The sequence below is a fragment of the Burkholderia sp. JKS000303 genome, from assembly GCF_002563755.1.
Lineage (GTDB): Bacteria > Pseudomonadota > Gammaproteobacteria > Burkholderiales > Burkholderiaceae > Burkholderia > Burkholderia anthina_B.
Map to the genome: position 1 here is coordinate 457,329 of NZ_PDBZ01000002.1, position 57,671 is coordinate 514,999.

At 66.2% G+C, this 57,671-nt stretch carries 50 protein-coding genes (2 of these 50 cut by a window edge); 31 read left to right on the top strand and 19 right to left on the bottom strand.

From position 1 onward, the window contains the following. The 4 genes from BX604_RS24090 to BX604_RS39090 all read right to left on the bottom strand — a co-directional run. Positions 1-1,004: the 5' portion of an aspartate aminotransferase family protein gene (locus BX604_RS24090; RefSeq protein ID WP_098553352.1), read on the bottom strand. It extends 397 nt beyond the left edge of the window; the window shows 1,004 of its 1,401 coding nt (coding positions 1-1,004); it begins with the start codon at positions 1,002-1,004; its stop codon lies beyond the left edge, outside the window. 168 nt (positions 1,005-1,172) lie between these two features. Continuing rightward, on the bottom strand, positions 1,173-2,099 hold the full coding sequence (locus BX604_RS24100) for a 2-hydroxyacid dehydrogenase (RefSeq protein WP_098553354.1): 927 nt from the start codon (positions 2,097-2,099) through the stop codon (positions 1,173-1,175). Between the two features lie 12 nt (positions 2,100-2,111). Then, positions 2,112-2,972, bottom strand: a complete 861-nt coding sequence (locus tag BX604_RS24105) for a GNAT family N-acetyltransferase (RefSeq protein WP_098553355.1) — start codon at positions 2,970-2,972, stop codon at positions 2,112-2,114. Between the two features lie 167 nt (positions 2,973-3,139). Beyond that, a complete protein-coding gene (locus BX604_RS39090; RefSeq protein WP_179894867.1) occupies positions 3,140-3,412 on the bottom strand; it encodes a hypothetical protein in 273 nt (90 codons plus the stop codon). Positions 3,413-3,461: 49 nt separating this feature from the next. On the opposite strand from BX604_RS39090, the gene BX604_RS24110 reads away from it, so the two are divergent. The 11 genes from BX604_RS24110 to BX604_RS24160 all read left to right on the top strand — a co-directional run bounded on the left by BX604_RS24110 (position 3,462) and on the right by BX604_RS24160 (position 17,278). Further along, positions 3,462-4,130, top strand: coding sequence for a haloacid dehalogenase type II (locus BX604_RS24110; protein ID WP_098553356.1), 669 nt, complete (start codon positions 3,462-3,464; stop codon positions 4,128-4,130). 682 nt (positions 4,131-4,812) lie between these two features. Continuing rightward, on the top strand, positions 4,813-6,396 hold the full coding sequence (locus BX604_RS24115) for an ABC transporter substrate-binding protein (protein ID WP_098553357.1): 1,584 nt from the start codon (positions 4,813-4,815) through the stop codon (positions 6,394-6,396). A gap of 79 nt (positions 6,397-6,475) precedes the next feature. Continuing rightward, a complete protein-coding gene (locus BX604_RS24120; RefSeq protein WP_098553358.1) occupies positions 6,476-7,429 on the top strand; it encodes an ABC transporter permease in 954 nt (317 codons plus the stop codon). 30 nt (positions 7,430-7,459) lie between these two features. Further along, positions 7,460-8,419, top strand: coding sequence for an ABC transporter permease (locus BX604_RS24125; RefSeq protein ID WP_098553359.1), 960 nt, complete (start codon positions 7,460-7,462; stop codon positions 8,417-8,419). After that, positions 8,419-10,293 carry an ABC transporter ATP-binding protein gene (locus BX604_RS24130; protein WP_098553360.1) on the top strand — a complete coding sequence of 625 codons (1,875 nt, stop codon included), beginning with the start codon at positions 8,419-8,421 and terminating at the stop codon, positions 10,291-10,293. Before BX604_RS24125 ends, BX604_RS24130 begins: the two co-directional genes overlap by 1 nt. 197 nt (positions 10,294-10,490) lie before the next feature. Continuing rightward, complete coding sequence (locus tag BX604_RS24135; RefSeq protein WP_098554018.1) at positions 10,491-11,768, top strand: NAD(P)/FAD-dependent oxidoreductase; 1,278 nt, start codon at positions 10,491-10,493, stop codon at positions 11,766-11,768. Between the two features lie 107 nt (positions 11,769-11,875). Continuing rightward, on the top strand, positions 11,876-12,331 hold the full coding sequence (locus BX604_RS24140; protein ID WP_098554019.1) for a helix-turn-helix domain-containing protein: 456 nt from the start codon (positions 11,876-11,878) through the stop codon (positions 12,329-12,331). An 82-nt stretch (positions 12,332-12,413) separates the two neighbouring features. Continuing rightward, positions 12,414-13,148: a cupin domain-containing protein gene (locus BX604_RS24145; RefSeq protein WP_098553361.1), complete on the top strand. Its 735-nt coding sequence runs from the start codon at positions 12,414-12,416 to the stop codon at positions 13,146-13,148. A 2-nt stretch (positions 13,149-13,150) separates the two neighbouring features. Then, the gene (locus BX604_RS24150) at positions 13,151-14,476 is read left to right on the top strand and encodes an NAD(P)/FAD-dependent oxidoreductase (protein ID WP_098553362.1); all 1,326 of its coding nucleotides are present in this window, start codon (positions 13,151-13,153) and stop codon (positions 14,474-14,476) included. A gap of 87 nt (positions 14,477-14,563) precedes the next feature. Continuing rightward, positions 14,564-16,033: an aldehyde dehydrogenase family protein gene (locus tag BX604_RS24155; RefSeq protein WP_098553363.1), complete on the top strand. Its 1,470-nt coding sequence runs from the start codon at positions 14,564-14,566 to the stop codon at positions 16,031-16,033. Between the two features lie 60 nt (positions 16,034-16,093). Further along, positions 16,094-17,278, top strand: coding sequence for a M20 aminoacylase family protein (locus tag BX604_RS24160; RefSeq protein ID WP_098553364.1), 1,185 nt, complete (start codon positions 16,094-16,096; stop codon positions 17,276-17,278). 231 nt (positions 17,279-17,509) lie between these two features. On the opposite strand, the gene BX604_RS24165 is transcribed toward BX604_RS24160, so the two are convergent. Genes BX604_RS24165 through aspA form a run of 3 tightly spaced genes read right to left on the bottom strand, consistent with a single transcriptional unit; the run spans position 17,510 to position 19,857 of the window. After that, positions 17,510-18,175: an HAD family hydrolase gene (locus BX604_RS24165; RefSeq protein ID WP_098553365.1), complete on the bottom strand. Its 666-nt coding sequence runs from the start codon at positions 18,173-18,175 to the stop codon at positions 17,510-17,512. Continuing rightward, the gene (locus tag BX604_RS39095; RefSeq protein ID WP_179894868.1) at positions 18,123-18,368 is read right to left on the bottom strand and encodes a hypothetical protein; all 246 of its coding nucleotides are present in this window, start codon (positions 18,366-18,368) and stop codon (positions 18,123-18,125) included. The genes BX604_RS24165 and BX604_RS39095 overlap by 53 nt, the downstream gene beginning before the upstream one ends. 58 nt (positions 18,369-18,426) lie before the next feature. Then, on the bottom strand, positions 18,427-19,857 hold the full coding sequence (aspA, locus tag BX604_RS24170) for an aspartate ammonia-lyase (protein WP_098553366.1): 1,431 nt from the start codon (positions 19,855-19,857) through the stop codon (positions 18,427-18,429). Positions 19,858-20,240: 383 nt separating this feature from the next. On the opposite strand from aspA, the gene BX604_RS24175 reads away from it, so the two are divergent. The 7 genes from BX604_RS24175 to BX604_RS24205 all read left to right on the top strand — a co-directional run bounded on the left by BX604_RS24175 (position 20,241) and on the right by BX604_RS24205 (position 26,135). After that, positions 20,241-20,792 carry a cupin domain-containing protein gene (locus BX604_RS24175; RefSeq protein ID WP_257146407.1) on the top strand — a complete coding sequence of 184 codons (552 nt, stop codon included), beginning with the start codon at positions 20,241-20,243 and terminating at the stop codon, positions 20,790-20,792. 14 nt (positions 20,793-20,806) lie between these two features. Then, complete coding sequence (locus tag BX604_RS24180) at positions 20,807-21,568, top strand: alpha/beta fold hydrolase (RefSeq protein WP_098554021.1); 762 nt, start codon at positions 20,807-20,809, stop codon at positions 21,566-21,568. Next, on the top strand, positions 21,565-22,437 hold the full coding sequence (locus BX604_RS24185; protein WP_098553367.1) for an aspartate dehydrogenase: 873 nt from the start codon (positions 21,565-21,567) through the stop codon (positions 22,435-22,437). The genes BX604_RS24180 and BX604_RS24185 overlap by 4 nt, the downstream gene beginning before the upstream one ends. A gap of 11 nt (positions 22,438-22,448) precedes the next feature. Beyond that, entirely contained in the window at positions 22,449-23,201 is a 753-nt protein-coding gene (locus tag BX604_RS24190) for an SDR family oxidoreductase (protein WP_098553368.1), read from the top strand. Positions 23,202-23,216: 15 nt separating this feature from the next. Further along, on the top strand, positions 23,217-23,801 hold the full coding sequence (locus tag BX604_RS24195) for an NIPSNAP family protein (protein ID WP_098553369.1): 585 nt from the start codon (positions 23,217-23,219) through the stop codon (positions 23,799-23,801). 119 nt (positions 23,802-23,920) lie between these two features. Beyond that, entirely contained in the window at positions 23,921-24,973 is a 1,053-nt protein-coding gene (locus BX604_RS24200) for a glycosyltransferase family 4 protein (RefSeq protein ID WP_098553370.1), read from the top strand. After that, positions 24,966-26,135: an MFS transporter gene (locus tag BX604_RS24205; RefSeq protein ID WP_257146408.1), complete on the top strand. Its 1,170-nt coding sequence runs from the start codon at positions 24,966-24,968 to the stop codon at positions 26,133-26,135. The genes BX604_RS24200 and BX604_RS24205 overlap by 8 nt, the downstream gene beginning before the upstream one ends. 55 nt (positions 26,136-26,190) lie before the next feature. On the opposite strand, the gene BX604_RS24210 is transcribed toward BX604_RS24205, so the two are convergent. From BX604_RS24210 to BX604_RS24225, 4 genes are all read right to left on the bottom strand, one after another. Then, positions 26,191-27,339, bottom strand: a complete 1,149-nt coding sequence (locus tag BX604_RS24210; RefSeq protein WP_179894869.1) for a branched-chain amino acid ABC transporter substrate-binding protein — start codon at positions 27,337-27,339, stop codon at positions 26,191-26,193. Between the two features lie 99 nt (positions 27,340-27,438). Further along, positions 27,439-28,566 (bottom strand): porin, encoded by a 1,128-nt coding sequence (locus BX604_RS24215; RefSeq protein ID WP_098553373.1) that lies wholly within the window; start codon positions 28,564-28,566, stop codon positions 27,439-27,441. Positions 28,567-28,757: 191 nt separating this feature from the next. Next, entirely contained in the window at positions 28,758-30,137 is a 1,380-nt protein-coding gene (locus tag BX604_RS24220) for a purine-cytosine permease family protein (protein WP_098553374.1), read from the bottom strand. A gap of 441 nt (positions 30,138-30,578) precedes the next feature. After that, positions 30,579-31,667 (bottom strand): LacI family DNA-binding transcriptional regulator, encoded by a 1,089-nt coding sequence (locus BX604_RS24225; protein WP_098553375.1) that lies wholly within the window; start codon positions 31,665-31,667, stop codon positions 30,579-30,581. A gap of 403 nt (positions 31,668-32,070) precedes the next feature. Here BX604_RS24225 and BX604_RS24230 point away from each other — a divergent pair, with 403 nt between their 5' ends. From BX604_RS24230 to BX604_RS24240, 3 genes are all read left to right on the top strand, one after another. After that, entirely contained in the window at positions 32,071-33,105 is a 1,035-nt protein-coding gene (locus BX604_RS24230; RefSeq protein WP_098553376.1) for a proline racemase family protein, read from the top strand. 50 nt (positions 33,106-33,155) lie between these two features. Beyond that, entirely contained in the window at positions 33,156-34,649 is a 1,494-nt protein-coding gene (locus BX604_RS24235) for an aldehyde dehydrogenase family protein (protein WP_098553377.1), read from the top strand. A gap of 100 nt (positions 34,650-34,749) precedes the next feature. Then, a complete protein-coding gene (locus BX604_RS24240; RefSeq protein ID WP_098553378.1) occupies positions 34,750-35,787 on the top strand; it encodes a proline racemase family protein in 1,038 nt (345 codons plus the stop codon). Between the two features lie 163 nt (positions 35,788-35,950). On the opposite strand, the gene BX604_RS24245 is transcribed toward BX604_RS24240, so the two are convergent. The 6 genes from BX604_RS24245 to BX604_RS24270 all read right to left on the bottom strand — a co-directional run bounded on the left by BX604_RS24245 (position 35,951) and on the right by BX604_RS24270 (position 43,238). Further along, positions 35,951-37,237: an MFS transporter gene (locus tag BX604_RS24245; RefSeq protein ID WP_098553379.1), complete on the bottom strand. Its 1,287-nt coding sequence runs from the start codon at positions 37,235-37,237 to the stop codon at positions 35,951-35,953. A gap of 135 nt (positions 37,238-37,372) precedes the next feature. Continuing rightward, the gene (locus BX604_RS24250; protein WP_098553380.1) at positions 37,373-39,028 is read right to left on the bottom strand and encodes a choline dehydrogenase; all 1,656 of its coding nucleotides are present in this window, start codon (positions 39,026-39,028) and stop codon (positions 37,373-37,375) included. Positions 39,029-39,354: 326 nt separating this feature from the next. After that, the gene (locus tag BX604_RS24255; protein WP_098553381.1) at positions 39,355-40,596 is read right to left on the bottom strand and encodes a citrate synthase; all 1,242 of its coding nucleotides are present in this window, start codon (positions 40,594-40,596) and stop codon (positions 39,355-39,357) included. A gap of 65 nt (positions 40,597-40,661) precedes the next feature. Next, complete coding sequence (locus BX604_RS24260; protein ID WP_098553382.1) at positions 40,662-41,054, bottom strand: VOC family protein; 393 nt, start codon at positions 41,052-41,054, stop codon at positions 40,662-40,664. Between the two features lie 49 nt (positions 41,055-41,103). After that, a complete protein-coding gene (locus BX604_RS24265) occupies positions 41,104-42,390 on the bottom strand; it encodes an MFS transporter (RefSeq protein WP_098553383.1) in 1,287 nt (428 codons plus the stop codon). 89 nt (positions 42,391-42,479) lie between these two features. Further along, complete coding sequence (locus BX604_RS24270; RefSeq protein ID WP_098553384.1) at positions 42,480-43,238, bottom strand: SDR family oxidoreductase; 759 nt, start codon at positions 43,236-43,238, stop codon at positions 42,480-42,482. A 313-nt stretch (positions 43,239-43,551) separates the two neighbouring features. On the opposite strand from BX604_RS24270, the gene BX604_RS24275 reads away from it, so the two are divergent. Then, positions 43,552-44,514 carry a 2-hydroxyacid dehydrogenase gene (locus BX604_RS24275; protein ID WP_098553385.1) on the top strand — a complete coding sequence of 321 codons (963 nt, stop codon included), beginning with the start codon at positions 43,552-43,554 and terminating at the stop codon, positions 44,512-44,514. A 231-nt stretch (positions 44,515-44,745) separates the two neighbouring features. After that, complete coding sequence (locus BX604_RS24280; protein ID WP_098553386.1) at positions 44,746-45,729, top strand: LysR substrate-binding domain-containing protein; 984 nt, start codon at positions 44,746-44,748, stop codon at positions 45,727-45,729. Positions 45,730-45,741: 12 nt separating this feature from the next. Here BX604_RS24280 and BX604_RS24285 read toward each other — a convergent pair whose 3' ends face one another. Then, the gene (locus BX604_RS24285; RefSeq protein ID WP_143748096.1) at positions 45,742-46,845 is read right to left on the bottom strand and encodes a flavin reductase family protein; all 1,104 of its coding nucleotides are present in this window, start codon (positions 46,843-46,845) and stop codon (positions 45,742-45,744) included. Continuing rightward, positions 46,773-48,017, bottom strand: coding sequence for an aromatic ring-hydroxylating oxygenase subunit alpha (locus tag BX604_RS24290; protein ID WP_098553388.1), 1,245 nt, complete (start codon positions 48,015-48,017; stop codon positions 46,773-46,775). The genes BX604_RS24285 and BX604_RS24290 overlap by 73 nt, the downstream gene beginning before the upstream one ends. Positions 48,018-48,538: 521 nt before the next feature. Between BX604_RS24290 and fdhA the strand changes: the two genes are divergently transcribed. The 8 genes from fdhA to BX604_RS24330 form a co-directional block, all read left to right on the top strand. After that, the gene (gene fdhA / locus BX604_RS24295) at positions 48,539-49,741 is read left to right on the top strand and encodes a formaldehyde dehydrogenase, glutathione-independent (protein WP_098553389.1); all 1,203 of its coding nucleotides are present in this window, start codon (positions 48,539-48,541) and stop codon (positions 49,739-49,741) included. Positions 49,742-49,826: 85 nt separating this feature from the next. Next, the gene (gene kynA / locus BX604_RS24300) at positions 49,827-50,696 is read left to right on the top strand and encodes a tryptophan 2,3-dioxygenase (RefSeq protein WP_098553390.1); all 870 of its coding nucleotides are present in this window, start codon (positions 49,827-49,829) and stop codon (positions 50,694-50,696) included. Positions 50,697-50,796: 100 nt separating this feature from the next. After that, positions 50,797-51,276, top strand: coding sequence for a hypothetical protein (locus BX604_RS24305; protein ID WP_098553391.1), 480 nt, complete (start codon positions 50,797-50,799; stop codon positions 51,274-51,276). A gap of 32 nt (positions 51,277-51,308) precedes the next feature. Continuing rightward, the gene (locus BX604_RS24310) at positions 51,309-52,643 is read left to right on the top strand and encodes an NAD(P)/FAD-dependent oxidoreductase (protein WP_098554022.1); all 1,335 of its coding nucleotides are present in this window, start codon (positions 51,309-51,311) and stop codon (positions 52,641-52,643) included. A gap of 30 nt (positions 52,644-52,673) precedes the next feature. Beyond that, a complete protein-coding gene (locus BX604_RS24315; protein ID WP_098553392.1) occupies positions 52,674-54,011 on the top strand; it encodes a spinster family MFS transporter in 1,338 nt (445 codons plus the stop codon). Between the two features lie 579 nt (positions 54,012-54,590). Then, a complete protein-coding gene (locus BX604_RS24320) occupies positions 54,591-55,841 on the top strand; it encodes an aromatic ring-hydroxylating oxygenase subunit alpha (protein ID WP_098553393.1) in 1,251 nt (416 codons plus the stop codon). Positions 55,842-55,970: 129 nt separating this feature from the next. Beyond that, positions 55,971-57,035, top strand: coding sequence for a glycine betaine ABC transporter substrate-binding protein (locus BX604_RS24325; protein WP_143748097.1), 1,065 nt, complete (start codon positions 55,971-55,973; stop codon positions 57,033-57,035). 128 nt (positions 57,036-57,163) lie between these two features. Continuing rightward, positions 57,164-57,671 carry the 5' portion of an ABC transporter permease gene (locus BX604_RS24330; protein WP_208450346.1) on the top strand. The gene runs 356 nt beyond the window's last position, so 508 of the gene's 864 nt are visible here — the first part of the coding sequence; it begins with the start codon at positions 57,164-57,166; the stop codon falls past the right edge of the window.

The window sequence follows — 57,671 nt, forward strand, 5'->3', positions numbered from 1 at the left end:
ACTTCGAGGCCGATCGCGGCGCTGACCGGGTGCGCGGAATACGTGTAGCCGTGGCCGACCGCGGCCGACTCCGTGCGGCTGCCCGCGATGCCTTCGTAGATTTCGTCGGACATCAGCACCGCGCCCATCGGCGCATAGCCGGCGGTCAGGCCCTTCGCGACGGTCATCAGGTCCGGGTCGACCTGTTCTGTCTCGCACGCGAACAGCGGGCCCGTGCGGCCGAAGCCGGTGATCACCTCGTCGGCGACGAACAGGATGCCGAGGCGCCGGCACGCGTCGCGCATCGCCTTCAGCCAGCCGGCCGGGGGCACGATCACGCCGCCCGAGCCTTGCACCGGTTCGCAGAAGAAGGCGGCGACGTTGTCCGCGCCGAGTTCGGCGACTTTCGCCTCCAGCGCGGCGACCGACGCGGCGATCAGCGCCTGCGGATCGTCGCCGAGCGGATTGCGGTACGGGTAGGGCGACGGGATGTGATGCTGGTCCGCGCGCGGCAGGTCGAAATGGCGGTGGAACGCGGGCAGCGCGGTGAGGCCGGCACCGATCGACGACGAGCCGTGATAGCCGCGTTCGAGCGCGATCATCTGCTTCTTCGACGGGCGGCCGGTCGCGTTGAAGTAATGGGTAATGAAGCGCACGGCGGAATCGACCGCGTCCGAGCCGCCGAGCGTGAAGTACACGCGATTCAGCGACGGCGGGGCAAGCGAAGCGAGCCGTTCGGCCAGCTCGATCGCCGGCTGCGAGCCGAAATGGAAATAGCCGGTCGCGTACGGCAGTTTCGCCATCTGCTCGGCGGCGGCCTTCACGATGCTGTCGCGGCCGTAGCCGACGTTGACGCACCACAGGCCCGAGAACGCGTCGAGCAGCGTGTTGCCGTCGCCGTCGCGCAGGAACACGCCGTCGGCGGATTCGAGCACGGTGACGCCGCGCGCTTCATGCACGCGATAGTTGACGACGGGATGGATCAGGTGTTGACGATCGGCTTCGATCAGTGCGGCTTGGTTCATGGCGGGCAGGACTCTCGTCGGGTGTCGGCAGTGAAGTCATGCTACCGGGCGAGCATTCCGCGCGCGTCTTCAATTTGCAGTCTGAAACGTATGAACGCGGTGTTTGTGCGGGGCGCTTCGGCATTTTCTGCTGCGCGCCCCGCGGGGCCGTGTGCGCGCGTCGGCGCATCAGTAACCGCGCACGCGATCGACGACGCCGAGCATCGGCTGGCCCGCGCGATGGCGCGCGAGATTCGCGAGGACGGCGTCGACGGCCGTGTCGGGCCGCGTCGCGCTGGCGATGTGCGGCGTGATCCGGATGCGCGGATGTGCCCAGAACGGGTGGCCCGCCGGCAAAGGTTCGGGGTCCGTCACGTCGAGGATCGCGCTGTCGAGCCGGCCGCTCGCGAGCGCCGCGAGCAGCGCGGCCTCGTCGAGCTGCGGGCCGCGCCCGACCTGCACGAGCGACGCGCCGGCCGGCAGCGCATCGAACACGCGCGCGCCGAGCAGCCCGCGCGTATCGGCCGTGAGCGGCAGCAGGCAGATCAGGATGTCGGTACGAGCGAGGAACGCGTCGAGTTCCGTGTCACCCGCGTAGCAGTCGATGCCGTCGAGCGTGCGCGGCGTGCGGCTCCAGCCGGCGCACGGGAAGCCGAAGCGGCGTAGCGTGTCGAGCACGGCCTGGCCGAGCGTGCCGAGCCCGAGCACGCCGACGCGCCGCGACGCGGCCGCGCGCACGGGCTTCTCGCGCCACACCTGTTCGCGCTGCTGCGCGGCGTAGTCGAACAGGTCGCGGTGGATCGTCAGCACGGCCTGCGTCACGTACTCGACCATCCCTTCGACGATGCCCGGCTCGATCATGCGCACGACCGGGATATGCGCGGGCACGCACGACAGGTCGAACTGATCGATGCCGGCGCCCACCGAGAACACGACTTCGAGATTCGGCAGCAGCGCGACCGGATCGTCGGGCGGCTGCCATGCGGCGAGATACCGGACGGCGGCGGCGTCGCCGATGTCCGGCCAGATCCGGAACGGCAGGTCAGGGGCAAGTTGTGCGAAACGCTGCGCCCATTGCGCGCCGCGCACCGGGTCGGCCTTGTAGAGAAAGCTCATCGTGCGTGCCGCTCAACCGAGCGCCTGGTTCACGATCGCGAACGTGCGCACCGCCGGGTCGTGCGCGGGCGCCGCGCCGCGCACCATCGCGACGACGGTATCGACGCGCGGCAGCCCGAGCCCCTGCAGCCAGTCCGACAGGCCGCTGTCGCCCGGCACGTCCATGCGCACGAACATCCCTTCGTGCAGCGCGAGCCAGTGGCTGATCAGCGCCTGTGCGCGCAGCGCGTCCGGCGCGATCACCGGGCCGATCACGTGGCCGCGGCCGAAGCGTCGGAACAGCGCGAAGCCGAGCAGTTCGCCGTCGCGGTCGAGCGCGATGCCGTTCGCGACGCCGAGCAGCGCCTCGATCACCGCGTCGCGCGGATAGCCCGCCGCGCGCGATGCGAGCGCCGCGAGGCGCGGGCCGTCGTTCGTGCCGAGCGGGCGCAGGCGCTCGCCCGGCGGCAGCGAGATCAGCGGCGGCCGGAACGCGGCGCCCTGGTGCTGGTCGATCGTGCCGATTGCCTCGAAGCCGAACTTCACGTAGAGCGGTTCGCCGGACGGCGTCGCGTGCAGAAAAATGGTGCGCGTCCCGAGACTGTCGACGACCCGGGTGAGCAGTTCGCGGCCGATGCCGCAGCCCTGGCGCTCGGGCGACACGATGACCATGCCGAGCGACGCGTGCGCGTCGCCGAAGCGCCAGCCGATCGCGGTGCCGACGATGCCGGCTTCGTCTTCGGCGACGAAGCCGTTGCCGAGCTGGAGCGCGAAGCGCCAGTCGTCGAGGCGGTGCGGCCACTTGACCGCTTCGGACAGGCGATGCGCCGCGGGCAGGTCGGCTTCGCCGAAGGGGCGATAAATAAGCGTGCGGGAAGAGTTGAGATCGGACACGCCGGACTCCGGAGGGGTAGGAATGACGCATTTACTCTGCCAGCGCCGCCGCGACCCGGATAGGACGATTCGCCTGTTTTGCGGCGGCGGGGGGGCGCGCCGAAGCGATCGACGCAAATCCGCTCGATTGGCACGCACGAACGCGCGCATCGTGCCGGCGCGCCCCGTCAATCCGACAGCGCCTGCTGTGGAACCCGCACTACGATGAACGTGCCGGTGCCGGTGCCGGTGCCGGTGCCGGTGCCGGTGCCGTTGGCGTTGCCGCCGGCCGGCGGGCCGCATCGCCCGCCGACGCCCGCCGGCCGGGCGGCCCGAGCGCAGCGCGCCGGATGGCACCGCAGATCGTGCCGTGCAGCGCGCCCAACACGCGGCGATTCTGCGTTTTGGGCGGCGCCGAACGACGCGCGCCGGGTTTTTTGCCTTGATTCAATTTCGTACAACCCAGCCCGTCCCCGGCCCTGCCGGGGCTTCACACCGACAGGACGCACCATGATTCAGTTTGAACCGAAGTTCATCACTTTCGACTGCTACGGCACGCTGACCCGCTTCCAGATGGCGGACCTGGCGCGCGAGATCTACGCGGAACGGCTGTCGCCGGTCGCGATGGAGGACTTCGTGCGCGCGTTCGCCGCCTATCGGCTCGACGAAGTGCTCGGCGCATGGAAGCCGTACCGCGACGTCGTCGTCAACGCGATCCGCCGCACCTGCGCGCGCGTCGGCGTGACGTTCGACGAAGCCGAGGCCGAGCGCTTCTATCACGCGGTGCCGACGTGGGGCCCGCATCCGGACGTGCCGGCCGGGCTGTCGCGACTCGCGAAGAAATACAAGCTGGTGATCCTGTCGAACGCCATGGACGAGCAGATCATGAGCAACGTCGACAAGCTCGGCGCGCCGTTCCATGCGGTGTTCACCGCGCAGCAGGCGCAGTCGTACAAGCCGCGCATGCAGGGCTTCGAATACATGTTCGGCAAGCTCGGCTGCAAGCCGGAGGACGTGCTGCACGTGTCGTCGAGCCTGCGCTACGACCTGATGACGGCCGAGGATCTCGGGATCAAGCACAAGGCGTTCGTGAACCGCGGCCACGAGCCGGGCACGCCGTTCTACAACTACTACGAAGTGTCCGACATCGGCCATCTCGCGACGCAGCTCGGGCTGTAAGCGCCCCGTCGGCCGCGCGGCGGCGCGTCGCGCGGTTTGCCGCCGGCCCGCCGCGCTGCCCGGGAAAACCCGTGCGCGCGGCCGGGCGCAGGCGCCGGAACGTCGCGCGAATCTTGCGCGTCGTGCCGCGCGGCGGTCGCGGTTCTTCGGCACTTGCGGCGCGCTTCCGTGGATCGATCGTGAATCGTCCCGGATCGCCCGCAGATCGCCCGCGCCGAATTCGATCGTCTCTCCGGCCTCCGGTGCGAACGCGCCGGCGTCACGCGCAAAGCGCATCACGTCCCGCTCCTTCATGTTGCGCCCGTCAGTGCGCGCCAGGAATTCGAACCTGCAGGTCGCGTACGCGCGCAGGTTCGGCGCCGGCCGAGCCGCGCGCCGTCGCACCGGCCGGCTTCGATGGAACAGGCAATCCTCCGACGAACGTTTCGAGCGCGCGCCCGCACCTCTTCGCCGGGCAAACGGCGGTGCGCCGGGACGCGCAGCAAATCATGCTGCGCAGGCGGTCCAAAACGGTCGAATCGTATCGTGCAGCCGCCCCGAATCGCGACAACCCGCATTTTGGCGATGCTTAAATGAACGTAATACGCATGACGTTGCATTCGCTACCAGCAGGCGAAAGCGGCGAATTTATCGAACCACGCTGGACCCCAGGACCCACTTTCCACAGTCAGGAGCAGTTCGGATGAGCGACGATATCGACAACGGCGGCAATGGCGGTTTTACGCGCCGCGACATGATGCGGGTCATGGCGGCGAGCGGCATGATGGCCGCCGGCGCCGGCGGACTGCTGATGAAGCCCGGCGCTGCATTCGCGGCGCCGGCTCCCAAGCGCGGCGGCAAGATCCGGGTCGCGAACGAATCGAGTTCGACGGCCGACACGCTCGACCCGGCCAAGGGCTCGACGGGCGCCGACTACATCCGCTTCTTCATGTTCTACAGCGGCCTCACGCAACTGGATCAAAGCCTCACGCCGCAGATGAACCTCGCCGAGTCGCTGCACACGACCGACGCGAAGACCTGGATCATCAAGCTGCGCAAGGGCGTCACGTTCCACGACGGGAAGTCGGTCGGCCCGGCCGACGTGGTGTATTCGCTGATGCGCCACAAGAACCCGGCCACCGCATCGAAGGTCAAGCCGCTCGCCGACCAGTTCGCCGACGTGAAGGCGAGCGGCCCCGACGAAGTCACGCTGACGCTCGTGAGCGCGAACGCGGACCTGCCGGTGATCCTCGCGACGCCGCAGCTCGTGATCACCAAGGACGGCACGACCGACTTCAGCAGCGGCATCGGCTGCGGCCCGTACAAGCTGAAATCGTTCAAGCCGGGCGTGTCGACCATCGGCGTGCGCAACGACAGCTACTTCAAGCCGGGCATGCCGTATCTCGACGAGATCGAGCTGATCGGCATCGGCGACAGCGCCGCGCGCCTGAACGCGCTGCTCTCGGGCGACGTGCACCTGATCAACGCGATCGATCCGCGCTCGACGCAGCGCGTCGCGTCGACGTCGGGCTACGCGCTGAAGGAAACCAAGTCGGGGCTCTATACCGACCTGATCATGCGCAGCGACAACCCGATCGTCGCGAACCCCGATTTCGTCGAAGGGATGAAGTACCTGTTCAATCGCGAGCAGATCCGCTCGGCGGTGTTCCGCGGCTACTCGGTGATCGGCAACGACCAGCCGATTCCGCCGGGGCATCGCTACTTCAACGCGTCGCTGCCGCAGCGGCCGCACGATCCGGACAAGGCGAAATTCCTGTTCCAGAAGGCCGGCGCGCTGGGCGTTTCGCTGCCGCCGATGTATGCGACGTCCGACGCGAACGGCTCGGTCGACATGGCCGTGCTGCTGCAGCAATCCGGCCAGAAGATCGGGCTGAACCTGCAGGTGAACCGCGTGCCGCCCGACGGCTACTGGTCGAACCACTGGATGAAGCACCCGCTCACCTTCGGCAACATCAACCCGCGCTCGAGCGCCGACGTGCTGTTCACGCAGTTCTTCAAGTCGGATGCGCCGTGGAACGAGTCGGGCTGGAAGAACGTGAAGTTCGACCAATTGCTGCTCGCCGCGCGCTCGGAAACCGACGACGCGAAGCGCAAGCAGATGTACGGCGAGATGCAGGTGATCGTGTCGCAGCAGGGCCGGGTCGGCATTCCGGCTTTCATCAGCTTCCTCGACGGCTACGACAAGCGGCTCGCCGGTCTCGGTTCGATCCCGACCGGCGGGATGATGGGCTTCATGTTCGCCGAGAACGTGTGGTGGAACGCATGACGTTGCGGCTGGCGGCCGCCATGCGGCCGGTGCGAACCACCGCGCCGGCCGCGCGCGGCCTTTCCGGGAGTGTCGCTTCATGAACCGAATTCTCATCGGCCTGATCGGCCGACGCATCGCGGTCACCGCGCTGACGTTGCTGATCGTGTCCGCGATCATCTTCACCATCACGAATCTGCTGCCGGGCGACGCCGCGCAGGCCGCCCTCGGCCAGTCGGCGACGCCGGAGACGGTCGCCGCGCTGCGCCAGCAGTTCGGTCTCGACATGCCGGCGCACGTGCGTTACGCGCACTGGCTCGTCGGGCTGCTGCACGGCGATTTCGGCCGGTCACTGTCCGGCGACATGCCGGTGTCCGAGATGATCGGCACACGCCTGCCGAAATCGCTCACGCTCGCGGCGATCACGACCGCCGTGTCGGTGCCGATCGCGCTGCTGCTCGGCATCCTCGCGGCCGTCAAGCGCGAGTCGGTGGTCGACCGCGTGATCAGCCTTGGCACGCTGTCGCTCGTCGCGACGCCGGAATTCCTGATCGCGACGGTCGCCGTGCTCGTGTTCGCGGTGAAGCTGCGCTGGCTGTCCGCGCTGTCGTACGGCGGCCCGATCGACAGCCTGCACGATTTCCTGCGCGCGTATGCGATGCCGGTGCTGACGCTGTGCGCGGTCGTGATCGCGCAGATGGCCCGCATGACACGCGCCGCGGTGATCGAGCAGTTGAGCGCATCGTATGTCGAGATGGCCGTGCTGAAGGGCGCGAGTCCCGCGCGCGTCGTGCTGCGCCATGCGTTGCCGAACGCGATCGGCCCGATCGCCAATGCGATCGCGCTGAGCCTGTCGTATCTGCTCGGCGGCGTGATCGTCGTCGAGACGATCTTCAACTATCCGGGCCTGGCGAGCCTGATGGTCGATGCCGTCAGCAACCGCGATTTCCCGCTGGTCCAGGCGTGCACGCTGATCTTCTGCGTCGCCTACCTGATGCTCGTGCTGCTAGCCGACCTGTGCTCGATCGTGTCGAACCCGAGACTGCGGACCTGAGCGCCCCGTCTTCCTTACGAGATGCCCCCCATGCACCCGTCCGAACCCGTACAACGCAGCAGTGCGCTGCCGCCGTCAGGCGATCAGCAACCCCCGTGGGGCGGCGCAACGCCGCCCGCCGCGCCGGCCCCCGAACAGCCGCGCAAGCGCCGCGCCGCGCGCGTGAAACTCACGGCCGGCGGCCGTGTCGGCCTGGCGATGGTCGGCCTGATGCTGTTCATCGCCGTGTTCGCGCCGCTGCTCGCGCCGCACGACGTCGGCGCGATCGTCACGCAGGACGTGTTCGCGCCGTTCGGCGGCAAGCTGCCGTTCGGCTCCGACTTCCTCGGCCGCGACATGCTGAGCCGCATCCTGTACGGCACGCGGCTGACCGTGCTGCTCGCGCTCGCGGCCGTGCTGCTCGCCGCGGTGACCGGCACGACGCTCGGGCTGCTCGCCACGGTGTCGGGCCGCGCGGTCGACGAGACGATGAGCCGGCTGCTCGATGCGCTCACATCGATTCCGTCGAAGATGTTCGCGCTGATGTTCGTCGCCGCGTTCGGCTCGTCGCTGCCGCTGCTGGTCCTGACGGCCGCGGTCAGCTACATGCCGGGCTCGTACCGGATCGCGCGCGCGCTGGCGGTCAACATCAGCACGCTCGAATTCGTGCAGGTGGCGAAGGCGCGCGGCGAAGGCGCGCTGTACATCGCCTGCGTCGAGATGCTGCCGAACATGATCCATCCGATGCTCGCGGATACCGGCCTGCGGTTCACGTTTGTCGTGCTGCTGCTGAGCGGCCTCAGCTTTCTCGGGCTGGGCGTGCAGCCGCCTTACGCGGATCTCGGCTCGCTCGTGCGCGAGAACATCGCGAGCCTCGGCGACGGCTCGGCCGTCGCGATCATGCCCGCGGTCGCGATCGCGATCCTGACGGTGGGCGTCAACCTGATGATCGACGGCCTGCCGCATCGCGGCCGCCGCAAGGGCGCGGCCGGCGCCGCCGGAGGACACTGATGCAACACGAATCGAACCCGCTCGTCGAGGTGCGCGGGCTGCGCGTGGTCGGCGGCCGGCCGGGCGGCGAGGAAACGACGATCGTCCACGGCGTCGACTTCGACATCCGGCGCGGCGAAGTGCTCGCGCTGATCGGCGAGTCCGGCTCCGGCAAGACGACGATCGCGCTGTCGCTGATGGGCCATGCGCGCGCCGGCTGCCGGATCGCCGGCGGCTCGGTGAAGCTCGGCGGCACGGACGTCTGCACGCTGCCCGCGTCCGCGTTGACCGCGCTGCGCGGCCGCAAGGTCGCATACATCGCGCAGAGCGCCGCGGCCTCGTTCAACCCGTCGCGCACGATTCTCGATCAGGTGATCGAGAGCGCGCTGATTCACAAGACGCTGACGAAGCGCGACGCGCAGGCCAAGGCCGTCGAGCTGTTTCGCGCGCTGGCGCTGCCCGAGCCGGAGACGATCGGCAAGCGCTATCCGCACCAGGTGTCGGGCGGGCAGTTGCAGCGCCTGATGGCCGCGATGGCGCTGATCACCGATCCGGAGCTCGTGATCCTCGACGAGCCGACCACCGCGCTCGATGTGACCACGCAGATCGACGTGCTGCAGGCGTTCAAGAGCGTGATCCGGCGTTACGGGATGAGCGCGGTGTACGTGTCGCACGATCTGGCGGTGGTCGCGCAGATGGCCGACCGGATCGTCGTGCTGAGCGACGGCGTGATCCGCGAGGCGGGCGATACCGAACAGATCCTGCATGCGCCGGCGCATCCGTACACGCAGAGCCTGATCGCGGCGGTCACGCCGAGCGAGGCCGAACGCGACGCGAAGCCGGCGCCTGCCGCACCGGCGCCGCTGCTCGACGTGCGCGGCGCGATCGCCGGGTACGGCGGCCGCACCGCGAAAGGCTGGCCCGCGAAAGTGATCCTGCACGAAGTGGACCTGCGCATCGGGCGCGGGCAGACGGTCGGCGTGATCGGCGAATCGGGCTCCGGCAAGACGACGCTCGCGAAGGTGATCGCGGGCCTCGTGCCGGCGACGGGCGGCGAGATCCTGCTCGACGGCGAGCCGCTCGCGCGCGACATCGTCAAGCGCACCAAGGAGCAGCACCGCCGCGTGCAGATCGTGTTCCAGAACGCCGATACCGCGCTCAATCCGGTGCATACCGTCGAGCGCACGCTGGCCCGGCCGCTGGCGTTCTATCACGGGATCAAGGGCGCGCGTGCGCGGCAGCGCGTCGCGGAGCTGCTCGAGCTCGTGCGGCTGCCGCAGGCGGTGGCCGGGCGGCGTACCGGCGAGCTGTCCGGCGGGCAGAAGCAGCGCGTGAACCTCGCGCGCGCGCTCGCGGCCGAACCCGACCTGATCCTGTGCGACGAAGTCACGTCGGCGCTCGATACGGTGGTTGGCGCCGCGATCATGGATCTGCTGCGCGACCTGCAGGCGAAGCTCGGCGTGTCGTACATATTCATCACGCACGACATCGCGAAGGTGCGCGCGATCAGCGACGACATCGTCGTGCTGTACGCGGGCCGCCGCGTCGAAACCGGCAGCCGCGACGCGCTGTGCGCGCCGCCGTACCACCCGTATTCGCACCTGCTCGTGTCGTCCGCGCCCGAGCTGCACGCGGGCTGGCTCGACGGCGCCGCCGAGCGCTGCCACCGGCCGCTGGTGCCGATCGGCGCGAGCGCGGACGACGCCGAGCTGTGCCCGTTCCTCTCGCGCTGCGCGATGCGGGTGGACGGCGTATGCAACCGGACGGCCCCCGCGTTGCGCACGCTCGAAAACGGCGCGCAGGTGCTGTGCCATCGCAGCGAGGAAGACCTCGTGCGCTTCCAGGCGGAGCCGGTGCAGGCCGGCGTCGTACCGGTTCATCCGGTGCGGCTGTAGCGCGCAATGCGCCGGCCGGCCTCGCGCGTGTCGCGGCGGCCGGCGCGCCGCAGAGTCTGCTGCGGCGCGCGTGCAAAACGGCGATTTGTGCGCGTGCCGTGCGCGAATACGCGGCAACTGCGGTTTTTGACGGTGATTAAATGATTCCCATTGAACGGTCGCCGATCGTCGTCGCCGGAAGGCAAGAGAAGAATCCGATGAAATTCGAATCGTACTGGCTGGATACCCGCCCCGCGTTTCGCGCCGGCTGCGAGGGCCCCGTCGAAGGGCGTGCCGACGTGGTCGTGATCGGCGGCGGCTTTACCGGCCTGTCGGCGGCGCTCGCGCTCGCGCAGCGCGGCGTGTCGGTGGTCGTGCTCGAAGCCGCGCAGGTCGCGAGCGAAGCGTCCGGACGCAACGGCGGCCAGTGCAACACGGGCGTCGCGCAGGACTACGCATCGCTTGCCGCGCGGATCGGCCCCGAACAGGCGAAGCAGTTCTATCGCGCGTACGAGAGCGCGGTGAAGAGCGTCGAGACCATCGTCACCGAGCACGCGATCGACTGCGACTTCCGGCGTGCGGGCAAGCTCAAGCTCGCCGCGAAGCCGCAGCATTTCGCGGGGCTCGCGAAGACGTTCGACGCATTGCGGCGCGAGGTCGATCCGGACATCGAACTGATCGAGCCATCGCGGATCCGCGACGAAATCGCGTCCGACGGTTTCTATGGCGGCCTCCTGCAGCGCAACGGCGCGCAGATGCACATGGGCAAGTTCGGCGTTGGGCTGGCGCAGGCGGCCGTGCGCGCCGGCGCGCGCGTCTACGAGCAGGCGGCCGTCACGCAGCTGGAGCGGCTGGACGGCGAGCGCCACACGATCACCTGCACGCGCGGCACGATCGTCGCCGATCGCGTGCTGGTCGCGACCGGCGCGTCGCAGCACGGCCCGTTCGCGTGGTTCCGGCGGCGCATCGCGCCGGTCGGCAGCTTCATCGTCGTCACCGAGCCGCTGCCCGCCGCGCAGTTGAACCGGTTGTTCCCGCATCACCGTGCGTACGTGACGTCGCGCCAGATCGGCAACTACTTTCGCGTGACGCCCGACAACCGGCTGCTGTTCGGCGGCCGCGCGCGTTTCGCGATGTCGAGCCCGCGCTCCGACGCGAAAAGCGGCGACGTCCTGCGCGCCGGCATGGCCGGCTATTTCCCCGAACTGGCCAACGTGCGGTTCGACTACTGCTGGGGCGGGCTGGTGGACATCACCGCCGACCGGCTGCCGCGCGCGGGCCAGCACGAAGGGCTTTATTACTCGATGGGCTACAGCGGCCACGGCGTGCAGATGTCGGTGCACATGGGCCGCGTGATGGCCGACGTGCTGTATGGCGCGGCGGCCTCGAATCCGTGGCGCGAGCTCGACTGGCCGGCGATACCCGGCCATTTCGGGCACGCGTGGTTCCTGCCGTTCGTCGGCGCGTACTACCGGGTGCAGGATTTCCTGCACTGAAGCGGGCGCCGCAGAGGACTCGACATGAAAGCGCATTTCGTTTGTTCGTCCACGGGCGTCGCCGTGCCGGCCGCAATCTTGAAGGCGGCGGCATGAGGACGGCCGGCATGCTCGACCCGTTGCACGATTCGGCCGAAGGCGCGACGCCACGCGCAGCGCGTGGCGCGCGGCCCGTATCGGCGGCGATCGGCGACGTGCTGCGCACGATCGACGCTTCGTTCGCGCAGCCGCTGAATCTCGATACGCTCGCGGCGGTGGCCGGGTTGAGCGTGTCGCGTTTCACCGCGCGTTTTCGCAGCGAAACCGGCCTGTCGCCGCATCGGTATCTGTGCCTCGTGCGGGTGCGGCGCGCGCAAGACCTGTTGCGCGCCGGGCTCGCGCCGTCGGTCGTCGCGACCGACGTCGGGTTTTTCGATCAGAGCCATCTGTGCCGGCATTTCCGGCGGGTGCTCGGGATCACGCCGCGCGACTACATGATCGCGCGACCGGGCGGCACGCCGGCGCGAACATCGTCCACACGCACACGTACCGAACATCGCGCGGCGTCGTGTCACGCCGCGTAGGCGCGAGCGTGCGCGCCCGAGAGGTTTCCGATATCGCGCGACGGTTTTCAGTCCGGTCGCCGCGCATTGCACAGGAGCAGAAATGACCGCAGTTTTCGTGTTGCATCGTGCCGACGGCACGCCTTCCACTACCGCGTTCCGCGAACAGGCGTTCGGCGAGAACGATCCGTTCGCGCTTCATCGGGAGGTGGCGTGGGACGGGCCCGATGCGATGGCCGCCGGGCGCATCCGCTTCGCCGGCGCGCTCGACATCGCGGCGTATCCGCACATCGAAACCCTGGTCGTCGTCGCAGGCGAGCTGACGCTCGAGGCAGCCGGCGCCGCTCCGTGGGTGCTGCGGCCCGGCGAGGGCGTCGCGATCGGCAGCGGCACGGCGCTGCGCGTCAGCGCGGCGTCGCCCGTGCTGCTGACGTTCTGCGCGGCCGCGTGCGCGCAACCGACGAAGCAGGGCCTCTTTCCGCTGCGCGCCGACGCCGACTTCAAGCCGTCGTCGACGCTGCCCGCGGACGTGCTGCTCGGCCCCGCGCCGCAGTGCCGCAGCGACAACGTGTTTGTCGACGACGGCGCCGGGTACTGCGCGGGCACGTGGGATTCGACGCCTTACCACCGGATCGTCCGCCCGCATCGCGTGAACGAATTCATGTTCCTGCTGGACGGCGGCGTGCGCTTCGCCGCACCCGACGGCAGCGTGCTGTCGCTCGGCGCCGGCGACGCGCTGTTCGTGCCGCGCGGCGCATCGATCGGATGGGAAAGCAGCGAACGCGTGGCGAAGTTCTACGTCGTGCAAAACGTCACCGCATCAACCGAACGAGACTGACCATGTCCCCTCCGCTGCGCCATATCGAAACCTCGCCCACGCTGCCGGCGACGGCCGACGTCGTCGTGATCGGCGGCGGCATCATCGGCGTCTTCACCGCTTACTACCTCGCCCGGCGCGGCGTGTCGGTCGCGCTGGTCGAGAAGGGCCGCATCGGCGCCGAGCAGTCGAGCCGCAACTGGGGCTGGTGCCGGCAGCAGAACCGCGATGCGCGCGAGTTGCCGATGGCAAGCAAGAGCATCGATCTGTGGGAGCGATTCGCCGTCGAATCGGGCGAAGACACGGGCTTTCACCGCTGCGGGCTGCTGTATCTCAGCAATGACGAGGACGAGCTGTCGCGCTGGGCCAGTTGGGGCGAATTCGCGAAGACGGCCGGCGTGACGACCTACATGCTCGACAGCAAGCAGGCCGGCGAGCGCGGGCACGTCACGGGCCGGTCGTGGAAAGGCGGCGTGTTTTCGCCGACCGACGGCACGGCGGATCCGGGCAAGGCCGCGCCGGCCGTGGCCGCCGCGCTGATGAAGCTGGGCGGCAGCGTCCACCAGCACTGCGCGGCGCGCGGGATCGAACTCGCGGGCGGGCGCGTGAGCGGCGTCGTCACGGAAGCCGGCGTCATCAAGACCAAAACGGTCGTGCTCGCCGGTGGCGCGTGGGCGTCGTCGTTCTGCCGCCAGCTCGACATCCGCTTCCCGCAGGCGTCGGTCCGCCAGTCGATCCTGAGCGTGTCGCCCGTCGCCCAGCCGCTGCCGGACGCGCTGTATACCTCCGGCGTGTCCGTGACCCGCCGCAGCGACGGCCGCTACGCGCTGGCGATCAGCGGCCGCGCGCGCGTCGACCTGACGCCGCAGTTCCTGCGCTTCGCGCCGCAGTTCGTGCCGATGTTCGCGAAGCGCTGGCGCAATCTGATGCCGGGCGGCCTCGAAGGGGTGCGCGGCGGCCACGAAACGCTGAAGCGCTGGCGCCTCGATGCGCCGACGCCGATGGAGGCGGTCCGCATTCTCGATCCGAAGCCCGACATGTCGGCGGTCAACGAAACGTATCGCCGGGCGGTCGAACTGCTGCCCGAGCTGCGCGAAGCCACGATCACGCACGCGTGGGCCGGGTTCGTCGACAGCACGCCGGACGGCGTGCCGGGCATCGGCGAAGTGCCGGGCGTGCCGGGGCTGATTCTCGCGGCGGGCTTTTCCGGGCACGGCTTCGGGATCGGCCCGGGCGCCGGGCACTTGATCGCCGATCTCGCCACCGGCGCGCCGCCGCTGGTCGATCCGGTGCCGTATCGGCCCGGCCGTTTCGCCGAATCCGCGTGGGGCAAGGTCGCCGATTTTTGATGTGCGGCCGCGACCGTGGTTGCGGCGCCCGAACGATGCGCTTCGATCCGAAGCGCACGCTTGGTATCGACTCAAGGACATCCTGCAATGCATTCATCCGTCAGTTCACTGCTTCATCGCCTGAAGCAGGCCGGCAGGCTCGACCGGTTCTTCATCGACGGCGACTGGGTCGCGCCCGACGGCGGCGACCGGTTCGCGGTCGTCAGCCCGTCGACCGAAGAGACGTTGTGCGAGATTCCGCTCGGGAGCGCACGCGATGCCGATCGCGCGGTGCAGGCCGCGCGCCGCGCGTTCGAGCGCTGGGCGGCGACCGCGCCGCACGAGCGTGCCGCGCTGCTCGACCGCGTGCATGGGCTGATCCTGGCGCGCGCCGAACTGTTCGCCACGGCGCTCGCGATGGAAATGGGCGCGCCGCTCGGCTATGCGCGCAGCGCCCACGTGCCGCTCGCGGCCGAACATATTCGCGTCGCGCGCGACAATCTCGCCAGCTACCCGTTCGTGTCCCGGCGCGGAACGACCGCGGTCGTCCGCGAGCCGATCGGCGTGTGCGCGCTGATCACGCCGTGGAACTGGCCGATCTATCAGATCACCGCGAAAGTCGGGCCGGCGCTTGCCGCTGGGTGCACCGTGGTGCTCAAGCCCAGCGAGCTGTCGCCGCTCAGCGCGCTGCTGTTCGCGGAAGTGATCGCCGACGCGGGCGTGCCGGCCGGCGTGTTCAATCTGGTGAGCGGCAGCGGTGACGCGGTGGGCGCCGCGCTGTCGTGCCATCCGGAGGTCGACATGGTGTCGATCACCGGGTCGACGCGTGCGGGCGTGCTCGTGGCGCAGGCGGCCGCGCCGACCGTCAAGCGCGTCGCGCAGGAGCTCGGCGGAAAGTCGCCAAACCTCGTGCTGCCCGATGCGGACCTGGCGCGCGCGATCGCGCCGGGCGTAGCCGCCGCGTTCCGGAACATGGGCCAGTCGTGCAGCGCGCCGACCCGGATGATCGTCCCGCGCGCCATGCTGCGCAGCGTCGAGGCGCTGGCCGTCGCGGCGATGGAGCAGATCGTCGTCGGCGATCCGTTTTCCGACGCGACGACGCACGGGCCGCTCGCCAATCGCGCGCAGTTCGGCCGGGTCGCGCAGATGATCGACGCGGGCGTCGACGAACGCGCGAAACTCATCGCCGGCGGGCCCGGACGGCCGGCCGGTTGCGACCGCGGCTTTTATGCGCGGCCGACGATTTTTTCCGATGTGCGCACCGACATGACGATTGCGCAGCAGGAGATCTTCGGTCCGGTCCTCGCGATCCTCCCTTACGATACCGTCGACGAGGCCGTCGCGATCGCGAACGACACGGTCTACGGGCTGGGTGCGCACGTGCAGGGCACCGACAAGGAACGCGTGCGCGCGGTGGCGGCACGCATCCGGTCGGGCCAGGTGCATCTGAACTACCCGGCATGGGACCCGCAGGCCCCGTTCGGCGGATACAAGCAGTCGGGCAACGGTCGCGAGTACGGGATCGAGGGCATGGAGGAGTACATGGAGGTCAAGTCGATCGTGGGCTTCTACGATTGATGCAGCGCACTGCGGCTATCGTCGCGGTTTGAACCGGTTTGTTTTGCAAAGGTACCGAGATTGGACAACCCCATCATCCCCGACACGTTGCTCGAAGCGCATCGTGCGCACTGGGCGACGTTGCGTCGCGATCTGCATGCGCATCCGGAGCTGCGATTCGAGGAACACCGGACGGCGGACGTCGTGGCGCGCGAGCTCGAAGCACTTGGCTACGCGGTGTCGCGCGGGCTGGGCGGCACGGGCGTCGTCGCGAGCCTGCCCGGGGCGGATCCGGCCCGGGGAATCGTGCTGCGCGCGGATCTCGATGCGCTGCCGATCCACGAAGCGAACGACTTCGCGCATGCGTCGTGCACGCACGGGATCATGCATGCGTGCGGGCACGACGGCCACACCGTCATGTTGCTCGGGGCCGCGCGCATCCTGAAGGACTTGCCGCAGTTGCCCGGCTCGGTCCATTTCGTGTTCCAGCCCGGCGAAGAGGGCGGCGCGGGCGCGCGCAAGATGATCGACGACGGGCTGTTCGAGCAGTATCCGACGGAAGCCGTGTTCGGCATGCACAACTGGCCCGGTTTGCCCGCCGGGCATTTCGGCTTGCGCACTGGCCCGATCATGGCTGCGGGCTCCCGGTTCAGTATCACGGTAACCGGCAAGGGCGCGCATGCGGCGCAGCCGCATCTGGGCATCGACCCCGTGCCGCTCGCCTGCTCGATGGTGCTGCAATGCCAGACCATCGCCGCACGGCACAAGGATCCCGTCGATCCGGCCGTCATTTCCGTGTGCATGTTCCATGCGGGAACCACGGACAACGTCATTCCGGACAGCGCCGAGCTGCGCGGCACGATCCGCACGCTGTCGTCGGCATTGCAGCAGCAACTGCAGCACGACGTCCAGCGCACGTGCGAGGCGCTGGCGCATGCGTATGGCGCGCAGGTCGACGTCGAGTTCTTTCAGTATTACCCCGCGACGGTCAATACGCCGGCGGAGACGGCATTCTGCGAAGCGGTGATTCACGATGCGTTCGGCGACGAACGCCTGCACCGCGACGTGCCGCCGAACATGACGTCCGAAGATTTCGGCTTCATGCTGGAGGAGCGGCCCGGCGCATACGTGCTGATCGGCAATTCGCCGGCCGGTATGGCTGCACCGGCGCTGCATCACCCGAAATACGATTTCAACGACGAGATCATTCCGGCGGGGGTGCGGTATTGGGTGGCGTTGGCGCTGCGGTACTTCGGGGGCGCGTGACGCGGGGTAGTCCGGTGTGTTCACGTACGTTCCATTCCATGTACGGGAGCACGCGCTTCTTTCGAAATGATGCTGTGAAGAGGCGTTTCGCGGGTTCCGATGCGCACACCGGGCGATGGACTTTCAGATGCCAATGGGCTCGCAGTCACTGCCTCGGTCGACAGATCATGCGTGTGACCTGAAGGCCGGCGGTAGCGCAACTATCCCGTCAGGACGCGGCCGGCATTGCCCTTACCGGCACCACGCCCGATTCAACGCTTCCATATCCTCGAACACCTCGATGCGAGGTGGAAACGGATTCGGCTCGCCCGGCGCGACGATGCCGACGAATGGCATTCCGATGTGATCCGCGGCGTGCAACTCGGTGATCGAATCGCCGATGGCGAGGACCTGACCGGGAAGCCAGGAGCCGAATCGAACCACGTCGGAAAACGCGTCGATCTTGGTGGTCGGGGATCCGACTATGGTTTCGAAATAGCGATCGAGCCGGCGTTGCGCGGTAATCGCGACGAGATCACGGTGAGCCGTTCCCGATACAAGGTGCAACGACAGCTTCCCGTGCATGCGTTCCAGAAACGCACGGGCGCCCGGCAGTTCCATGCACGAGCCGATGCGCGCCATCAGCAAGCTGCTGTACTGATTCGCGAGCGTTGCCACGGTTGCGTCGTCCGGTTCTCTGTCGAACACGGCGCGTTCGAAGTAGCGGAATTTCTCCACGCGGCCGATCCCGCCGTGCAGCGCCTGATACGCGAGGATCGCGGCCCTTTGGGTTGCGTCGACGCGGTCGCCGTAGCACTCGACGAACAGGTCGGCTTTCAACTGGACGGAATCCAGGATGACGCCGTCAAAATCGAATGCGATCGCTTTGATGTGCTCTGTATTCACGGGGTCGTGCAACCTGAACTCCTGCCGGATTAAAAAGGGCGACGCGTCGATCGCCGCGACGAAAGTCGCAATACGTTACCGCGCCGAACGTCGTTGCGACCAGGGCGAGCAATCCGAGCCCCGCGATCATGAGGCAGCAGGGCGCGATGGCTCCGGCCAGCAGGCCGTACCAGGAAAACGATGCGGTCGCGAAACGATCGGTCACGATGGGCCGTCCAGAATAGCGTGACGTGCCGCCGGCACGTCACCAATGGGTCTTCGTGTTAGCGCCTGAGCTGAATGCGCACCTGCGCGGCCGGTTCGGTCAGCACTTCGGGGCGCAGGATCGCCGCCAGTTCATCGGTGCTCAGCAGCCCGCGCTCCAGCACGATTTCCGACACGCTTCGCCCCGATTCGAGTGCGAGCCGCGCGACTTCGGTCGCGTTTGCATAGCCGATGTACGGGTTCAGCGCGGTCACGATGCCGATCGATCGCTGCACGCCGTCGAGCAGGTGTTCGCGATTCGCGGTGATGCCGACCACGCAGCGGCGCGTCAGCGTCTCGCAGCCCGCTTTCAGGTGCACGAGACTCTTGAACAGGCTATGCGCGATGATCGGCTCGAACGCATTCAGCTGAAGTTGCCCGCCTTCGGCCGCCAGCGTGATCGTGATGTCGTTGCCGATCACTTCGAACGCGATCTGGTTGACGACTTCCGGGATCACCGGGTTGACCTTGCCGGGCATGATGCTCGAGCCGGCCTGGCGCGGCGGCAGGTTGATCTCGCCGAGCCCTGCGCGCGGGCCGGACGACAACAGGCGCAGATCGTTGCAGACTTTCGACAGCTTCACGGCGACGCGCTTCAGTACGCCCGACAGTTGCACGAACGCGCCGACGTCCTGGGTCGCCTCGATCAGGTTCGAGGCGGTCACGAAGTCGAGGCCCGTGATCGCGTTCAGATGCCGGCACACGCTGGCCGCATAGTCGGGGTGCGCGGTGATGCCGGTCCCGATCGCGGTGGCGCCGAGATTGATCTCCCGCAGCAGGGCTGCGGCCTCGGTCAGGCGCGCTTCGTCCTCGGCGAGCATCACGGCATACGACGCGAATTCCTGCCCGAGCGTCATCGGCACGGCATCCTGCAATTGCGTTCGCCCCATTTTCAGCACGGTCGCGAACGCCTCCGCCTTTGCATCGAACGCGCCACGCAGTTCCGCCATCGCGGCAACCAGTTCGACGATGAGCCGTTGCAGTGCGAGCTTGATCGCCGTGGGGTACACGTCGTTCGTGCTCTGACTCATGTTGACGTCTTCGTTCGGATGCAGGAACGCGTATTCGCCGCGATTGTGCCCGGCAATCTCCAGCGCGCGATTCGCGATGACTTCATTCGCGTTCATGTTCGTCGACGTGCCGGCACCGCCCTGAATCACGTCGATCGGGAACTGGTCGTGGAGTGCACCCTCGCGGATTTCCCGGCACGCATCGACGATCCAGTCGGCCTTGTCACGCGACAGCAGGCCGAGATCGGCGTTGGCCAGTGCTGCGGCCCCCTTGATTTCGGCGAGAGCCCGGACCAGTGCGGCGTAGCTGCCGACCGTGACGCCGCTGATCGGAAAGTTGTCGATCGCGCGCACCGTGTGGATGCCGTAGTAGGCGTTGGCCGGAACCGGGAGGTCGCCAAGCAAGTCATGCTCGAGACGGGTATCAGCGAAGACGTTCATGTCATTCCTCAGTCGAAAGATGAAAATTTTTCAGTAACGCCCGCTTGGCAGGGGGCGGGTCGCCCGCTACGCATGGGGCCTCGAAACGGCGGCCTGACGCTGTTTCCAGCGAATCGGGGCCGGCCGATCGATTTGATCAAAATCATAGCCGAGCATCAGCGAAAATGAAATCCTTTACATAGTTTGTGAATCTCGCTAGGATGCAGTCATCGGCTCAGTGTTCGAGCTTTCAGCGGTCGATTTGGCTGAATCAGGATGTGGCAGAGCGGTGAGGCAGGCGCTGATGTCTAGAAAAATAGCCTGGAAAATGTAATCGTTTACTAGGGTTTCTCCAGGGCGGCCGCATGGCTGGCCAGCGAGCCCGCTTTCAGATGAGGTGACAAATGAATCATCCGGCAGCAACGGATACGCAGGAAACCAAGGGTGCCGTCCACGAAGCTGCGCGTGCGGGCGGCAAGTACATGGTCGTGACGCCGGACGGCGAGGAAAGCTACTGGCAGCCGAAGCCGGCCAACGGCCATGCGTCGGTGCATGTCGCGCCGCACCTCGTGCCGATGGACGTGCCGTTTTCGGCGGGCACGCAGACGTTGCCGCCGGGCGGTGTCGTGCGCAAGCACTCGCACGATGCCAATGAGGAAGTGCTGCACTTCATCTCGGGATCGGGCAAGGCGATCCTGGACGGAGAGGAGTACCGGCTGGGCGCAGGCACGACGCTCTTCCTTGGCAAGCTGCGCACGCACACGTTCATCAACGACGGGGATACCGACCTGCATTGGGCCTGGTTCTTCGTGCCGTCGGGCCTCGAGACCTTCTTCCGCGATATCGGCCGCACGCGTGCGCCGGGCGAAGCGGCGCCCGAGCCGTTCGACCGTCCGGAGAACGTGGCCGAAATCGAGGCGCGCACCGTCTTCGCGACGGCTGCGGACAAGCAGTGACGGCGGCGGCCGCGATGAACGCCGTTCATTACGAAAGCCACGGCGAGGGCCGCGCGGTCGTGCTGATCGCGGGGCTCGGCGGGCTGGGCGCATTCTGGAAGCCGATCGTGCCGCTGCTCGCACGACATTTCCAGGTGCTCACATTCGATCACCCGGGTGTCGGCCTCAGTGCGCCGCCGGCCGCGCAGACGATCCCGACGATTGCCGCCGCGGTGCTGGACGTGCTGGATCGGGAATCGATCGATGCCGCTCACATCGTCGGTCATTCGACCGGCAGCCTCGTCGCGCAGACCCTCGGCCTCGATCATCCCGGCCGCTGCCACCGACTCGTGCTGAGCGGCGGATGGGCGAAGCCCGACCGGCGTTTTCGCGATTTGTTCGCATTCCGTCGCTATCTGCTGCAGCGGGTCGGACCGTCCGCGTATTCGGCGCTGTCGAAGCTCGGCGGCTATGACGGGCAATGGTACGACCGGCATCTCGCGGCCGACGCGCCGCCCGACTTCGATGCCGCGATGGCGCTGGACGTCGAGACGGTATCGAGCCGGATCGACATGCTGCTCGCCTATGAGCGCGCCGATGAACTGGCGCGTCTCGCGCAGGACGTTCTGGTCGTCGGCGCGGAAGACGATTTCATCGTCCCGTTCTACAACTCGGCCGACCTTGCGGAACGGATCGCGCGCAGCGAACTGGAAAAGGTCGACGGTGGACATTTCTTCCCGCAGGTCGCGCCCGACGCATTCGCGACGCTGGTCGGGTCATTTCTGGAGCGCACATGAATCAGGTTTCTGCCCGTCACGACGCCACGGCCGTGGCGAATTCGGGGGTGGGTCGTTCGTCGTCGCATCAGCACGCGGAACGTATCGCCGTGATCGGCATGGGTGCGATGGGCCGCCGCGTCGTCGCATCGATTCGCGCGGGTGCGCATGGCGATCTGCCCGTCGCGGGCTTCGATCCTCACGGCGACGCCGCGCTGCTCAAGCGCGAGCTGAACGTCGAGCTGTTTTCGACCGTCGACGCATTGCTCGCGTGGCAGCCGACGGTCGTCGTCGAATGCGCGGGCCATCAGGCCGTCGAGCACGTCGTCGCGCACTGCCTCGAGCGCGGTGTCGATGCGATCGTCGCGTCGGTCGGCGCGTTGTCGTCCGGTGCGCTGCGCGCGAAGCTTCACGACGCGCAACTAAGCGGCCAATCCGAACTGACCGTGGTATCGGGCGCGATCGGCGGCCTCGATGCGCTCAGCGCGGCGCGCGGAAGCGGCCTTCAGTCGGTTCGCTATATCGGCCGCAAGCCGCCGCGCGCGTGGGTCGGTTCCCCGGCCGAAGCGCAATTCGACCTGGCGGCCATCACCGAGCCGACCGTGATTTTCGAGGGGAGTGCCGCCGAGTCGGCGCGGCTTTATCCGAAGAACGCGAACGTGACGGCGGCGGTCGCGCTGGCCGGCGTTGGCTTCGAGAACACGGTCGTCACGATGATGGCCGATCCGGGCGTCGACAAGAACGTACACGAGGTCGAAGCGACCGGACCGTTCGGCCGGCTCGTCATTCGGCTGGAAAACAACCCGTTGCCCGACAACCCGCGCACGTCGTGGCTGGCGGCATTGAGTATCGAGGACGCGATTCTGCGACGTCTCGAGCACGTGATCTGAGTGAGGATGAAATGCGACTGAAAGGAAAAATTGCGCTGATTACGGGCGCTGCGGCAGGTATCGGTGCGGCCACGGCCGAGCGTTTCGTGCAGGAAGGCGCGCGTGTCGCGCTCGCCGACCGCGACTACGACGGCGCACGCAAGGTGGCCGACGGGATCGGCGCCCATGCCTTCGCCGTTCAGGTGGACGTGACGAGCACGCAGCAGGTGAAGGAGATGATCCAGGCAACGGTGGATCGCTTCGACGGTATCGACATCGTCGTCAACAACGCCGGGCTCGGTACGCGCGGCAGCGTCGTGACGATCGAGGAAGACGAGTGGGATCGCCTGATCGACGTGAACCTGAAGAGCGTGTTCCTGGTATCGAAATACGCGATTCCGCAGATGATCAAGCGCGGCGGCGGGTCGATCGTGAACCTGGCGTCGACCGTGTCGGTGGCCGGCATTCCCGATCGTGCCGCATACGTGGCGGCCAAGGGCGGCGTGGCGGCACTGACCCGTGCGATGGCGCTCGACCATGCGGAAGAGAACATTCGCGTGAACAGCGTGGCGCCGGGCGTGACGTGGTCCAACTACTACGAAAAGATGCTCAAGGAAGTGCCGGATCCGGAAGGCTTCGTCGCGGCGCTGAAGGCGCGCGCACCGGTGAACCGCTATGCGACGCCCGAGGAAATCTCCACCGCGATCCTGTATCTGGCGTCGGACGAATCGTCGTTCGTCACCGGCTCGATGATCACGGTCGACGGCGGCTATACGGCGCGCTGATCCTCGGGGGCACGGATGATTCACGAGCTACGCGAGTATGTGATCGAACGTGAGCGGGCGCCCGGCTATTTCGCGTTGTTCCGGGACGTCGGCATGCCGATCCGCGGCAACGAATACGGACGGCTCGTCGGCAACTGGACGATCGACGAAGGCACGATCCGCTTCCTGCATGTGTGGTCGTATGCGTCGCTGGCGGAGCGCGCGGAGAAGCGCGCCGCGCTCGGCCGCGTGCCTGGATGGACCGACGCTTTCCTGCCCGGCGCGGTGGCGCATGTGTCGTCGCAGTCGATCACGATCCTGAATCCGATCGCCGGCACCGTTGCCGGAGACGGCACACGCTCTGTCGAGCACGGGGCGCGCGTGCTGCATGCGCTGCGCTGCAAGCTCGGCCGGGCCGCGCAGGTGGCCGCCGCGCTGGCGCGAACGCATGCCGATGCGGACGGCGTATGGGTGGCGGAATTTCCGGATCCGAACGCGGTGTATCTGCTCAACCGCGGCGCGGCACCGCTGGCCGACCCGACGGCGCTCGCCGAACTCGGCGTGCTGCACGCAACCGCGACCGCGATCGACGCCGGCCCCTATCGGCCGTCGCCCGCTTGACCGGCATCTCCAGGCGAATGGCGCCGGGGAAGGCCATTCGCACGTGAGGCTTTCTGCCTCTTTGGCGCAGCCGCCATGCCGCTGCGCCTTTTTTATTGAACCGGAATTTCGCCATCATCATGCGAATTGCACAGATCGCTCCCCTTCATGAAGCCGTGCCGCCGAAGCTTTACGGCGGCACCGAACGCGTCGTTTCCTACCTGACCGATGCACTCGTCCAGCTCGGCCACGACGTGACGCTGTTTGCGAGCGGCGACTCGATCACGGACGCGACGCTGCGCGCATGCTGGCCGACGGCGCTGCGTCTGGACCCGACGATCCGCGATCCGATCGCGCCGCATTTCCTGATGCTGGAGCAGGTGAGAGCCGTCGCGCACGAATTCGACATCCTTCATTTCCATCTGGACTATCTGCCGTTTTCGCTGTTCGGCGAGCTCGACGTGCCGTTCGTGACGACGCTGCATGGCCGGCTCGATCTGCCCGAAATCCATCCGGTGTTTGCGCAGCACCCCGATACGCCGCTCGTGTCGATCTCCGATGCGCAGCGTGTGCCGATGCCGAACGCCGGATGGGCCGCGACCGTCCAGCACGGGCTGCCGAGCGGCCTGCTGACACCGCAGGCCGACGGGGACGGCGGCTATCTCGCGTTCCTCGGGCGCATCTGCCCGGAAAAAGGCGTCGACGCGGCGATCCGCATCGCAACGCAGGCCGGCTTGCCGCTGAAGATCGCGGCGAAAGTCGACAAGGCCGACGTCGCGTACTTCGAACGCGAGATCGCGCCGTTGCTGCAGCAGGCGAACGTCGAGTTCATCGGCGAGATCAACGAGCTGCAAAAGCCCGCGTTCCTGTCCAATGCCCGCGCGATGCTGTTGCCGATCGACTGGCCCGAGCCGTTCGGGCTGGTGATGATCGAGGCGATGGCGTGCGGGACGCCGACGATCGCGTTTCGCCGCGGCTCGGTTCCCGAGGTGATCGACGATGGCGTGACGGGCTACGTCGTCGACACCGTCGCGCAGGCTGTCGACGCCGTCGAGCGGTCGAAGACGCTGTCGCGCAGCGCGATTCGACGGGTATTCGAGCAGCGTTTCGATGCGCGACGGATGGCGCGTGATTATGTCGGCGTGTATCGCGAGATCATCGGCGCGCGCGTTCCCGAGGTGCATCTTGTATAGCGCAAGCGATGCCGGGCCGCGCGACGCGGCTGACCGGGAGCCGGCTGCGGGGAACGGCATCGCGGCAACGCGGGCGGCATTCTTCGTCGCCGGCATGAGCGTCGCGGCATGGGCGCCGCTCGTGCCGTATGCGAAGGAGCGGCTCGGCGTGGACGACGCGAAGCTCGGGTTCCTGCTGCTGTGCCTCGGGATCGGATCGATCGGATGCATGCCGTTGTGCCAGCGCCTGGTCGTGCGCTTCGGGTGCCGGCGCATGATCGGCGCGGGCACCGCGATGATCGCCATCGCGTTGCCGTTGCTCGCGCTGATGTCGACCATGGGCACGATGGCGGCGGCATTGCTGCTGTTCGGTGCGGGTATGGGCATCATCGACGTCACGATGAACATTCACGCGATGCTGGTCGAACGCGATACGCGGCGGCGTCTCATGTCGGGCTTTCATGGCCTGTTCAGTGTCGGCGGCATCGCGGGCTCGCTGGCTGGCGGCGCGCTGCTGTCGGCGGGCGCACCGCCGGTCGCGGTGTCGCTCGCCGTGTCGGCGATGGCGGTCGCGCTGATCGCGTTCTACGGTCGGCGTCTGCGCGCGGACGCCGGCGGCGGCAGCGGCGCGCATTTCGTGTTGCCGCAGGGCATCGTCGCCGTGATGGGCGCGATTGCGCTCTGCGTGTTCCTGGTGGAAGGCGCGATGCTCGACTGGAGTGCGTTGTTTCTCACGACGGTCAAGCAGTACGAACAGGTGCGCGCGGGATTCGGTTACACCGTGTTCGCGATCGCGATGACGAGCGGTCGGCTGCTGGGCGACGAGCTCGCTCACCGGCTCGGCGCGCAAACGATCATCGTGGCGGGCGGAATTCTCGGCGCATTGGGGCTCGGCGTTGCAATCGCCGCACCGTCGGGCGTCGGCGCGATCGTCGGTTTCGGGCTCACCGGCATCGGCTGCGCGAACATCGTGCCGCTGCTGTTTGCGGCGGCCGGCCGTCAGCGCGCGATGGAACCGTCCGCGGCGATCACCGCGCTGACGACGCTCGGGTATGGCGGCAACCTGGCGGGCCCGGCGGCGGTCGGATTTTTCGCGCATGCGTTGGGACTGGCCGCGTCCTTCGCGTTGCTCGCCGTGCTGCTGCTGGCGGCCGGCATTGCCGGGTTGAAAGTGGCGCGCTGAGCGGTGCGACCGTGGCTGCGGTCGGCACCGCGCCGAATCATCGGCGCGGCGTCGATCACATATGAACCGTCTCGGCCGGAACGAGTTTCCCGCCCTTGACCGTATAGAGCGTGACCACCGGATCCTTGATGTCGCCGCGATCGGTATAGGCGAACCGTCCGGTCACCCCGGCATAGTCGGTTTTCGGCAAGGCGGCGAGCACGGCAGCATGGTCGATCGACCCGCTGCGCCGCATCGCGTCCGCGACCAGGTAGACAGCGTCGTAAAAGAACGGGGCGAGGAACTTCACCGGTGTGCCGTATCGCGCTTCATACGCATGTTCGAACGCGGCGCCGCGCGGCAGGTTTTCGAGCGGCGTGCCGACACTCGAGCACACGATATTTTCCGCGGCCTTGTCGGCCAGGCTGATCATCGTCGGCGTACAGATGCCGTCGCCGCCGAGAATCGGCAGCGCGAGGCCAAGCGTGCGCGCCTGCTTCGCAAGCGGGCCGGCCGTCGCGTCCATGCCGCCGAACATGATGGCGTCGACACGCTCCGACTTGATGCGGGTCAGCACCGCGCGAAAGTCGATCGACTTGTCGCTGACAGTTTCGCGGCTCACGATCTGCAGGCCGAGTGCCTTCGCCTTCTTCGCGAACTCGTCGGCGAGACCCTGCCCGAACGCGCTGGCGTCGTCCACGACGACGACGCGTCGCACATGCAGACGCCCGGCTGCATAGTGCGCGAGCGCCGGCCCCTGGCTCGCATCGGTCGCGGTCAATCGAAAGGAGGTTTTGTAACCCTGCGTGGTGTACGCGGGATTCGACGCACTCGACAGCAGCGCGATCTGCGCGTTGCTGTACACGCGCGACGCGGGGATCGCGACGCCGGAGTTCATGTGGCCGACCACCGCGACGACGCCGAGGTCGACGAGTTGCTGCGCCACCATCGTTCCGGTGCGGGGATCGCCGGCATCGTCTTCCGGCACGAGTTCGAGGCGAACCGGCTTGCCGCCGACCTTGAATCCCTTTGCATTGATCTCTTCGACGGCCAGGCGCGCGCCGTTTTCATTGTCCTTGCCGAGGTGCGCCTGCGCACCCGTGAGCGGCGACGCGAAGCCGAGCTTCACGATGGTTGCCGCGGCCCCCGGATCCTGCGCATGGGCAGGGGCGGTGACGCACGCGGTAGTGGTCAGTGCCACGTACATGGCCACGGTTCGGTTCATGGCGTTCCTGCGAGTGTGGTTCATGGGCGGATGGCCGGCGTGCGGCCGCGGCGCGCCCGGATCCTTCCAGGCTTGCCGTGGCCGCATGTCCGGCAACGATCAGAACTTGTGGCGCATGCCGACGATGCCGATCACCTGCGAGCTGGCGCCTGCATCGATATCGAACGAGCCGATCACGGCCTGCGCGGCGCCGAGCCCGTTCTGCCCGCTCGCATGGGTGTAGCCGACCGTTGCATAGACGTCCGTGCGCTTGCTCAGCAGGTAGTCGATGCCCAGGTTGACCTGATGATACTTCGCGGCCGAATCGCCGTTCGACTTCGTGTAGTTGTAGCCGGCGATCGCGACAAAGACCGGCGACACCTGCCAGTTCGCGAACACGGAGCCGTTGTGATATTTCTCGGAGCGGCCGAAGGTCGACGATGCATCCGGCGAATACTCGGAGAAGCTGTAGGCCGCGCCGACGGTCACCGCGCCGATCGCATACTGTCCGCCGGCGCGCGCGATGCTGACCGAGCGGGCCGATGCATACGCCGCGTTGACCGAGCTGTTGAAGAACGTATCGGCTGACGATACGCCGCGCGTCGATGCACTCGCGTTACCGTTGTCGACATGCAGGTAACCCGCGCCGAGCGACAAGGGGCCCTGGCTGTAGCTGATCGCGCCGGAATAGGTTTGCCCGGAGCCGACGGAGCCCGCGACGCCACCGAACCCGTACATTGCCGATAGCGTGAAGCCGCCCCACACCGGGCTCGTCCATTTCACCGCGTTGTTGAAGCGCACGCTGCTGTCGTAGTTGTCGACGTCGCCGGGCGTCGCGAAGAAGCCGCTGTACGCGTCGGCCGTGTACGGCTGCAGCAGGTCGCTGACCGGGTCGTACTGGCGGCCGAGCGTCACCGAGCCGAACCGCGTGCTCGTCAGTCCGACGAAGGCTTGCCGGCCGAACATCCGGTTGTCCTGCTGAAGCTGGCCGGACCCGGCATCGAAACCGTTCTCGAGCGTGAAAACGGCGCTCAGGCCGCCGCCCAGGTCTTCCGTGCCCTTGAGGCCCCACTGGCTCCCGGACAGGTTGCCGGACGACATCTTCCATTGCGAATGCTGCCCGCCGCTGTTGTGGATATACGCGATACCCGTATCGACGATGCCGTAAAGCGTAACGGCGCTCTGGGCGCTGGCTGCGGCGGAAAGCGTGCCCAGTGCCGCGGCTGCGATCAGATGGATTTTGTTCAATGTCTCACTCACGTTTTATGTTGTCCTGGAGAAGCGCAAGTCCGTTCGTCGAATTTTTATTCGTATACCTAATGATGTTCGCGAAAAAAACGTGATCGAAGCGGGGCTTGCCGGAAATCGACGCGATGCGCCGCGGATGACGGACGCGCGGCGGCGCGTCCGGATTCGGTTCGACGTTGCCCGATGGCGGGTTACTGCACCACCGACGCACGGTTGGCGACCAGCGACAGCCCGCGGTTACGATTGACGAAGTAGTAGAGCGCGCCCGGGACGAGCAGGCTCGGGATCCAGCTGACGTCCGCGCCGATGAGGCGGGCGAAGTAGCTGTGATAGAACGACATGTCCATGAACGGCACCTGCACGGCGACCGCGACGATGAAGATCGCGAGCGTGCTGATGTTGTACTTGCCGTAGATGCCGTCCTCGTTGTACATGTCGGGTACGCTGTACTGGCCTTTGCGGATCAGGTAGTAGTCGACGAGGTTGATCGAGCTCCACGGCACCAGCACGTAGATTTGCGCGACGAGAATGTCCGAGAAGTAGTCGTTGAACTTGTACTGCGTGCCGATCGCGATGGCCGTTGCAAGGATGGCGATGAGCGTCATGATCACGAGCTTCATCGACTTGCTGACACGCGCCATGCCCTTGAAGCCGGTGAAGATCGTCGTGGTCGACATGTACGCGCTGTACAGGTTGAGCACGTTGATCTCGAGCACGCCGAGCACGATGATCACGAGCGCGGGACGCCCCCAGCCACCGAACAGGCCGGCAAGACCGGTGCCGGGATCCTTCGTCACGTCGGCGATGCCGGCGGCGAGCACCGCGCCGAGAATCATCACGAGCGTCGAGCCGAGCGCGTTGCCGATGTAGCTGTACCAGAACGTCTGCTTCGTCGAAATGTTCTTCGGCAGATAGCGCGAATAGTCGGCGACATACGGGCCGAAGCCGAGCGTCCAGGACGCGGCCTGCGCCACCACCAGCATGAACGCGCTGTTGATGTAGCCGTGGTTCGCGGCGGCCGCTGCGGCATGCGGCGGCAGCGGGTGCTGGTACACGAGGAACGCGGCAGCCGCGAAGATCAGACCGGACAGGGCCGACATGTACGCGCCCATCCGGTGGATCAGCTCGTAGCCGATGTAGCTGATGATCAGCGTCAGCACGCCGAACAGGATGATGGCCTCGTTGTCGCTCATCGGGTAGATCGACTTGATCGAGTCGCGCATCACGACGCCATTGGCGGCCGTGAACAGCACATAGGACACCACCACGATGAACAGCGGGATGCCGGCGCCGAGTACCCCGAACTGCGCGCGGCTCTGGATCATCTGCGGAATGCCGAGGTGAGGGCCTTGCGCCGAGTGGCCGGCCATGAAGACGGTGCCGATGAGGTTGCCGAGAATCAGGCCGACGATGGTCCAGAACACGCTCAGGCCGGCTGCGACGCCAAGCGTGCCGACCACGAGCGTGGTGACCTGCATGTTGGCGCTGAACCAGATGGTAAAGAGCCGGCTTGGTTTCCCGTAGCGTTCATTCTCGGGAATGAACTCAATGCTTCTGTTTTCGATGTCCATCGCTTCCTCACAGGGGGTAAAGGTTGCTCCGCGGAAACGGACCGTACGGTCCTGCTCCTCGGGCATTCGACGCTTCGATGACGTCCGGCCGGGCCGTCAGTTTTGCTGTAGCTCGGCCTGTAATGTAATCCTTTACAGTGGTGATTCAATGCGGGTCTTCCCTATTCGAAGGTGGGGCGATCCGGCTAAAACCTCGTATCAAACGGCCTGAGGACGTCTCGCACGCGGTCTGTGGGGAGGTGGCATGTTCATCGGTACGCGTAAATTTTCGATAAACAAGTAAAGGATTACAATCGGCTTGGATGGCTCGGTACGAGGCGGTGCTGCGGGCGGGGAGGGCGATGCCGGTCGGCGTGACCCGGCCGGGCCGCGGATTGCGGCGATGGCGTGCAGGCTCGGGGAGCCTGCGGAGGACAATGCCGGGCGTGCGCCCGGCCATGCCTATCGTCCGTCGTGCTCGGCGGAAACCAGTTTGCGGGCCTCGTCGCGGCGGGCCGTGCTTGTCGACTCCCGCACGACGAGATTGGTTTCGAGGCGAACCGGCATGATCCTGCGCTGGTCTGCGAGGGCGCTGATCAGCGCCTGCGCCGAATGCTCGCCCATATCCCGCGCGGGAACCGAAATCGTCGTGAGGGCGGGCGTGAATACGGTCGCGTAGTCGTCGTTGTCGAATCCGGAAATCGACAGATCCTCCGGCACGCGTATGCCCATGCGGCGACATTCGGCGATGGCGCTCAGCGCGAACGTATCGCTGTTGCAGACGACGGCGGTCGTTTCCGGAAACTCGCCGAAGATCTGGCGCATGGCCTCGGCGCCGCGGAAAACCGCCGAGCCGTAACTCTTCTCGATGACGTGGCAGCCGTCGGTGATGCCGTGGGCGGCCAGCGTTTCCTCGAATGCCTGGATCCGCGATTGCTGCCTGTCGTTGCCGTGAATCGGGCCGGCGATCATCACCATGCGCCGATGGCCGAGCCGGATCAGGAATTCGACCATCTGCTTCGTGGCGCTGTAGTTGTCGAAACCGATCGACGGGAAGTGCTCGTCATTCGTATACGAATACGTCGTCACGCACGGAATCTGCTTTTCGAGCAAATACGCGCGAAGCGCCGGATCGTCGACGCGGCCCACCATCAGCAGCGCTTCCGCGCCGCGCTCGACGAGTGCGCGAACCTTGTCGAGCATCCGCGTGTTGTCGAAGCCGGTCGTCAGCACGAACACGCTGTAGCCGGCTGCGGTGATGCGCTCTTCGAAGCCGTCGACGAGGCGCGCGAAGAACGAATAATCGAGTGTCGGAATGACCGCGCCGATGATGTGCGTCTTCTGCAGCCGCAGTGCCTTGGCGGACGGGTTGGGCGTGTAGCCCATCTTTCGCGCGATGGCGATCACCTTCTCGCGCGCTTCTTCGCGCACGAGATGGGGAAGGTTGAACGCGCGCGACACGGTCGCGACGGACACGCCCGCCGCCTTCGCGACGTCGGTGACATTGACCTTCTGGGCTTTCTGGGGCCGCTGTTTCGCTGAGTTGTTCATGTTGAAAGCGCTCGAAATGGGGAGGCGGGCGGCGCGAGTGTGCAAACACGCGCTGCGCTGCGGGCAAATGTGCGGCTCGGGCGAGAAAACGATTACTTCCCGGTGGGGTGGCGGATGTCTCCCCGATCTCCTGATGCCTCAAAAATAATTTGATTGATATCAATGACTTGTGGCGCGACGTTCGGGCGTTGCTTCGTCCGTCGGCTACTTTCCACCACACGTGTCATTGTGACGCTGCTATGATACACCTCGGCAACATGGTTTTTCTGAAAAAACGCAGGTTTTCTGTAAAATTCCGATAGGGGTTCGAGCCGTTTTGAGGCTCCCCTGTGCGCGTGTCAGGAGGAGAATGGCAACTTGCGACGCGGTTTGTAATTGATTACATTTCAGATGGAGACGGTAGATGCGGTGGAAGAACTACTACCAGGTCGTGAACTGCCACGCGGAGGGTGAGGTCGGCAAGGTGCTGACCGGCGGCGTGGTGGACGTCCCGGGAGAAACGATGTTCGACAAGCGCGAGTATCTGCGCCTCCGCCGCGACGATATCCGGCGGCTTTGCCTGTCCGAGCCGCGCGGCTCCGTGATCGACAGCATCAACATCGTGCTGCCGTCCGCTCATCCGGAGACGGGTGTCGGGTTCGTCACCGCGGGCGCGACCGACTATCCGGTGATGTCCGGGTCCAACCTGATGTGCGTCGCGACCGTGCTGCTCGAGACCGGGATGGTTCCGATGCAGGAGCCCGAGACCCGGTTCGTCCTCGAGGCGCCAGCCGGGGCCGTGCAGGTCACCTGCCAATGTTCCGGCGGGAAGGTGACGCGCGTGAGCTTCGTCAATCAGCCGGCGTTCGTCTTTTACGAGCAGCACGAAGTCCACGTGCCGGGCTACGGAGCCTTGCCGGTCGACATCTCGTACGGCGGCGAAACCTTCGTGCAGATCGACGCGGAGATGCTGGGCCTGCGGCTGGAAGCCGACGAGGCGAAGGAGTTGAGCGAACTCGGCGAACTGATCAAGCGTGCCGCAAGCCGGCAATTGCAAGCCATCTACCCGATGAATACCGCGCTGACGGGCATCACGCAGGCCCAGTTCATGGGCCCGCTCACGCGGACCGAGCGCGGTATCCGGTCGCGCAACGCGGTGATCGTGTCGCCGGGCCGGCTCGATCGATCGCCCGGCGGGACGGCAACGTCGGCGCGTCTCGCGCTGTTGCACCGCCGAAAGCAGATCGCACCCGGCGAGATCCTGATTCACGAGTCGATCCTCGGCACCTGCTTCGAGGGCTCGATCGAGCGGCAAACCCAGGAAGGCCCTTATCCCGCCGTCATAACCAGCGTTGCCGGGCAAGCGTGGATCACCGGCATGCAGCAGGTTTGCCTGGATGTCACCGATCCGCTGGCGTCCGGCTACACACTTTCGGACACGTGGCCCGAGTCGTACTGAGCCATGCGTTTTTCTTTGTTTTTATGGGTAATCGATTACAGGAGTCTAGTATGACACGTCGTTACGATCTTTGGATCGATGGTCAATGGCAAGCCGCGAGCACGCCGGAATCCGTCGCACGGTATTCGCCCGCGCATGGCGACAAACTCGCCGACTATGCGGCCGGTGGCACGGCGGACCTCGATCGTGCGGTCGGCGCGGCGCGCGCGCGCTTCGATGATCAGTCGTGGTCGCGGTTGCCGGGGGCGACCCGTGCCGCGTTGTTGAACGCATGGGCCGCGCTGATCGAGCGCGATGCGGAAAAGCTCGCCCGCATCGAGGCGGAAGAGGTCGGCAAGCCGATCCGGTTCGCGCGTGCGGAGGTTGCGGCATCGGTCGACCTGACCCGCTATGCGGCGTCGCTCGCATGGCAACTGGGCGGAGACGCATTCAGCAACCTGGGGGCGGACAAGCTCGGCCTCGTCACGCGTGAGGCGCGCGGCGTCGTCGGCATGATCGTGCCGTGGAACTTCCCGCTGGTCACGTTGTTCCAGAAGCTGCCGTTCGCGCTGGCCGCCGGCTGCACGACGGTCATCAAGCCGTCGGAACTGACGTCGGGCACGGCGCTCGAAGTGGCGGCGCTCGCGAAGGAAGCCGGTATCCCGGGCGGCGTGATCAACGTCGTGACCGGGACGGGCCCGGTCGTCGGCGAGGCCATGTCGAAGCACCCTGGTGTCGACATGATTTCGTTTACCGGTTCGACGCTCGTCGGCAAACAGATCGCGCGCAATGCGGCGGAAACGGTCAAGCATGTCGCGCTCGAGCTCGGCGGCAAGGCAGCGAACATCGTGTTCGCCGACGCGGATCTCGACGCCGCGCTCGACGGCGTGCTGCTCGGCACGATTCTGAACCAGGGCGAAGAGTGCGTCGCGGGGACGCGACTGCTGATCGAAGCGTCGGTTGCGGACGCGTTCGTCGGCAAGCTGGTCGAGCGCGCGAAGCGTGTGGTCGTCGGCTTGCCGCTCGACGACCGTACCGATATCGGTGCGCTGATTCACGAGCAGCACCTGAACAAGGTGCTGGACTATATTCGGATCGGGAAGGCGGAAGGCGCGACGCTTGCGGTCGGCGGCGAGCGCGTGACCGCGAACGGCCTCGACAAGGGCTTTTTTGTCGGCACGACGATCTTCACCGGCGTGACGCCGGAGATGCGGATTTTCCGCGAGGAGATCTTCGGGCCGGTGCTGACGGTCACGACATTCAAGGATGCCGACGAAGCCGTGCGGCTCGCCAACGATACGAACTACGGTCTTGGCAACGGCTTGTGGACCAAGGATATCGACAAGGCCATCACGGTGTCCCAGCAACTGCGCAGCGGGACCGTGTTCGTGAACACCTACCTGGAATCCGCGCCGCAGATGCCGTTCGGCGGTTTCAAGGAAAGCGGCGTGGGGCGCGAGAACGGGCTCGACGGGCTGCTCGAGTATACGGAGGTCAAATCGACTTTCATCAAGCTCGGCAAGCGCGCACCGGCATTGCCCGCGACGGTGGTCGCCGCGAGCTGACGGGTGAGGTTCGCGGGCAGTGTGGCGTCGATGAGGCGGCCTGCGGCATGAACGATCAGGCCGGCTCGCACGGCGAGCCGGCCCCAACACAGGGCAAACAATGAAACTGAAGCGAATGGTCAACGTCGTCGGCGTCCATACCGGCGGCGAGCGTAACGACGTCATTACCGGTGGCGTACTCGACGTGCCCGGCAACACGATTTTCGAAAAGATGCGCTATCTCGAGACGCAAGCCGACGATCTGCGCAAATTCCTTCTGCAGGAACCGCGCGGCAGCGTCACGCAATGCGTGAACCTGGTCCTGCCGCCGTGCGATCCGGCAGCGGATGCGGGTTTCGTGATCATGGAGGCCGAGTACTACGTGCCGATGTCGGGCAGCAACACGATCTGCACCGTCACCGCGCTGCTCGAGACCGGGATGATTCCGATGCAGGAACCGTACACCGACGTCACGCTCGAAGCGCCCGGCGGCCTCGTGCGCGTGCGCGCCGAATGTCGCGACGGCAAATGCGTGAACGTGCGGTTCTCGAATGTTCCGTGCTTCGTGTTCGGCCTCGACTTGCCGGTCGAAGTGCCGGGCCTCGGCACGCTGAAGGTCGACGTCGCGTACGGCGGAATGATCTACGTGCTGGTCGATGCGCAGGCGGTCGGTTTCGCCATCGAACCCGACGAGGCAGGGCGGATGGTGGACATCGGCGAACGGATCAAGGCGGCTGCCGCCGAGCAGATCCCCGCCGTGCACCCCGAGAATCCCGACATCCACACGATCAATCAGACGCTCTTTGCAGGCCCGCTCCAGCGCGGCGCCGATGGCGGGCTGCGGGCGAAGAACAGCGTGATCGTGTCGCCCGGGCGCGTCGACCGTTCGCCGTGCGGAACGGGCACCAGCGCGCGCCTTGCCGTCATGCACGCCCGCGGGCAGATTCGGCCGGGAGAGCGGTTCGTGCACGAATCGATCCTCGGAACCGAGTTCATCGGCGAGATTGCGGAGACGTTGTCGGTCGGCGGCAAGCCGGGTGTTCGTCCGATGATTACCGGTAGCGCATGGATCACCGGCTACCATCAGTACGTGCTCGATGCGACCGATCCGCTGCCGACCGGTTATACGCTGAGCGATTTGTGGAGAAAGCCCGCGTGATCTTGCGCGCGTGAATGCCATGCCCGGGCTTCTGCCCGGGCTGGCGCGCGTCCGGCATCGCCGGGATGCCGCTTTTGCTCCCGCAGAGACATCGGCCGGAGCGCATGACGATGCAGCCGTCCGGCTTGCGATCGGCGCCGGACGCGACCGATCGCAAACGACGTCAGTTCCGGTCGTCGATCCGGATGCCGAACGCGAAGACCGCCGCCGCCGCGATCGCGAGGCACGCACTGATGAGCAGTCCGTTCGCGAACGAGTGCGTGCGGTCCACGATCACGCCGGTGATGACCGGCGCGGCCGATCCCCCGAGGTATCCGCCGAACGTCAGCACGCTGCCCATCGTGGCGACCAGCCGGCTCGGCACCATCACGCCGACGATGGCCCAGGTGCCGACGTTCGCGAAGTAAATCGAGAACAGCGCGCCCGAAATGGCGGCGACCGCGAGTGCCGGCGTGTGGGCTGCCGCGGCGGCGGCCGTGAACATCGCGGCGACCACGAGGCCGATACACGTCGGGATCTTGCGGCTGAGCGATACGCTGTACCCTTTGCGCGTCAGGAAGTCGATGAAGGTGCCGCAGCTCAGTTGGCCGATCGTGCCTGCCGCATAGGGAATGGCCGCGAGCCAGCCTGTCCTGGCGATACTCACGTGCTGTTCGTGCTCGAGGTAGGCCGGCAGCCACGACACGTACAGCCAGATCATGTAGATCACGCCCGCCGAGCCGAGCATCATCGCGATCGTGTTGCGCTGTATCAGCAGTGCGCGCCATTCGGCGAACCCCGGGCGCGACGCGTGTGCGTGGTCATCTTCGGCTGCCGTGCCGCTCGTCCCGCGATCGGGCGTCCGGTTCCGGTAGACGGTAAACCACGCAAGCGCCAGCACGATCCCCAGCACGCCCAGCGTCGCGAACATCATCCGCCAGCCGACCGCGATCAACAGCAGTGTCAGCAACGGCGGTGCAAGCGCGGGCGCGACGGTCCCGGCGATCAGGAAGAGGCTGGTCGGCCCGCCGCGCTTCTCAGCAGGAAACCATTCGCTGACGATCTTCGCGCAGGCCGGATAGTGCGGCGATTCGCCGATGCCGAGCAACGCACGCCCGAGCAGCAACTGCTGGAAGGTCTGCACGAAGCCGCATGCGAGCTGCGCGGTCGACCAGCACAACAAGCCGATGCCGAACACGATGCGCGCGCCGAAGCGATCGAGGATCAAGCCGATCGGGAGCTGCGAGAACGCGTACACGATCGAGAACGACGACATCAGCAAGCCCATCTGGGCGGCCGACAGTTGCAGTTCCGACGCAACGAGATGATTGGCGACCGACAGTGCACTGCGATCGAGGTTGTTGATCAGGCCCGCGCCGATAAGGAATGCAATCGCGATTGTCGCGCCACGGCTGCGCGTGTCGCGATCGTGCGGCCGCACGATTTCGGGCGGCGTGGAAAGCTGGTTCATCGTGTGTCCAGGTGTCGAGGCGCGGCCAGCCCGGTGCCGGAAGGCCGCAAAAAAAGGCCGTGAACGATGCTCGCGTCCACGGCCTGAAGACCGCGCGATCGGCCCTGTCGGAGGCAATCGCGGGACAAGCGGGGTCTAGGCCGCTTTGTAGTATTCGGCCTTGCCGGCCGGCGGCTCCGAGCGGCCGCGAATGTTGTCGGCGATTTTCTCGGCCATCATGATGACCGGCGCGTTGAGGTTGCCGCTGACGATTTCCGGCATGATCGACGCATCCACCACACGCACGTTGTCGACACCGTGCACGCGCCCCTGGGCGTCGACCACGGCATCGTTGCCCGGTCCCATCCGGCAGGTACAACTTGGGTGGTAGTTCGTTCCGGCCGTCTCGCGCAGATAGGCGAGGATCTGCTCGTCGGTCTGAACCAGTTGGCCGGGCGTGACTTCCTCGCCGCGCAGCGGTGCCCACGCCTGTTGGTCGACCACGTTGCGGATCGCGCGCACGGCGGCAATCGCGTCGCGCCGGTCCGTCTCGGTCGTCAGGAAATTGAACACGAACTTCGGCGCGGCCAGCGGATCGACGCTGTCGATCCATACGCGCCCGCTGCTCGTCGGACGCATCAGGCTGAAGAAGTACTGGAAGCCGTTCTCCAGCTTCACGTTGCCGTGCTGGAACTCCCCGAGCATCGGGATGAACTCGAACTGCACGTTGGGCACCTTGACGTCATCCTGCGTGCGGATGAACGCGCCCACTTCGAAGAAATTGGTGGCGCCGAGCCCCTTCTTGAACAGCTTCCACTGAACGCCCAGTTTCAGCTTGCCGAGCGTCGTCAGTTCCCGCGCCGCCGAAACGTTCTGCGTCGCCCGATACTGGACCGGTGCAGCCAGGTGATCCTTCAGGCCCTGGCCGACGCCGGGCAGGTCGGAGACGACATTGATCGACAGGCGTCGCAGGTCGCTGCCATTGCCGATGCCGGACAGCATCAGGATCTGCGGCGAATGGATCGCACCGCCGCAGACGATGGCCTCGCGTGAAATGTTGATCCGCTTCGTTTCAGACCCGACACGCACGAGCACCGCGACCGCCCGCTTGCCCGCGAACTCGAGCTTCAGCACTTGCGCCATGCTCCAGACATGCAGGTTGGCGCGCGGCGGCGCTTCGTGCAGATAGGCGCGCGACGTGCTCCAGCGCAGCCCGCGGTGGACGTTGCGCTGCGTGATGTGAACGCCTTCCTGCCGGTACGCGTTGTGGTCTTCCACGTGCGGCAGCCCCGCCTGCTTGCCGGCTTCGAGGAACGCGCGATACAGCGGATTGTCGGCGCGGCAGGTTTCGATGTGCATCGGGCCGTTGCCGCCGCGATAGGCGTTGGCGCCCTTGTCGAAGGTTTCGGCCTTGCGGAAGTAGGGAAGCACGTCCGCATAGCTCCATCCTGCGTTGCCCAGCGCCTCCCAGTTGTCGTAATCCCACGGATTGCCGCGCACCCAGTTCATGCCGTTGATCGACGAGCAGCCGCCGAGCACGCGGCCGCGCGCCTCGTAGATCTTCCGGTCGTTCAGGCCCGGCTCGGGCTCGGAGTGCATGTACCAGTTGAACTTGTCGTCCATCAGCGGGAACCCGAGCGCCGCCGGCATGCGGATGTAAGTGCTCGTGTCCTTGGGGCCCGCTTCGATGAGCAGCACGCGCGTGCCGGCATCTTCGGCCAGTCGTGCTGCGACGACGCTGCCTGCCGAGCCGGAGCCGATCACCACGTAATCGTAGTCGGTGCGGATCGGCCGGCGATGAATGTCCTGCATGGTGTTGCCTCCGAAAAATTCTGAAATGAAACCGGGCAGGGCTTGCCTGACTACCGGCTCGTGAGCATGTCGGCGACGGTGTCCAGGCATGTGCACACGACTTTGATGGGGATTCTATGTCGCACGAAAACCAATGTAAAGGATTACATTTTTCGGTGCATTGCGGGTTTTCACGCATATCCGGGAATGGCCCGTGTGAGTACCGGGCGTTCGATGAGGCTGAGCGTTACCTGATCGGCGGGAGGAGGTGGGCCGAATTTGGGGGGGGGCGCGAATAAAGGCACGCGATCGCCGGGGGGCACGCTGTCCGGATCAACCGACGCCAGTCACTCCACCACCTTGAACACCCGATTCTTCTCGATCACCCCGGCCTTCGGCAATGTCCCGTCATCCTCGCCCTCGGCGCGCAGATGCCGCTCATCGAGCGCCGGCCCCGTATACCGGCTGCGCGGCCGGATCACCTTGCCCACGCGCAACTGCTCGATGCAGTGCGCCAGCAGCCCGACGCTGCGCGCGATCGAGAACAGCCCGAAGGCCGCGTCGCGCGGCAACTGAAGCTGTACCGACAGCATCGCGAGCGCGACGTCGATGGTCGGCCGCTGACCGGTGAGCGTCGTCACCTTGTCGATGAAGCGGGCCAGTTCCGGCGGCGGATCGAGCCGCGCGAGCAACGCGGCCGCGCGCGGATCGCCATCGGGATAGAGATGATGGCCGAAGCCGGGAATCGGAATCGCGGACTTCAGGTGATGATCGACCACGCGCTCGGCGCCGAGCCGCTCGATGTCGTCGAACACCGCGCGCACGCGCCCCGACGCGTCGCCATGCAGCGGCCCCGATAGCGTCGCGAGCCCGGTCAGCAGGCAGCCCGCGAGCGACGCGCCGGTCGACGCGGTGATGCGCGCGGCGAACGCCGAGCTCGTGATCTCGTGATCGGCCACCAGCACCATCGCGCGGCGCAGCAGGTCGGCGCCGTGGCTGTCCAGCCCCCAGCCCGCGGCGAGCCGCTGATGGGTCCAGGCGAGGCTGGCGCCGTCGTGTGCGCCGAACGCGCGCGACACGATCGCGACGAGCTGGCCGGCCTCGACATGCAGTGCGCTGTCGAGCCGGCCGAGCGTCGAATGACCGTGCGCGGCCAGCGTCGCGAGCGTCGTGAACGCGCACTGGCGATCGCGCTCGCCGGGCGGCAACGCGACGTCGGGCGCATCGAACGACACGGGCGTGGTCGCATGCCACAGCAGCTCGGCCGTTTCCTCGAGCGTGGCGGTATCCGCGAGTTGAATGCTGTCGCGGCCGCGATACCACGCACGGCCTTTGGAAAACGTGGTGATGCCGCTATAGATGCACGGCTCGGCCCCGAAGATCGTGCTCGCGGCGAGCGCCGCACGCTTGCGGCCGACCTGCTTCTTGCGGCACAGCGCGACGACGTCCTCGGCGCGATACAGGCTCTTGCGCGGATCGTCGGGATCCTGCATCACGGCGATGCTGCCGCGGCTCGCATACGCGTAGACGGTCTGTGCGCGCACGCCGAGCCGCCGCGCGGCTTCCGTCAGGGAGATCCAGTTGTGCATGGGGGCCACGATCGTAATGAGGACGCGACCGGTGCCCGGCCGCCTGCGCCGACTATAGACCCGGTTCAGTTGAATGTCATCTCGGCGGGCCGCCGCTCGAGCACCTCGACGAGAATCTCGCCCGGCGCGCGCACGAAGCAGCCGCGCACGCCGGCGCGGATCCGCGTGACCGGCTGGACGATCTCGGCGCCGTTCTCGACGAGGTGCGCATACGCGGCATCGAGATTCTCGACCAGCACGCCGAAGTGGTCGATGCCCTGCCTCGGCGCACCGTCGTGCGTGTCAGGCGAGCGCGCGTCGGGGCTCGCGGTGATGAACAGGTTGATGGTGCCGATGCGCAGGTCGACGCGGCCGGGGCGTCGCACGATCTCGGCGTTCAGGCAGCGCGCAAACCACGCCGCGGTGGCCTCGGCATCGGCCGAGCAGAGTTGCAGGTGATCCCATTTGAATTCGATCATGGTGTCGGGTCAGGGAAGCGTCAGTGTTGGCGACGCGGGTTGAACGGGATCAGAGCTCGATGCGCGACAGCTTGCCGAGCAGCACGGAATACGACAGCGTGCCGACGAGGCAGATGGCGCCCATCAGGTTCAGTGCCCAGAAAAAGTTGCCGGTGTGCTGCGTCACGTAGCCGATCATCAGCGGCGTGGTGACGGCCGCGATATTGGCCGCGAGGCTCGTGATGCTGCTGGTGAGCCCGACATAGCGCTTCGGCGCGATTTCGGACACGGCGGCCCACGACATCGAACCGATGCCCTGCGCGAAGAATGCGACGGTGAGGATCGCGATCACGAGCGCGTTCGAGTGCACGAAATTGACGAGCACGATCGACGCACCGAGAAACGTGCCGATCACGAGCGGCGCCTTGCGCGACGACGACATCGACACGCCGCGCCGGATACAGAGATCGGACAGGTAGCCGGCGATCAGGATCCCGAGCGTCGCGCCGATGAACGGCATGGCCTGGAAGAAGCCGACCTTGATCATCGACATGTGCCGTTCCTCGACGAGATAGGTCATGAACCAGGTCGTGAAGAACACCAGCAGCGTGTTGTTACAGAACTTGCCGAGACAGATCGCGAGAATCTGCCGGTAGCCGAGCAGGCGCAGCGCCATGCGCCAGTCGAAACGATCGCGCGCGGTCACGACCGGACGCCCCTCGGTGATGTGTTGCAGTTCGGCCGCATTCACGCGGGGATGCCGCGACGGATCGCGATAGAGCCGGTACCAGACGATGCTGAACAGGATACCGAAGCAACCTGTCGCGAAGAACACGGCGCGCCAGCCGAACGCGGACGAGATCCACAGCAGCAGCCCGGTGAAGAGCGGCGTGCCGACATACTGGCCCATCACGTACACGCTGGTGGCGAAGCCGCGCTCCTGAACCGGGAACCACATCATCACGGCGCGCGCGTTCGACGGAAACGCGGGCGCTTCGAGCGCGCCCATCGCGAGACGCGAGCCGAGCAGCATGTGATAGCCGTGCGCGAACCCCTGGGTCAGCGTCGCGAACGACCAGCCGACCAGCGACAGCGCATACGCGACGCGCGAACCGAGCATGTCGGCGAGCGCGCCCGCGGGCAGCAGCGCGATCGAGTACGCGAGGCCGAACACGGCGAACAGCTCGCCCATCTGGACGCGGGTGAGCGCGAGATCCCTGGAAAGGGCCGGTGCGACGATGCCGAGCGCCGAGCGGTCGACATAGTTGAGGATGGTTGCCACCAGCAGCATCGACAGCACGCCGTAGCGCACCCGCGATCGTCTGGCGACGCCCGCGTGCGCGTCGAACTCGCGCATGACCGAAACCTGCTCTTCTGCGGTTTTCAATGTCGTCTCCTGATTGTGGGCCGGCGCGTTGTTCTGGTGAGCGCCGGCGAAGCGTCCGGTCAGCCGCGCCCGACGAAGGGCATCGCGCTCGCCATGAGCGTCATGTTGAGGATGTTGGCTTCGAGCGGCAGGCTCGCCATCTGCACGATCGCATCCGCGACGTGCGCCACGTCGACGCGCGGCTCGGGCGCGACGCGGCCGTCGGCCTGCAGCACGCCGCTGTTCATGCGCTCGGTCAGCGACGTGGCCGCGTTGCCGATGTCGATCTGGCCGCATGCGATGTTGAACGGCCGGCCGTCGAGCGCGAGCGAGCGGGTGATGCCGAGCACGGCGTGCTTGGTGGCCGTGTACGCGATCGTGTTCGGGCGCGGCGTATGCGCGGAGATCGACCCGTTGTTGATGATGCGGCCGCCTTGCGGGGTCTGGCGCTTCATCTGGCGCCAGGCAGCGCGTGCGCACAGGAATACGCCCGTCAGGTTGGTCGCGAGCACGTCGTTCCAGAATTCGAGCGAGTAGTCGTCGAGCGGCACGGCGCCCGCGTTGCGGCCGGCGTTGTTGAACAGCACGTCGAGGCGGCCGAATTCGCGCGCGATCTGCGCGAAGCTCGCGTCCACCGACGCTTCGTCGGCCACGTCGGTCGGCATGGCCGCCGCCACGCCGCCGGCCGCCTCGATGGTTTCCTTCGTCGCGAGCAGCGGCTCGATGCGTCTGCCGAGCAGCGCCACGCTGAATCCGGCGCGTGCCAGCGCGATCGCGGCGGCCTGGCCGATTCCGGTGCCGGCGCCCGTCACCGCCGCGATTTTTTTCCGTGCCTGCATTTCAAGACCTCGTCTTCAGTGCGTTGAACATGGAAAAAGGATTGCGCGGCAGCGAATCACCAGCAATCTTGATTCTTTCAATCAATATCAACGGGCCCGTCGTGTCGGGGCGGCGTCAGGGTTTTCCTGAGTTCGTGCAGACGCCGTGCAAGCGGCCGGCAAGCCGTTCACGAGCACCGGGCGGTGTGTCGAACGGGTGGCTTCGACCTCGCGACCGGTGCTGCGCGGACACGTTGATCGAATCAATCAATATTGACCGCCGGCGCGCGCGCTTCGTAGGCTGTGTTCCGTTTTCCGACCCAAGGACGAGACCATGCCTGATGACAAACGCACCCGCCTGCTGGTTGCGCGACGGGTTCCCGCAGCGGTGGCTGCGCGTGCCGAATCCGAGTTCCACGCCTATGTGACGGACGCCGACATGGACGCACCGTCCGTCGTCGCGTTCTGCAACCGCCATGACACGCCGGCCGTATTGATCGGCAAGAAGTCGGGGCTGCAGGCCGGGCACATCGCGGCGTTGCCGCCGAGCGTGAAGATCATCGCGAACGCGAGCGCCGGCTTCGACCACATGGACGTGGCCGCCGCGCGCGCACGCGGCATCGTGGTCACCAACGCCCCCGATGCGCTGACCGAATGCACGGCCGACTTCACGATGCTGCTGATGCTCGCCGCATGCCGGCGCGCATCCGAATACGAGCGGATCGTGCGGGCCGGCTGGGGCAAGTCGTTCGGGATGACCGACCTGCTCGGTATGCGCGTGAACGGCAAGACGCTCGGGATCGTCGGCTTCGGCCGGATCGGCCGCGCGGTGGCGCAACGCGCACGCGGCTTCGGGATGCACATCGTGTACACCGACAGGCGGCCGGCGCCGCCCGAAGTGGAAGCCGGCGCGCGCTATTGCGCGGATCTCGATGCGCTGCTGCCGCAATGCGACATCCTCACGCTGCACGTGCCGGGCGGCGGTACGCCGCTGATGACGCGTCGGGAGTTCGGCTTGTTGCGCGAAGGGGCGGTATTCGTCAATGCGGCGCGCGGCGGTCTCGTCGACGAGGACGCGCTGTACGACGCGCTGACGTCGCACCGGCTGTTCGGCGCGGGGCTCGACGTCTATCGCAACGAGCCGAACATCGATCCGCGTTTCGCCACGCTCGACAACGTGTTCCTGTCGCCGCACATGGCCAGCGCGACGATCGAGACGCGCGACCAGATGGGCTTCACGGCACTCGACAACGTCGCGGCGGTGCTCGACGGCAGGGGGGCGCCGAACGCGCTTTGAAAGGCGTCGTGGCGGCATGCGCGGCGACGTCGAAGCGTTGCCGTGCGAGCGCGCGTTTCGACTGGGGGCGGGGAGGTGGTCTGCATGCGATTACTGATGCATGCGGTGGTTTCGGAACCTGCGAGGCGAACCACGAGTACCTTCCCGCTGGTCGTTCGCACGGCGGCCGGCGCGCTTATAGGGTATGCCCTATTCAGTCGATTCCTCGAATCCGTAGCCCAAGAATCTTGAATGCAGTACAGTCTCCGATCGCGGCTTTCGAGCCCGGCTGTCACACAAGTACGCGCCCCTGGAGACTCCAAGTTGTCTACGCCCCGCAAGCGGCTGCCCCCGCTCAATACGATTTCCGCATTCGAAGCATCGGCGAGGTTGATGAGTTTCACGAAGGCGGCGGAAGAGCTCCATCTTTCGCAGGGCGCGGTGAGCCGGCAGATCCAGGTGCTCGAGGAGCGGATGGGCGTGCCGCTCTTCACGCGACGGCACAAGGAGATTCAACTGACGCGCGCCGGCCTGATCTTCCAGCAGGCCATCGCGCAAAGCCTGAATACGATTCGCCGGGCCGTGACGATGATCGAGGCGCTCGACACCAGCACGGTCACGATTGCCGCGACCAATGCGATGGCGAACTTCTGGTTGATGCCCGCGATATTCGAATTCCGCACGCAGCATCCGAACATCGACATTCGGGTGCTCGCGAGCAATTCGCCGGTCGACCCGTGGCACGAGCCGGTCGACCTCGCGATTCGCTATGGCGACGGACACTGGCCGAACCTCGCGAAGGTCAAGCTGTTCGAAGAGACGATCTTTCCGGTCTGCTCGCCGTCGTATCAGCGCGATCACGAGATCCGGACGGTGAAGGATCTGATGGACTGCGAACTGATCGAATACGGCTCGGACAGCGCGGATTCCAATTCGTGGGACACGTGGCTCGAACGGGCCGGCGTTCAGCAGCGCGCGGTGAGAAAGAACCTGACGCTGTCCCACTACGACCTGGTCTATCGTGCGGCCTGCAGCGGCAAGGGCGTGGCGCTGGCGTGGGCGTACGGTGTTCCGGAAGAGGACAGAGGGGCACTGCTGGTCCGGCCGCTCGATGTATCCGTCAAGACGGGGATGTGCGAATACATCGTTTATGCGGACACCGAGGAGCTCAGCGCGCCCGCGAAGACCTTCCTGAGCTGGCTGATCGACTTCGCGAATCAAAGCCTCTGGTCGTAGACGCCGGCTTCGTCAGAGCTCGAGGGTGACGTCCGACAGCGGTACGGAGCAGCAGGGCAGGATGTAGCCTTCGTCGATCTCGTGATCGGTGATGCCGCCGTTGTGATGCATCTCGACGCGCCCGTCCAGCTTGCGAAGCTTGCAGGTGCCGCAGACGCCTGAACGGCATGCGTTCGGAACCCTGGGGCCGTTCGGCAGCGCGTGCAGCGCATCGAGGATGGCCGTCCCGGGTGGGCAGTCGAGCGCCAGCAACGATCGTGACAAGCTGAGCCGCGCTATGCGGAGCGTGTCCGGCACGTGCGCGGGCGTCTGTTCCGGCAATTGAAACCGCTCCTGATGGAAGCGCGAATCAGCGCCGCCATGCTCCAGAAACAGCGTGCGCATGACGGACATGAACGCGTCCGGCCCGCAGCACAGCACACGTCGTGACGTCCAGTCCGGCGTCGCGCGATCAAGCACCTCCCGCGACAGCATCCCCGACGAAAATTCCGCGCTCGCTTCGTCCGACGTATAGAAATGCGGCGTGATCCCGCAGGATGCGCGCGCCATGCGCGACAACTCGTCATGGAACAGGATGTCGCCGGGTGTCCTCACGAACTGCAGGAACTGGATGTTCGCACCGCCGCCGCGGGCATGCACCGCGCGCGCCATCGAGATCAGCGGCGTGATGCCGACGCCGCCCGCGACGAACAGCAAAGGCTCGGCGGGATCGGTTGGCAATACGAAGTCGCCCGCCGGGCGGGACACCTGGAGGCGGTCGCCGACGGCGAGCCGGTCGTGCAGCCAGGTCGAGACCGCGCCGTCGGGCGAGCGCTTGACCGTGATCTCGAACGTCGCGTTGCCGTGCGCGTCCGGTGCGGACGAAATGGTGTAGCACCGGTAGAGCGTCTCGCTGCCGGTGTCCACGCTCAGTGTCACGTACTGCCCGGCCTCGAACCGGGCCGGCTCCTGAGGGTGCGCCAGCGAAAACCGGAAGGTCTTGACGTTCCAGTTCTCGCGCGCAATGTCGACGCACTGTGCGTCGATGAAAGCGCTGCCGTTCGTCATGCGATGCACTCCACGGGAATGATCTTCGGCGCGCTGGTCAACTCGGACGTCAGTGTCGCCAGATACCACTCGATGAACTCCGTGACGCCGCGCTCGACGAGCGGCGAGTACGGGCCCGGCTGATAGCCCTTCGAGTGGATGCCTTGCTGATTGGCTTCGACGAGCCGCTGGTCCTGCGCGTTGGTGGCCTTCCAGACGGCGGTGAGATCGTCGAGGTCGTAGTCTTCGCCTTCCACGGCGTCCTCATTCACCAGCCACCAGGTCGTGACCTGCGTCTCCGTCGCGCTCAGCGGCAGCAGCCGGAACGCGATCGCGTGGTCGGACAGAACGTGGTTCCACGTATTCGGGAACCGCAGCAGGCGCAACGACCCGACGTCCGCGTCTTCGTTGGTGCCGAGCAGTTTTTTGCACGCAAGCTCGCCGCTCAGCGTGAACGACAGCCCGCGTTCCATCGCGGCGCGCACCATCCGGTAACCGTCGGACGTTTCGATGGGCTTGTACGGTAATCCGGCCGCGGTCCAGCGCGCTTCGTCCTTCTCGCACTTTTCCGCATAGTCGCCGCCGAATCGCGGGTCCGTCGGCCCGTCGAACTCGGAAATCGTGCGCAGCAGTTCGGGGTGGCTTGCCGAGCAGTGGTAGCACTCGCGATTGTTTTCGAGGACGAGTTTCCAGTTGCCCTTCTCGACGATGGTCGACTGGTACGCGACCTTCGCGCGGTCGAGCCCGTGCGGCCGGATATACGGCGCGACCTGCCGGCGGAATTCGTCGAACGGCGCGGGCGTGGCGGCCAGCGAGATGAAGATGTAGCCTTCGACCGATTCGCAATGGACGGGCTTCAGCGCGTATTGCGATGCGTCGAACTCGACGCCCATCTCGCGGGCGAACAGCAGCTTGCCGTCCAGGCCGTAGGTCCACTGGTGATACGGGCACACGAGCGTCCCGGACGAGCCTTCGTCGCCGGCGCAGATTCGCGAGCCGCGATGCCGGCACGTGTTGTAGAACGCGCGAATCGTGTTGCTGCGGTCGCGGATCACGACGATCGAGCTCGCGCCCACTTCGAGCGTGAACCAGTTGCCGGGCGTGCGGATCTGCGCCGCCACGCCGGCGAAGATCCATTGGCGTTCCCAGATCAGTTCGAGGTCGCGTTCGTACACGGCGTCGTCGGTGTAGAACGGCTGCGGCAGCGACCGGCCGGCCACGCGAGACTCGATGAGCGAGTTGAGTTGACTGTTCGACAGCATGGTGGTGTTCGGTTGGGTTTCGAATGCAATAAGGAATGAATGCATGAGCCGATTTGACCTGCTTGAAGACAGGTGTGCAACCGATGAAAACTGATGTTTTGCATGAATTTTTGGTGGTCATGAACGTGACCGGAAATCGGTCGATGGCCCGGGGTTTTCACGATGTCCGGTTTCGGCGGAGCAATGTGAATAAGGACACCCGGCGGTGCGTGGCACGCGAATGTGTGGCGGAAACATGTTGCGCCTGCACCTCTCTTTTGCATGATTCACGGCGCTCGGGCCGAATTCGATGACATGCGCAAATTCATACAGTGCGAGACCCGGCGACATGGCGCAGGTCTGCAACGGCCTTGTATGCAAATTCGCATGCGATAGATCAGAAAAACTGCTTTGACGACGGATTTTGCGGCTCGGATGATGCGGGACATCGCTTGCATCGCACTGCTTTCGCAATGCCGTGAATCAGGACACGCGTCGCGCAGACGGCGCCCGGTTCCCGGCGACAACAATCCGGAGACGTCATGTCAGGAAATCGTGGAGTTGTTTATGTCGGGCCCGGGAAGGTCGAGGTGCGCAACATCGCCTTCCCGGAGCTGTCCGATCCGGCCGGCCGAAAGGCCAATCACGCGGTCATCCTTCGGGTCGTCGCGACCAACATCTGCGGCTCCGACCAGCACATGGTGCGCGGCAGGACCACCGCCCCGGCGGGGCTCGTGCTCGGACACGAAATCACGGGAGAAGTGATCGAGGTCGGCTCGGACGTGCTGACGCTCGCAAAGGGCGATCTCGTCTCGGTGCCGTTCAACGTGGCGTGCGGACGCTGTCCGATGTGCAAGGCGCAGAACACGGGCGTGTGTCTCGGCGTGAACCCCGCGCGAGCCGGCGGCGCGTATGGATACGTCGATATGGGCGGCTGGATCGGCGGGCAGGCGGAGTACGTGATGGTGCCTTACGCGGACTTCAACCTGCTCAAGTTCCCGGACCGCGACCGGGCCATGGCGAAGATCCGCGATCTCACGTGCCTGTCCGACATCCTGCCGACCGGATATCACGGCGCCGTCACCGCTGGGGTGGCGCCGGGCTCGACGGTGTACGTCGCGGGCGCCGGCCCGGTCGGGCTGGCCGCGGCGGCATCGGCGCGGCTGCTGGGTGCGGCGGTCACGATCGTCGGCGACGTGAATCCCGCGCGGCTCGCGCATGCGCGGCGCGTCGGTTTCGAGACGGTCGATCTTTCCGACGACGCGCCGCTGGCCGACCAGATCGCGAATCTGCTCGGCGAGCCGGAAGTCGATTGCGCGATCGATTGCGTCGGCTTCGAAGCGCGCGGCCACGGGCATGCCGGTTCGCAGGCCGAAGCCCCGGCAACGGTGCTGAATTCGCTGATGGAAGTCACGCGGGTGGCCGGGAAGATCGGCATTCCGGGGCTGTACGTGACCGACGATCCGGGGGCGGGCGATGCCGCCGCGCAGAAGGGCAGCCTGTCGGTCCGCTTCGGGCTCGGGTGGGCGAAGTCGCATTCGTTCTTCACCGGACAGACGCCGGTGATGAAATACAACCGCAGCCTGATGCAGGCGATCCTGTGGGACCGCCTCGATATCGCCAATGTCGTGAACGTCAACGTGATCGATCTCGACCAGGCGCCGTCGGGATACGCGGAATTCGATGCCGGCGTGCCGAAGAAATTCGTTATCGATCCGCACGGCGTGTTCAAGTCCGCCGCGTGAGCCAGCCAATCCGGAGCCGGTAAAAACGGGTGCGCCATCGCATCGCGAGCCGGGTTCCGGAACTCAACGCACTAAGGAATGCAAAATGGGATGCCCATTCTCGGGACATGAGCCGGACAAGAAGCCGGCAGCCGACGGCGGCTGGCACGACGCGCAGCTCGACTTTGCCCGGTCGATGAGTTACGGCGATTACCTTCATCTCGACGAGATCCTCACGGCCCAACATCCGTTGTCGCCCGACCACAACGAGCTGCTGTTCATCGTTCAACACCAGACATCCGAACTGTGGATGAAGCTGATGCTGCACGAACTGCGCGCGTCCAGGATCGGCGTTCGCAACGACGACATTCAGCCGGTGTTCAAGATGCTCGCGCGGGTGTCGCGGATTCTGGATCAACTCGTTCAGGCGTGGAGCGTGCTCGCGACGATGACGCCGCCGGAATATACGGCGATGCGGCCTTACCTCGGCTTGTCGTCGGGGTTCCAGTCGTGCCAGTACCGCGAGATCGAATTCATCCTCGGCAACAAGAACGGCGCGATGCTGCGCCCGCACGAGCATCGGCCTGACAGCGTGACGCTGCTGCGCGATGCGCTCGAGCAGCCGTCGTTGTACGACGAAAGCGTCCGGCTGCTGGCGCGCGCCGGCCTGCCTGTCGACCGCGACCGTCTCGACGCGGACTGGACCCAGCCGACACGCTACAACGCGTCCGTGGCCGACGCGTGGCTGCTGGTGTACCGCGATCCGCAACGGTTCTGGAACCTCTACCAGCTGGCCGAAAAGCTCGTGGATATCGAAGACTCGTTCCGGCAATGGCGTTTCCGCCACTTGACGACGGTCGAACGCGTGATCGGGTTCAAGCGCGGCACGGGCGGCACGGAAGGCGTCGGATACCTGCGGAAGACGCTCGACGTCGTGCTGTTTCCGGAGCTGTGGAAGCTGCGAACGGAACTCTGATGCTTGCCGCCTCGCGGCTCAGGAAGACGTCGCGCATGTCGGGCTCGGGCCCCGCGCCTGGTCGCCGGACGGCGAGTGATTTTCGTGACGGGGTGGCGGCATGTCGCCGGCGTTGAAGCGTGTGCGCGGACCGTTCATTCCACGCATTTGCGCATGCTTTACATGTGATATTTCGGCTTTCGGCGCGCGGCGCGGCTTTCCTGGAATTGAACTCAAACGGGCCTTATCGACGATTGTGCATATGAATGATTCTGCAACGACGGCGCTCACACGCGCCGATGATGCCGTGTGGGAAGTACGGGGCGGCGCGGAGGACGGCGGTGGCGGCATCGCGTGGGCCGTGCGTTCTGCCGGCAATTCGCTGGCGTCCGGCTTCGGCCGGTTGAAGGCGGGCGAGACGCCAGCCAAGACGCTCGATTACGACGAAGTGATCCACGTGCTTAACGGCGCCTTCGCCGTGACCTGCGACGGGCGGCATCTGGTTGCACGGGCCGGCGACGTGCTGTCGCTCAGTCGTGGGTCGGTCGTCACGTATTCCGGCTGCGACGCGGAATTCTTCTTCGTCGTCACGGCCGGCTGATGCACGCGAGCCCCCTAGAAACGGAATGCAGCATGAACGCTTCAGTATCCTCAGAGAAATTGCTTCCCGCGGACGACAACACGAACGGCTGGTCGGCGATCCTGCCCGCGCGCGTTCCGCATGCACCGGCGCAGCGGTCGGACAGCTTCGACTGGCTGGTCGTCGGTGCCGGCTATGCGGGTTTGTCGGCGGCCCGGCGGCTGGCGCTGCTGAACCCGTCCCATACGATCGCGCTCGTCGACGCGCAAACGGTCGGCGAGGGCGCGCATGGCCGCAACGCCGGATTCGCGATCGACCTGCCGCACAACAACGACCACGATCCCGGCAACACCGAGAAAGGGTATCGACACATGCGACTGAGTCGCTATGGCATCGATACGCTCGATGAGCTGGTCAGCACGAACGCGATCGACTGCCAGTGGAGCAAAAGCGGCCGATACGACTGCGCGGTGTCGCCCGAGATCTCCCGCAAGCTGCTGGGTGCCACGATCGCCGAGCTCGATGCATTGGGCGAGCCATACGAAGTGTTGCGCGGCGACGCGCTGCACGCGCGGCTCGGCACACGCTACTACGATTGCGCGATCCACACGCCGGGCACCCGGCTGCTGAATCCGGCCGCGCTGTCGCGCGGGCTGGCCGATTCGCTCCCGGCGAACGTGCAGCTGTTCGAGAACTCGCCGGTGCTCGATATCGAGCCGGGGGCGTCCGTCGTGGCGACGTTGCGCAACGGCGTCCGGTTGTCCGCACGCCACGCGATCCTCACCAACAACGCGTTCATCAATCGCTTCGGGTATTTCGAGCGGCAGCTGCTGCCGTTCGTGCTCTTCGCGAGCCTGTCGCGGCCGTTGACGCCGGACGAGCGCGCACGGCTCGGCGGCACGCACGACTGGGGCATTACACCGGCTCACGGGATCGCCGGCGCCACGTTGCGCTATACGCAGGACTTCCGCATCCTGTTCCGGTACGGGTTCCAGTTCGCCCCGACCTTGCGTTGCCCGGCATCGCTGCGCGAGCGCATGAAGCGTACGCACGCGGTGCTGTTCAAGGCCCGCTTTCCGATGCTGGCAGACGTGTCGCTCGAGCATTTCTGGGCGGGTTACCTGTCGCTGAGCCAGAACGGCGCGCCCGGCTGGGGGCAACTGGCGAAGAACGTCCATGCGGCGGTCAATTGCAACGGTGTCGGCATCGCGAAACAAACCACGGCCGGCGCGCTCATCGCCGAGCTGGCCTGCGATACCGGACATCCGCTGATCGGCGACATGCTGGCGCTGGGCGCGCCGGACCTGTTGCCGCGACGGCCGTTCCTCGACGTTGGTGTGAGAAGTTACCTCGCGGCCCAGAAATGGATGGGCCGCACCGAGAAGTAGCAGAATACGAGAACGAGACATCAGACAAACATGAAGAGCGAGACACGGTATCAAGCCGCCCCGGCGGCAAGCGAACGGAGCGCCACGAAATGGTGGGTGCTGTTCCTGCTGACGCTGGTCTATACGGTCAACATTGCCGACCGCTATGTGGTGTCGACATTGATCGAACCCATCAAGCATGAATTCCGGCTGACCGACAGTGAAGTCGGGTTCCTGACCGGCACGGCCATCGCGCTGTTCTACGTCACGCTGAGCCTGCCGCTCGGCCTGCTGGCAGACCGCGTGAACCGCAAGCGCATGATCAGCGTCGCACTGGCGGTCTGGTCGGGCTTCACGGTACTGTGCGGCGCGAGCAGCACCGCGCTCACGTTCTTCCTGTCGCGCATCGGCGTCGGGATCGGCGAGGCCGGTTGCATGCCGTGCGCGGTTTCCCTGCTGGCGGACAAGTTTTCCCCCGCGAGGCGCGGTACGGCGATGAGCCTCTTTTCCGTCGGCGCGGCAGTCGGCGCGCTGATGGGCTCCGCCGGCGGCGGATGGATCGCCGAGCATTACGGGTGGCGCGCGGTCCTGCTGGTGTTCGGCTGCATCGGTGTTCCGCTCGCGGCGATCCTGATGCTCGGGTTCAAGGAGCCGCGTCGCGGCGTGTTCGACAAGCCGGAAAGCGCGATGGAGCGTGCGGGGCTGAAGGACACCCTGCGTCACATCCGCAGCAGCAAGGCGCTGTTCCACGCGATCGCCGGCACCACGGTCCTGACGTTCTGGGGCTGGGGGCTCGTCTGGTGGACCCCTTCGTTTCTCGTCCGGAGTTTCCATCTCGGGGTGGGCGATGCCGGCGAGATCCTCGGGGCGATTCACGGGATCGGCGGCGGGCTCGCGATGCTTGCCACCGCGCTGGTACTGAGCCGGCCGCGCACGTCGTCGAGCTTTTCGCAGGCGCGGCTCGTCGCGCTCGTGACCGCACTGGCCACGGTGCCTTCGTTCGTTGCGTACGCATCGACGTCGCTTCCGGTGACGCACCTGATGTTGTGGATCTTCGTGCCGACGATCTACGTGTATATCGGCCCGTCGGCATCGATGGCGCAGAACCTCACACCGGCGGCGATGCGCGGCCAGGTCATCGGCATCATCGTGTTCGTGACGAACGTCGCGAATCTCGTCATCGCGCCGCAAGCCGTCGGGTTTCTGTCGGACGCCATCGCGCCGCATATCTCGAACCCCGTCGAGTCGCTTCGATATGTCCTTGTGCTCGTCTCGCTGACGGGGCTTTGGGCGGCGTGGCACTTTTATCTGGCATCGCGCCATATGCGTTCCGGGGAAGCCGACAGGTCTTCCGCGGCGATCCATGGCACGCCCGCGCGCGGCACCTGATTCGTGAATCGGGGGGCGAGGTAACACGATCCCCGTGAACGCGTGCCCGGCGCCCGGCCGGGATTCTCACGACAGACAACGCGCCCGCTCGGGCGCGTTCGTCCTTTCATCTTGCGACGTCGCTTTCTTCGCGATTTCGTCGCGTCTTCCCCCGAATGCCGTTCGCGTTCTGTCGGCGTTCGCCGACAGCATCCCGTTTGCGGTCGTGTATCGACCCGCACGCGTTCCGTTTCCTCGTCTCGACTCGCCGCATGCCATCGACACATGCGTGGCAGCAACGCCTCGTCGCCGTCGATCTCGCCGGCGTATTCGCCGAAGAGAGGAAGTCGCAGCTTAAGGACTAACACCTACGCGGTGTCGTCCGCATGCATCGACCGCATTCGCGCGGTTCACGCACCTGCCTTGATACAGAAGGCTCTGCGTGGTCTGACGATAGTTGCATGTGAATTGTCATGCATCGAACCAGAAATAGTGATTTGTCGAGCCGTTTATGTCGTCATGAAATGGCCGCAACGACACACCGGTGTCGCCGTGTCGCCGGAAACGACGGCATGCAACGACTGACGTGCGGGACGTTCAATGTTCGATTCGAAGAAGCTCAACGCGCTGCTGGCCGACTGTGTGACAGGCCGCCCGTTGCCCCAGGCGTTCTACAAGGATGCCGAACTTTTCGCCGCCGACATGGCGCTGATCTGGGAGCGCCACTGGCTGTTCGCCGGCCTGTCGTGCGAGATCAAGCGCCCCGGAGACTGGTTCACGTTGACGGTCGGCGAATCGTCGATCGTCGTCATCCGTGATCGCGACGGCGGGATCCGGGCGTTCTACAACACCTGCCGGCATCGCGGTTCGAGAATCTGCGCGGGCGAGCGCGGCTCGTCGCGCATGCTGACCTGCTCGTATCACCAGTGGACGTACGGGCTCGACGGCAGGCTCGCATTCGCCGGCAACATGGGCGAATCGTTCGATGCGTCGCAGCATGCATTGAAGCCGGTCGCCTGCGAAGTCGTGGCCGGCTACATCTTCATCAGCCTTGCCGACCAGCCCGACGACTTTTCGTCGTTCAGCCGGCGCGTCACCCCGTATCTCGCGCCGCATGGCCTCGACCATGCCAAGGTCGCATTCGAATCGACCATCGTCGAGAAGGGCAACTGGAAGCTCGTGATCGAGAACAACCGCGAGTGCTATCACTGCAGCGCGAACCACCCGGAGCTGCTGCGGACGATCTCCGAGTATGACGGGCCGACCGATCCGCGCTACGGCAGCGATGGCGTGCTGTTCGCCGAGAAGACGGCACGCGACGAAGCGCGGTGGGCGGCGGCCGGATTGCCGTATGCGCCGGTCGAGGAAGCGCCGGAATACCGGCTGATCCGGGCCGCGATGGAGCGCGGCCTGTCGTTCACGATGTCGGGCGAGCCGGCCAGCACGCGGGTCATGGGCACGCTGCCGGAGCAGGATGTCGGCTCGCTGCGCCTGCTGCGGTTCCCGAATACGTGGAATCACGCGCTCGGCGATCACGCGATCGCATTCCGGCTGTTGCCGCTCGGCCCGCGCGAGACGCAGGTCACGACGAAATGGCTCGTCCACGAAGACGCGGTCGAAGGCGTCGACTACGACCTCGACACGCTGACGGCGGTCTGGAAAGCGACGAACGAACAGGATCAGCGGCTCGTCGAGACGAACCAGCTCGGCATCAACTCGAACGGCTATGAACCCGGGCAGTATTCGCCGCTCGTCGAGAGCGGCGTGATGGCCTTCATCGACTGGTATCTCGACGCGATGCGCGATGGTCTCGCACAGTCGCGCCCGATGTTGCCGGTCCACGCCGCATGACGGCGATCGTGAACAGGTCGATCCGCGCCGGCACGCGGTAGACACCCAGCAGTAAGCATTCGCCCGGCCGTGCCGCCGATCCAGGCGGCGAAGCCGGTCATCCAGATCAATCATCGGGTGGAGTGGAACATGTTCGAACGGATTTTCCAGGTCAAGGCGGTACGGACGCTCGTCGCATGCGGCGTCGGCGCCGCAGCATTCGCAAGCGCTCAAGCGCATGCGGCCGACACTACGCAGTCCTCATGGTGCTCGGCGGCCAGGCCCGTCAAGTTCGCCGAAATGGGCTGGGACAGCGCCAAGTTCATGACCGAGGTGGTGCGCTACGTGCTCGAGAAGGGCTATGGCTGCAAGACCGAGCTGATGAGCGCGACCAATGCGATCGCGTTGCAGGCGATCACGACCGGCGACCTGAACGTGATGGTCGAGTATTGGGCCGGTCGTACGCCGGCGTACGAGAAGGCGGTCCAGGACGGGCGCGTCAAGATCGTCGGGTCGCTCGTCAACGGCGGCAGCGTCGAAGGCTATTACGTACCAGAGTACGTGATCAAGGGCGACCCCGCACGCGGAATCAAGCCGCTTGCACCCGACCTGAAGAGCGTCGCGGATCTGCCGCGGTACAAATCGGTATTCGCCGATCCGGAAGATCCGTCGCACGGCCGCTTGTACAACTGCCCGATCGGCTGGCAGTGCGAGTCCGACACCGCGCAGAAGATGAAGGCCTACAAGATCGGTGCCGCATACACGGACTTCCACCCGGGCTCGGGGCCGGCGCTCGACGCCGCCATCGAATCGGCCTTCACGCGCGGCAAGCCGATCCTGTTCTATTACTGGGAGCCGTCGACGATTCTCGGTCGCTTCCGTGCCGTCAAGCTCGACGAGCCGACGTACAACGCAGCCTGCTGGAAGACCATCAACGGAAGCAAGGATCCGAATCCGTGCGGCTCGGCATCGCCGCCGACCTCGCTGCGCGTCGTGGTGTCGAATTCGGTCGCGGATTCCGACCCGGCATTGATGTCGCTCTTCGAGAAGGTGCAGTTCTCGAATGGCGCGCTGAGCAGCACGATCGCGCGCATGGCGACGGAGAAGGTGCAGCCGCGTCAGGCGGCGGTGGATTTCCTGAAAGCGAATCCGTCGCTCGTCGCCCAATGGGTGCCGCCTGCGGCCGCACAAAAAGTGACGGCCAGCCTGAAGTGACACGCGAAGCCGTTGCCATGTGCGCGACGGCGTAAGCCAACACCGCTCGGGGCCGTCGCCGTGACGTGCATGCGATGCCCCGGGCGCTGCCCGTCCGTGGTCCCCGCCTGAAAGACAAAGGAACTGTTGTGAACGGTATCTTCTATTCGCTCGACCTCGGCGATGCGATCAACCGGTTCTTTACCGGTGTCGTCGCGCGCTACGGTGACGTGTTTCATCACGTGAGCGCCGTATTGCTGCTCTATGCGCTCAATCCCGTCGAGGCGGCGCTCAAGGCCACGCCGCCCGCGCTGGTCATCGCGGCCATCGGCGTGGTTGCGTGGGCCGGCGCCCGCCGTGTCGGCCTGGCCGTGCTGCTGATGGCGCTGACTTACGTGATCGGCTGCCTCGGGCTGTGGGACAAGCTGATGGCGACCTGCGCGATCATGCTGACCGCGCTGATCCTGACGACGCTCGTCGGCGTTCCTGCGGGCATTGCAATTTCTCGCAGCCCGGTTCTGGCGCGCGTATGCAATCCCGTGCTCGACATGATGCAGACGCTGCCGTCGTTCGTGTACCTGATTCCGGTCGTGATGCTGTTCGGGCTCGGTCGCGTGCCGGCGATCTTCGCCACGATGATCTACGCACTCCCGCCGC

Coding starts and splice junctions, on each gene's coding strand:
- BX604_RS24100 (WP_098553354.1), bottom strand. CDS start 2,099: ATGAGCTTTCTCTACAAGGCCGACCCGGTGCGCGGCGCGCAATGGGCG.
- BX604_RS24110 (WP_098553356.1), top strand. CDS start 3,462: ATGATTCAGTTTGAACCGAAGTTCATCACTTTCGACTGCTACGGCACG.
- BX604_RS24115 (WP_098553357.1), top strand. CDS start 4,813: ATGAGCGACGATATCGACAACGGCGGCAATGGCGGTTTTACGCGCCGC.
- BX604_RS24120 (WP_098553358.1), top strand. CDS start 6,476: ATGAACCGAATTCTCATCGGCCTGATCGGCCGACGCATCGCGGTCACC.
- BX604_RS24125 (WP_098553359.1), top strand. CDS start 7,460: ATGCACCCGTCCGAACCCGTACAACGCAGCAGTGCGCTGCCGCCGTCA.
- BX604_RS24130 (WP_098553360.1), top strand. CDS start 8,419: ATGCAACACGAATCGAACCCGCTCGTCGAGGTGCGCGGGCTGCGCGTG.
- BX604_RS24135 (WP_098554018.1), top strand. CDS start 10,491: ATGAAATTCGAATCGTACTGGCTGGATACCCGCCCCGCGTTTCGCGCC.
- BX604_RS24140 (WP_098554019.1), top strand. CDS start 11,876: ATGCTCGACCCGTTGCACGATTCGGCCGAAGGCGCGACGCCACGCGCA.
- BX604_RS24145 (WP_098553361.1), top strand. CDS start 12,414: ATGACCGCAGTTTTCGTGTTGCATCGTGCCGACGGCACGCCTTCCACT.
- BX604_RS24150 (WP_098553362.1), top strand. CDS start 13,151: ATGTCCCCTCCGCTGCGCCATATCGAAACCTCGCCCACGCTGCCGGCG.
- BX604_RS24155 (WP_098553363.1), top strand. CDS start 14,564: ATGCATTCATCCGTCAGTTCACTGCTTCATCGCCTGAAGCAGGCCGGC.
- aspA (WP_098553366.1), bottom strand. CDS start 19,857: ATGAACGTCTTCGCTGATACCCGTCTCGAGCATGACTTGCTTGGCGAC.
- BX604_RS24175 (WP_257146407.1), top strand. CDS start 20,241: ATGAATCATCCGGCAGCAACGGATACGCAGGAAACCAAGGGTGCCGTC.
- BX604_RS24180 (WP_098554021.1), top strand. CDS start 20,807: ATGAACGCCGTTCATTACGAAAGCCACGGCGAGGGCCGCGCGGTCGTG.
- BX604_RS24185 (WP_098553367.1), top strand. CDS start 21,565: ATGAATCAGGTTTCTGCCCGTCACGACGCCACGGCCGTGGCGAATTCG.
- BX604_RS24190 (WP_098553368.1), top strand. CDS start 22,449: ATGCGACTGAAAGGAAAAATTGCGCTGATTACGGGCGCTGCGGCAGGT.
- BX604_RS24195 (WP_098553369.1), top strand. CDS start 23,217: ATGATTCACGAGCTACGCGAGTATGTGATCGAACGTGAGCGGGCGCCC.
- BX604_RS24200 (WP_098553370.1), top strand. CDS start 23,921: ATGCGAATTGCACAGATCGCTCCCCTTCATGAAGCCGTGCCGCCGAAG.
- BX604_RS24210 (WP_179894869.1), bottom strand. CDS start 27,339: ATGAACCGAACCGTGGCCATGTACGTGGCACTGACCACTACCGCGTGC.
- BX604_RS24220 (WP_098553374.1), bottom strand. CDS start 30,137: ATGGACATCGAAAACAGAAGCATTGAGTTCATTCCCGAGAATGAACGC.
- BX604_RS24225 (WP_098553375.1), bottom strand. CDS start 31,667: ATGAACAACTCAGCGAAACAGCGGCCCCAGAAAGCCCAGAAGGTCAAT.
- BX604_RS24230 (WP_098553376.1), top strand. CDS start 32,071: ATGCGGTGGAAGAACTACTACCAGGTCGTGAACTGCCACGCGGAGGGT.
- BX604_RS24235 (WP_098553377.1), top strand. CDS start 33,156: ATGACACGTCGTTACGATCTTTGGATCGATGGTCAATGGCAAGCCGCG.
- BX604_RS24240 (WP_098553378.1), top strand. CDS start 34,750: ATGAAACTGAAGCGAATGGTCAACGTCGTCGGCGTCCATACCGGCGGC.
- BX604_RS24245 (WP_098553379.1), bottom strand. CDS start 37,237: ATGAACCAGCTTTCCACGCCGCCCGAAATCGTGCGGCCGCACGATCGC.
- BX604_RS24250 (WP_098553380.1), bottom strand. CDS start 39,028: ATGCAGGACATTCATCGCCGGCCGATCCGCACCGACTACGATTACGTG.
- BX604_RS24255 (WP_098553381.1), bottom strand. CDS start 40,596: ATGCACAACTGGATCTCCCTGACGGAAGCCGCGCGGCGGCTCGGCGTG.
- BX604_RS24260 (WP_098553382.1), bottom strand. CDS start 41,054: ATGATCGAATTCAAATGGGATCACCTGCAACTCTGCTCGGCCGATGCC.
- BX604_RS24265 (WP_098553383.1), bottom strand. CDS start 42,390: ATGCGCGAGTTCGACGCGCACGCGGGCGTCGCCAGACGATCGCGGGTG.
- BX604_RS24270 (WP_098553384.1), bottom strand. CDS start 43,238: ATGCAGGCACGGAAAAAAATCGCGGCGGTGACGGGCGCCGGCACCGGA.
- BX604_RS24275 (WP_098553385.1), top strand. CDS start 43,552: ATGCCTGATGACAAACGCACCCGCCTGCTGGTTGCGCGACGGGTTCCC.
- BX604_RS24280 (WP_098553386.1), top strand. CDS start 44,746: ATGCAGTACAGTCTCCGATCGCGGCTTTCGAGCCCGGCTGTCACACAA.
- BX604_RS24290 (WP_098553388.1), bottom strand. CDS start 48,017: ATGCTGTCGAACAGTCAACTCAACTCGCTCATCGAGTCTCGCGTGGCC.
- fdhA (WP_098553389.1), top strand. CDS start 48,539: ATGTCAGGAAATCGTGGAGTTGTTTATGTCGGGCCCGGGAAGGTCGAG.
- kynA (WP_098553390.1), top strand. CDS start 49,827: ATGGGATGCCCATTCTCGGGACATGAGCCGGACAAGAAGCCGGCAGCC.
- BX604_RS24305 (WP_098553391.1), top strand. CDS start 50,797: ATGTCGCCGGCGTTGAAGCGTGTGCGCGGACCGTTCATTCCACGCATT.
- BX604_RS24310 (WP_098554022.1), top strand. CDS start 51,309: ATGAACGCTTCAGTATCCTCAGAGAAATTGCTTCCCGCGGACGACAAC.
- BX604_RS24315 (WP_098553392.1), top strand. CDS start 52,674: ATGAAGAGCGAGACACGGTATCAAGCCGCCCCGGCGGCAAGCGAACGG.
- BX604_RS24320 (WP_098553393.1), top strand. CDS start 54,591: ATGTTCGATTCGAAGAAGCTCAACGCGCTGCTGGCCGACTGTGTGACA.
- BX604_RS24325 (WP_143748097.1), top strand. CDS start 55,971: ATGTTCGAACGGATTTTCCAGGTCAAGGCGGTACGGACGCTCGTCGCA.